55 protein-coding genes (2 of these 55 running past the window's edge) are annotated in these 55,063 nt (G+C 63.7%); 23 read left to right on the top strand and 32 right to left on the bottom strand.

Annotation, left to right across the window (positions count from 1 at the left end; all coding sequences use genetic code 11):
• A protein-coding gene (locus BBH56_RS04765; RefSeq protein WP_148122113.1) for an ATP-binding cassette domain-containing protein crosses the window boundary here: on the top strand, positions 1–1,485 show its 3' portion. The gene continues 408 nt to the left of window position 1, outside the view; only the last 1,485 of its 1,893 coding nucleotides appear in the window; its start codon lies off the left edge, out of view; it ends in the stop codon at positions 1,483–1,485.
• On the opposite strand, the gene BBH56_RS04760 is transcribed toward BBH56_RS04765, so the two are convergent.
• From BBH56_RS04760 to BBH56_RS04740, 5 genes are read right to left on the bottom strand one after another with little or no spacing between them, the layout of a single operon-like run.
• Positions 1,482–2,138, bottom strand: a complete 657-nt coding sequence (locus BBH56_RS04760; protein ID WP_148122112.1) for an ATP-binding cassette domain-containing protein — start codon at positions 2,136–2,138, stop codon at positions 1,482–1,484. The genes BBH56_RS04765 and BBH56_RS04760 overlap by 4 nt on opposite strands.
• Complete coding sequence (locus BBH56_RS04755; protein WP_148122111.1) at positions 2,122–3,819, bottom strand: ABC transporter permease; 1,698 nt, start codon at positions 3,817–3,819, stop codon at positions 2,122–2,124. Before BBH56_RS04755 ends, BBH56_RS04760 begins: the two co-directional genes overlap by 17 nt.
• Before the next feature lie 6 nt (positions 3,820–3,825).
• Positions 3,826–5,058, bottom strand: a complete 1,233-nt coding sequence (locus BBH56_RS04750; protein WP_148122110.1) for an ABC transporter substrate-binding protein — start codon at positions 5,056–5,058, stop codon at positions 3,826–3,828.
• Positions 5,055–5,678, bottom strand: coding sequence for a CDP-alcohol phosphatidyltransferase family protein (locus BBH56_RS04745; RefSeq protein ID WP_148122109.1), 624 nt, complete (start codon positions 5,676–5,678; stop codon positions 5,055–5,057). The genes BBH56_RS04750 and BBH56_RS04745 overlap by 4 nt, the downstream gene beginning before the upstream one ends.
• 3 nt (positions 5,679–5,681) lie before the next feature.
• Positions 5,682–6,545, bottom strand: a complete 864-nt coding sequence (locus BBH56_RS04740; protein ID WP_110882669.1) for a Brp/Blh family beta-carotene 15,15'-dioxygenase — start codon at positions 6,543–6,545, stop codon at positions 5,682–5,684.
• Between the two features lie 345 nt (positions 6,546–6,890).
• Between BBH56_RS04740 and BBH56_RS04735 the strand changes: the two genes are divergently transcribed.
• Positions 6,891–7,058 (top strand): hypothetical protein, encoded by a 168-nt coding sequence (locus BBH56_RS04735; RefSeq protein WP_198515270.1) that lies wholly within the window; start codon positions 6,891–6,893, stop codon positions 7,056–7,058.
• Here BBH56_RS04735 and BBH56_RS04730 read toward each other — a convergent pair.
• The 8 genes from BBH56_RS04730 to cysG all read right to left on the bottom strand — a co-directional run bounded on the left by BBH56_RS04730 (position 7,041) and on the right by cysG (position 16,724).
• A complete protein-coding gene (locus tag BBH56_RS04730) occupies positions 7,041–7,724 on the bottom strand; it encodes a histidine phosphatase family protein (protein WP_148122107.1) in 684 nt (227 codons plus the stop codon). The genes BBH56_RS04735 and BBH56_RS04730 overlap by 18 nt on opposite strands.
• Before the next feature lie 35 nt (positions 7,725–7,759).
• Complete coding sequence (locus tag BBH56_RS04725; protein ID WP_148122106.1) at positions 7,760–9,475, bottom strand: protein kinase domain-containing protein; 1,716 nt, start codon at positions 9,473–9,475, stop codon at positions 7,760–7,762.
• An 80-nt stretch (positions 9,476–9,555) separates the two neighbouring features.
• On the bottom strand, positions 9,556–10,374 hold the full coding sequence (locus BBH56_RS04720; protein WP_148122105.1) for a formate/nitrite transporter family protein: 819 nt from the start codon (positions 10,372–10,374) through the stop codon (positions 9,556–9,558).
• A gap of 79 nt (positions 10,375–10,453) precedes the next feature.
• A complete protein-coding gene (gene cynS, locus BBH56_RS04715) occupies positions 10,454–10,900 on the bottom strand; it encodes a cyanase (protein ID WP_148122748.1) in 447 nt (148 codons plus the stop codon).
• A 21-nt stretch (positions 10,901–10,921) separates the two neighbouring features.
• Positions 10,922–12,487: a sulfite reductase subunit alpha gene (locus BBH56_RS04710; protein ID WP_148122104.1), complete on the bottom strand. Its 1,566-nt coding sequence runs from the start codon at positions 12,485–12,487 to the stop codon at positions 10,922–10,924.
• 21 nt (positions 12,488–12,508) lie between these two features.
• A complete protein-coding gene (locus tag BBH56_RS04705; RefSeq protein WP_148122103.1) occupies positions 12,509–14,281 on the bottom strand; it encodes a NirA family protein in 1,773 nt (590 codons plus the stop codon).
• A 147-nt stretch (positions 14,282–14,428) separates the two neighbouring features.
• Positions 14,429–15,265 carry a uroporphyrinogen-III synthase gene (locus BBH56_RS04700; protein ID WP_235012781.1) on the bottom strand — a complete coding sequence of 279 codons (837 nt, stop codon included), beginning with the start codon at positions 15,263–15,265 and terminating at the stop codon, positions 14,429–14,431.
• Entirely contained in the window at positions 15,234–16,724 is a 1,491-nt protein-coding gene (cysG, locus tag BBH56_RS04695; RefSeq protein WP_148122101.1) for a siroheme synthase CysG, read from the bottom strand. Before cysG ends, BBH56_RS04700 begins: the two co-directional genes overlap by 32 nt.
• Positions 16,725–16,786: 62 nt before the next feature.
• Between cysG and BBH56_RS04690 the strand changes: the two genes are divergently transcribed.
• Entirely contained in the window at positions 16,787–17,548 is a 762-nt protein-coding gene (locus BBH56_RS04690) for an SDR family NAD(P)-dependent oxidoreductase (RefSeq protein ID WP_148122100.1), read from the top strand.
• 16 nt (positions 17,549–17,564) lie between these two features.
• On the opposite strand, the gene BBH56_RS04685 is transcribed toward BBH56_RS04690, so the two are convergent.
• Positions 17,565–18,002, bottom strand: coding sequence for a SufE family protein (locus BBH56_RS04685; RefSeq protein ID WP_148122099.1), 438 nt, complete (start codon positions 18,000–18,002; stop codon positions 17,565–17,567).
• Between the two features lie 71 nt (positions 18,003–18,073).
• The gene (locus BBH56_RS04680; RefSeq protein ID WP_148122747.1) at positions 18,074–18,784 is read right to left on the bottom strand and encodes an SDR family NAD(P)-dependent oxidoreductase; all 711 of its coding nucleotides are present in this window, start codon (positions 18,782–18,784) and stop codon (positions 18,074–18,076) included.
• A gap of 175 nt (positions 18,785–18,959) precedes the next feature.
• Here BBH56_RS04680 and BBH56_RS04675 point away from each other — a divergent pair, with 175 nt between their 5' ends.
• Both BBH56_RS04675 and BBH56_RS04670 read left to right on the top strand, forming a co-directional pair.
• Complete coding sequence (locus tag BBH56_RS04675; protein ID WP_148122098.1) at positions 18,960–19,916, top strand: sulfurtransferase; 957 nt, start codon at positions 18,960–18,962, stop codon at positions 19,914–19,916.
• Positions 19,916–21,148, top strand: a complete 1,233-nt coding sequence (locus BBH56_RS04670) for a YeeE/YedE family protein (RefSeq protein WP_198515269.1) — start codon at positions 19,916–19,918, stop codon at positions 21,146–21,148. Before BBH56_RS04675 ends, BBH56_RS04670 begins: the two co-directional genes overlap by 1 nt.
• A 239-nt stretch (positions 21,149–21,387) precedes the next feature.
• Here the strand turns inward: BBH56_RS04670 and gloA are convergent, their stop codons facing one another.
• From gloA to BBH56_RS04650, 3 genes are read right to left on the bottom strand one after another with little or no spacing between them, the layout of a single operon-like run.
• Positions 21,388–21,927 (bottom strand): lactoylglutathione lyase, encoded by a 540-nt coding sequence (gene gloA / locus BBH56_RS04660; protein ID WP_144348360.1) that lies wholly within the window; start codon positions 21,925–21,927, stop codon positions 21,388–21,390.
• A gap of 18 nt (positions 21,928–21,945) precedes the next feature.
• Positions 21,946–23,532, bottom strand: a complete 1,587-nt coding sequence (locus tag BBH56_RS04655) for a GMC family oxidoreductase (protein ID WP_148122097.1) — start codon at positions 23,530–23,532, stop codon at positions 21,946–21,948.
• A 12-nt stretch (positions 23,533–23,544) separates the two neighbouring features.
• On the bottom strand, positions 23,545–24,096 hold the full coding sequence (locus tag BBH56_RS04650; RefSeq protein WP_198515268.1) for a hypothetical protein: 552 nt from the start codon (positions 24,094–24,096) through the stop codon (positions 23,545–23,547).
• A gap of 181 nt (positions 24,097–24,277) precedes the next feature.
• Here BBH56_RS04650 and BBH56_RS04645 point away from each other — a divergent pair, with 181 nt between their 5' ends.
• A complete protein-coding gene (locus tag BBH56_RS04645) occupies positions 24,278–24,583 on the top strand; it encodes a ribbon-helix-helix domain-containing protein (RefSeq protein ID WP_110882686.1) in 306 nt (101 codons plus the stop codon).
• On the opposite strand, the gene BBH56_RS04640 is transcribed toward BBH56_RS04645, so the two are convergent.
• From BBH56_RS04640 to BBH56_RS04625, 4 genes are read right to left on the bottom strand one after another with little or no spacing between them, the layout of a single operon-like run.
• A complete protein-coding gene (locus BBH56_RS04640; RefSeq protein WP_198515267.1) occupies positions 24,584–25,324 on the bottom strand; it encodes a sulfite exporter TauE/SafE family protein in 741 nt (246 codons plus the stop codon).
• Positions 25,325–25,366: 42 nt separating this feature from the next.
• Positions 25,367–25,690 (bottom strand): circadian clock KaiB family protein, encoded by a 324-nt coding sequence (locus BBH56_RS04635; RefSeq protein WP_144348356.1) that lies wholly within the window; start codon positions 25,688–25,690, stop codon positions 25,367–25,369.
• Positions 25,680–27,362: an ATPase domain-containing protein gene (locus BBH56_RS04630; RefSeq protein ID WP_318262627.1), complete on the bottom strand. Its 1,683-nt coding sequence runs from the start codon at positions 27,360–27,362 to the stop codon at positions 25,680–25,682. Before BBH56_RS04630 ends, BBH56_RS04635 begins: the two co-directional genes overlap by 11 nt.
• A 3-nt stretch (positions 27,363–27,365) precedes the next feature.
• On the bottom strand, positions 27,366–29,453 hold the full coding sequence (locus BBH56_RS04625) for a putative bifunctional diguanylate cyclase/phosphodiesterase (protein ID WP_318262626.1): 2,088 nt from the start codon (positions 29,451–29,453) through the stop codon (positions 27,366–27,368).
• A gap of 257 nt (positions 29,454–29,710) precedes the next feature.
• On the opposite strand from BBH56_RS04625, the gene BBH56_RS04620 reads away from it, so the two are divergent.
• The gene (locus tag BBH56_RS04620; protein WP_144348354.1) at positions 29,711–30,673 is read left to right on the top strand and encodes a glycine betaine ABC transporter substrate-binding protein; all 963 of its coding nucleotides are present in this window, start codon (positions 29,711–29,713) and stop codon (positions 30,671–30,673) included.
• A gap of 66 nt (positions 30,674–30,739) precedes the next feature.
• Here BBH56_RS04620 and BBH56_RS04615 read toward each other — a convergent pair whose 3' ends face one another.
• Together BBH56_RS04615 and BBH56_RS04610 are read right to left on the bottom strand one after the other, a co-directional pair.
• Positions 30,740–31,801 (bottom strand): NAD(P)-dependent alcohol dehydrogenase, encoded by a 1,062-nt coding sequence (locus BBH56_RS04615; protein ID WP_148122095.1) that lies wholly within the window; start codon positions 31,799–31,801, stop codon positions 30,740–30,742.
• A gap of 66 nt (positions 31,802–31,867) precedes the next feature.
• Positions 31,868–32,347 (bottom strand): DUF411 domain-containing protein, encoded by a 480-nt coding sequence (locus tag BBH56_RS04610; protein ID WP_148122094.1) that lies wholly within the window; start codon positions 32,345–32,347, stop codon positions 31,868–31,870.
• A 270-nt stretch (positions 32,348–32,617) separates the two neighbouring features.
• Between BBH56_RS04610 and BBH56_RS04605 the strand changes: the two genes are divergently transcribed.
• The 4 genes from BBH56_RS04605 (at position 32,618) to yihU (ending at position 36,273) form a co-directional block, all read left to right on the top strand.
• Positions 32,618–33,433: an ABC transporter permease gene (locus tag BBH56_RS04605; RefSeq protein ID WP_144348351.1), complete on the top strand. Its 816-nt coding sequence runs from the start codon at positions 32,618–32,620 to the stop codon at positions 33,431–33,433.
• Positions 33,434–33,443: 10 nt separating this feature from the next.
• Positions 33,444–34,268 carry an ABC transporter ATP-binding protein gene (locus tag BBH56_RS04600; RefSeq protein ID WP_144348350.1) on the top strand — a complete coding sequence of 275 codons (825 nt, stop codon included), beginning with the start codon at positions 33,444–33,446 and terminating at the stop codon, positions 34,266–34,268.
• Positions 34,269–34,300: 32 nt separating this feature from the next.
• Positions 34,301–35,314, top strand: coding sequence for an ABC transporter substrate-binding protein (locus tag BBH56_RS04595; protein ID WP_148122093.1), 1,014 nt, complete (start codon positions 34,301–34,303; stop codon positions 35,312–35,314).
• Between the two features lie 68 nt (positions 35,315–35,382).
• Complete coding sequence (gene yihU, locus BBH56_RS04590; RefSeq protein ID WP_148122092.1) at positions 35,383–36,273, top strand: sulfolactaldehyde 3-reductase; 891 nt, start codon at positions 35,383–35,385, stop codon at positions 36,271–36,273.
• Positions 36,274–36,310: 37 nt separating this feature from the next.
• Here the strand turns inward: yihU and BBH56_RS04585 are convergent, their stop codons facing one another.
• On the bottom strand, positions 36,311–37,336 hold the full coding sequence (locus BBH56_RS04585) for a LacI family DNA-binding transcriptional regulator (RefSeq protein ID WP_144348347.1): 1,026 nt from the start codon (positions 37,334–37,336) through the stop codon (positions 36,311–36,313).
• An 89-nt stretch (positions 37,337–37,425) separates the two neighbouring features.
• On the opposite strand from BBH56_RS04585, the gene BBH56_RS04580 reads away from it, so the two are divergent.
• The 5 genes from BBH56_RS04580 (at position 37,426) to BBH56_RS04560 (ending at position 43,726) form a co-directional block, all read left to right on the top strand.
• Positions 37,426–38,874 (top strand): aldehyde dehydrogenase family protein, encoded by a 1,449-nt coding sequence (locus BBH56_RS04580; RefSeq protein ID WP_148122091.1) that lies wholly within the window; start codon positions 37,426–37,428, stop codon positions 38,872–38,874.
• Positions 38,874–40,031, top strand: coding sequence for a mandelate racemase/muconate lactonizing enzyme family protein (locus tag BBH56_RS04575; protein ID WP_198515266.1), 1,158 nt, complete (start codon positions 38,874–38,876; stop codon positions 40,029–40,031). The genes BBH56_RS04580 and BBH56_RS04575 overlap by 1 nt, the downstream gene beginning before the upstream one ends.
• A complete protein-coding gene (locus BBH56_RS04570; RefSeq protein WP_144348345.1) occupies positions 40,016–41,746 on the top strand; it encodes a SulP family inorganic anion transporter in 1,731 nt (576 codons plus the stop codon). Before BBH56_RS04575 ends, BBH56_RS04570 begins: the two co-directional genes overlap by 16 nt.
• 98 nt (positions 41,747–41,844) lie before the next feature.
• The gene (gene msrB / locus BBH56_RS09700) at positions 41,845–42,984 is read left to right on the top strand and encodes a peptide-methionine (R)-S-oxide reductase MsrB (protein ID WP_148122090.1); all 1,140 of its coding nucleotides are present in this window, start codon (positions 41,845–41,847) and stop codon (positions 42,982–42,984) included.
• 10 nt (positions 42,985–42,994) lie between these two features.
• On the top strand, positions 42,995–43,726 hold the full coding sequence (locus BBH56_RS04560; protein WP_148122089.1) for an SDR family NAD(P)-dependent oxidoreductase: 732 nt from the start codon (positions 42,995–42,997) through the stop codon (positions 43,724–43,726).
• A 32-nt stretch (positions 43,727–43,758) separates the two neighbouring features.
• Here BBH56_RS04560 and BBH56_RS04555 read toward each other — a convergent pair whose 3' ends face one another.
• The gene (locus BBH56_RS04555; protein WP_198515265.1) at positions 43,759–43,968 is read right to left on the bottom strand and encodes a hypothetical protein; all 210 of its coding nucleotides are present in this window, start codon (positions 43,966–43,968) and stop codon (positions 43,759–43,761) included.
• Positions 43,969–44,037: 69 nt separating this feature from the next.
• Here BBH56_RS04555 and BBH56_RS04550 point away from each other — a divergent pair, with 69 nt between their 5' ends.
• Complete coding sequence (locus tag BBH56_RS04550) at positions 44,038–45,354, top strand: glycerate kinase type-2 family protein (protein WP_186295117.1); 1,317 nt, start codon at positions 44,038–44,040, stop codon at positions 45,352–45,354.
• Here BBH56_RS04550 and BBH56_RS04545 read toward each other — a convergent pair.
• Positions 45,336–46,373, bottom strand: coding sequence for a YeiH family protein (locus BBH56_RS04545; RefSeq protein WP_144348451.1), 1,038 nt, complete (start codon positions 46,371–46,373; stop codon positions 45,336–45,338). The two genes, BBH56_RS04550 and BBH56_RS04545, sit on opposite strands and share 19 nt — an antisense overlap.
• Positions 46,374–46,438: 65 nt before the next feature.
• Here BBH56_RS04545 and BBH56_RS04540 point away from each other — a divergent pair, with 65 nt between their 5' ends.
• Genes BBH56_RS04540 through BBH56_RS04525 form a run of 4 tightly spaced genes read left to right on the top strand, consistent with a single transcriptional unit; the run spans position 46,439 to position 48,952 of the window.
• Complete coding sequence (locus BBH56_RS04540; RefSeq protein WP_144348341.1) at positions 46,439–47,071, top strand: LysE family translocator; 633 nt, start codon at positions 46,439–46,441, stop codon at positions 47,069–47,071.
• A gap of 38 nt (positions 47,072–47,109) precedes the next feature.
• Complete coding sequence (queF, locus tag BBH56_RS04535; RefSeq protein ID WP_144348340.1) at positions 47,110–47,574, top strand: preQ(1) synthase; 465 nt, start codon at positions 47,110–47,112, stop codon at positions 47,572–47,574.
• Positions 47,575–47,591: 17 nt separating this feature from the next.
• On the top strand, positions 47,592–47,942 hold the full coding sequence (locus BBH56_RS04530; protein WP_110882699.1) for a YajD family HNH nuclease: 351 nt from the start codon (positions 47,592–47,594) through the stop codon (positions 47,940–47,942).
• Positions 47,939–48,952: a 2-hydroxyacid dehydrogenase gene (locus BBH56_RS04525; protein WP_198515264.1), complete on the top strand. Its 1,014-nt coding sequence runs from the start codon at positions 47,939–47,941 to the stop codon at positions 48,950–48,952. The genes BBH56_RS04530 and BBH56_RS04525 overlap by 4 nt, the downstream gene beginning before the upstream one ends.
• 8 nt (positions 48,953–48,960) lie before the next feature.
• Here BBH56_RS04525 and cydB read toward each other — a convergent pair whose 3' ends face one another.
• The 4 genes from cydB to BBH56_RS09595 are packed head-to-tail and all read right to left on the bottom strand — an operon-like array spanning position 48,961 to position 52,097.
• On the bottom strand, positions 48,961–49,983 hold the full coding sequence (cydB, locus tag BBH56_RS04520; protein ID WP_198515263.1) for a cytochrome d ubiquinol oxidase subunit II: 1,023 nt from the start codon (positions 49,981–49,983) through the stop codon (positions 48,961–48,963).
• A 2-nt stretch (positions 49,984–49,985) separates the two neighbouring features.
• Complete coding sequence (locus BBH56_RS04515; RefSeq protein WP_148122087.1) at positions 49,986–51,368, bottom strand: cytochrome ubiquinol oxidase subunit I; 1,383 nt, start codon at positions 51,366–51,368, stop codon at positions 49,986–49,988.
• Between the two features lie 11 nt (positions 51,369–51,379).
• The gene (locus BBH56_RS04510) at positions 51,380–51,931 is read right to left on the bottom strand and encodes a disulfide bond formation protein B (RefSeq protein WP_186295116.1); all 552 of its coding nucleotides are present in this window, start codon (positions 51,929–51,931) and stop codon (positions 51,380–51,382) included.
• A gap of 10 nt (positions 51,932–51,941) precedes the next feature.
• Positions 51,942–52,097, bottom strand: coding sequence for a DUF5993 family protein (locus tag BBH56_RS09595; RefSeq protein ID WP_157809091.1), 156 nt, complete (start codon positions 52,095–52,097; stop codon positions 51,942–51,944).
• A 195-nt stretch (positions 52,098–52,292) separates the two neighbouring features.
• On the opposite strand from BBH56_RS09595, the gene BBH56_RS04505 reads away from it, so the two are divergent.
• Both BBH56_RS04505 and BBH56_RS04500 read left to right on the top strand, forming a co-directional pair.
• Positions 52,293–53,612 carry an acetamidase/formamidase family protein gene (locus BBH56_RS04505; RefSeq protein WP_148122085.1) on the top strand — a complete coding sequence of 440 codons (1,320 nt, stop codon included), beginning with the start codon at positions 52,293–52,295 and terminating at the stop codon, positions 53,610–53,612.
• 2 nt (positions 53,613–53,614) lie between these two features.
• The gene (locus BBH56_RS04500) at positions 53,615–54,805 is read left to right on the top strand and encodes an NAD(P)-binding protein (protein WP_148122084.1); all 1,191 of its coding nucleotides are present in this window, start codon (positions 53,615–53,617) and stop codon (positions 54,803–54,805) included.
• On the opposite strand, the gene BBH56_RS04495 is transcribed toward BBH56_RS04500, so the two are convergent.
• Positions 54,802–55,063 carry the final stretch of a SulP family inorganic anion transporter gene (locus BBH56_RS04495; protein WP_148122083.1) on the bottom strand. Its footprint extends 1,232 nt past the window's final position, so the window shows 262 of its 1,494 coding nt (coding positions 1,233–1,494); the start codon falls outside the window, past its right edge; it ends in the stop codon at positions 54,802–54,804. The two genes, BBH56_RS04500 and BBH56_RS04495, sit on opposite strands and share 4 nt — an antisense overlap.

The raw sequence follows: 55,063 nt of genomic DNA, 5'->3' as shown, positions 1-55,063 counted from the left end.
GTCGATGCCGTGCTGACCCGCTTCGGGCTGCCGGCGGACAGCCTTTTCTCGGGGCTTTCCGGTGGTCTCAAGCGGCGTGTCCTGCTGGCACGCGCGGTGGTGCCGGGCCCCGACGTGCTGTTGCTCGACGAGCCCACCAACCACCTGGATATCGACGCGATCCGTTGGCTCGAGAATTTCATGCGCGAATTCGATGGCGCCGTGGTATTCGTCACCCATGACCGGGCCTTTCTGCAGGCCGTCGCCACCCGCATCGTCGAGATCGATCGGGGTCAGCTCACCAGTTGGCCAGGCGATTATGCGAACTACCTGCGACGCCGCGAGGAGCGCGATCATGCCGAGGCCGAGGAGCAGGCGCGTTTCGATAAAAAGCTCAAACAGGAGGAGGCCTGGATCCGTCAGGGCATCAAGGCTCGGCGAACCCGCAACGAGGGCCGGGTGCGGGCCCTCAAGGCCATGCGCAAGGCGCGCGCCGAACGCCGTGAGCGGCCCGGCGAAGCGCGGCTGACAATGGCCGAGGGCGAGCGCTCCGGCAAGCGGGTCATCGAGGCCGAGCATCTGAGCTATGCCATCGACGGCAAGCCGCTGGTGACCGATTTCAGCACCCGCATCATTCGTGGTGACCGGATCGGCATCCTTGGCCCCAACGGGGTGGGCAAGACCACCCTGATCCGGCTGCTGGTCGGCGAGCTGGCGCCGGACAGCGGGTCGATCAAACTGGGGACAGGGCTTCAGGTGGCCTACTTCGATCAGCACCGTGCGTCGCTGGACGACCGCCGCACGGCGCGCGAGAACGTGGCCGGCGGCGAGGACTTCATCGATCTGGGGGATGGCAAACGGCGTCATGTAATGGGTTATCTGCAGGACTTCCTGTTCTCGCCCGAGCGCGCCAATGCCCCGATCAGCCGGCTGTCGGGGGGCGAGCGCAATCGCCTGCTGCTCGCGCAGCTGTTCGCGCGCCCCTCGAATCTGCTGATCCTCGACGAGCCCACCAATGACCTGGATGTCGAGACCCTCGAGCTGCTCGAAGAGCGGTTGGTGGACTACACCGGCACGCTGCTGCTGGTCTCGCACGATCGGGCGTTTCTCGACAATGTCGTCACCAGTGTTTTCGTTCCCGAGGCCGGTGGCCATATCGGCGAATACGTCGGTGGTTACGAGGACTGGCGGCGGCAGAGTCAGGCAGACGCGGCGCCCCGGGAGCCGGCGAAGCGTCGCGCCAGTAAACCGGCATCGTCGCCGAAAAAGCCGCGTAAGCTGAGTTATGGCGAGGCCCTGGAGCTCGATGAACTGCCCGCGCGCATCGAAACGCTGGAGGCTGCCGCCGAAGCCGCGCGTGAGAAGGCCAATGATCCCACCCTCTACCAAGCGGACGCAGCCACCGTTCAGGCCACTCTGGACGCCCTCGAGCAGGCCGAGGCCGAGCTCGCCGCGGCCTATGACCGCTGGGAGGCCCTGGAGGCGCAGCGCGCCCGTCTGGGCTAGGTGTTGACCACGCCCGCCGGGTCCAGCGGGATCATCGGGCCGCCGGCGGCCTGCGCATCGGCCGGATCATGGGTGACCAGCAGGGCGGGGATCGACCGGGCCCGGATGTGGTCGAGCACAAACCCGCGAATCCCGTTGCGCAGCGCCTGATCGAGCCGCGAGAAGGGCTCGTCCAGCAGGATTGCCTCGGGTTCGGCCAGCAGGCTCTGCATCAGCGCGGCGCGGGCCCGCTGGCCGCCGGACAGCGTCGCCGGGTCCCGGTCGCCCATGCCCTCGAGGCCCGCCGTGGACAGGGCTTCGTCGACCAGCCGTGCACGCGCCCGTCGTCCCCGCACCGTCGCCCGCAGACCGAACGCCAGGTTGTCACCGACGCTCAGATGCGGAAAAAGCCCGGCGTCCTGAAACATCATGCCGATGCGCCGCTGTTCCGCGGGGAGGCCATTGAGGGGGCGGCCATTCAGCGCGAGGTGACCGGTCAGCGCGAAGCCGCCGGGCAGATGCCCGGCAATCCCGTGCAACAGCGTCGTCTTGCCCACACCCGAGGGGCCCATCACGGTGGTCACGCTGCCCGCCTCGACCTGGATGGTGAGCGGCGCAAACAATGGCGCGCCACCTGGGGCCCGGATGGCGAGTGAGTCAATCGCCAGCGGCATAAGGCGACTCCCTGAGAAAACGACGGCGCCGTGCGCGCAGCGTCGGCGTCATGATGGCGATGGCGTAGGCGGCGATCGGGATCAGCATCTGGAGCATGGCATAGACCGCGGCGATGCGGCGATCCGCGCCGCTCGCAAGACTGACCGCCTCGGTGGTGAGGGTGTTGATGCGCCCACCGCCCATGATCAGCGTGGGCAGATACTGGGCGATGGAGACCGCCACGCCGATGGCGGCGGCCGCCAGCACCGGTCCCAACAGGACCGGCAGCTTGACCCGCAAAAGGCGTCGCAGCGGCCCGGCCCCCAGGCTCGCGGCCTGACGGCTGAGAAGCGGGTCATACCCCCGCCACGGACCGACCAGAACGAGCAGCACATAGGGGAAGACGAACAGTAGGTGTGCCCAGCCTACGGCCAGCAGCCCGGGGCCGATTCCCAACTGAAGGAAGCCGAACTGCAGCCCGGGCAGAAACCCGATCTGAGGCAGCAGCAACGGCAGGTAGAGGATTCCGGCCAGCAGCGTCGCCCCGCGGCGGTGCTCGCTCTCAAGCCAGGCGATGGCAAGGGCCAATGCCAGTGCGGTCGTTACCCCCGCGAATAGCAGGCTATGGCCCAGTGGCCCGATCCAGCTGTCGCCCGGCTGCCGCCAGGCGGCCATCGAAAGCTGATCGGGGAGGCGGCTGGGCCACGGCCAGCGCCAGGTCACCGACCAGACCATCAATGCCAGGATGGCCGCACTCGCCAGGCTCAGCAGGACCGGATTGAGCGCCCTGGCGAGCCCCAGGCCAAAGCCCGCCAGCCGTCCCCGGTGCCCGCGACGCAGCGCCACACGGCCAATGAGGGCGGTCATGCGCTCGATCGTCCAGACGCCGGCGAAGGTGACGAGGACCACCATCGCCTGCAGCAGGGCCCCGGCCCCGGCGGTCAACAGGCTCGAGAGTTCGGGCGCGGTATAGGCCCGCAACACCGTGACGGCGAGCACCGGCGGGTTGGCGGGCCCCAGAATCAGCGCCATGTCGACGTTCGAGAGCGCATAGCTGAGCACGATCAGCGTCGGCAGCCGGATCTGGGGCCACATCAGGGGCAGAACCACGCGGATCCAGGCGGCGGATCGGGAGTATCCCAGTGATCCTGCCTGGATCAGCCAGCGCTGGACCGGCAGGTGGCTGACGGAGGCACTCATGATCAACGCCAGAAACGGCACCTCTTTGACCAGTAAGCCCAGGATCAAGCCGATGCCCATGGGATCGCCCACCAGCGCCCAGTCGGGGGGCCGGGTCAGATCGAGGGGCGCCGCCACGAGCCGCAGTAACCAACCGGAGGGCGCGAGGATAAACGCAAGGCCGATGGCGATGGCGGCGTGGGGCGCGGCGAGAAAGGGGGCCAGCCAGGGCATGAGGGAGCGGCCAATGGATCGGCCGTGAAGGCTGGCGACCAGCGCAAAGGCGAGGGCAAAGCCGAAGCCGGTGGCGCTCAGCCCGGTCCACAGGGTGAGCTGGATCGAGGTTGCGAGTCCCGGCTGGTCAAGCAGCGTCCGCCAGGGGGCGAGTCCGATACTGCGCTCGCCAAGCGCGGGCAGCCAGCCGAACGCCGCGCCGAGGGTCTGCGCCAACCCGAGCAGCACCGGACCGATGAGTACCGCAATGATCAGGATCCGCAGCCCGGTGCGCAGGACAGCCGCCACCGAGCGTTAGCGGGTGTAGCGCTGCGCCCAGGTCTCGATGAGCCGTGTCATCCAGCTGGGATGCGGTTCAGGCAGCGTCCTGCCCAACGCCTCGCGGCTGGGCAGTGCGGGCGCGTCGGGCAGGGCTTCAAAGCGGGCGCGCTGCTCGGCGCTCAGCCGATCGAAGTCGAGCACCGAAAACGCACCCAGCACTTCGATGTTCTGCATGTGCGCCTGGGCCCGTGGTGAGAGGAGGAAGTTGGCGACAACCCTGGCGCCGGCGGTATGCCGGGCGTTGTAGGGGATCGCCACGAAACTGACATTGCCGATGCTGCCGGCCTCCGGAATCAGTACCCGCGCTGTCGGTGGCAGCAATCCCTGCTTGATGGCGGCGGCGGTGGAGGCCGGGTCAAATGACAGCCCGATATCAACGGCCCCGTCGTTGAGCAGCCGCTGCTGCTCGGATTCGTTGGCCGGATAGGTCTCGCCGCCGCGCCACAAGTGCGGCTGTATGGCGTCATACCAGTCCCACAGTGGGGCGGTTGCTGTGGCGAAGTCGGCCTCCTCCACCGGCGCCTGAAGGACCGCCGGGTCGGGCGTCAGCTCGATCAGCGCCTGTTTGAGGAATGTCGCGCCCATGAAGTTATCCGGGTGCGGGTGCGTAAAGCGGCCCGGGTTGGCCTGCGCCCACTCCAGCAGGGCCGGCATGGTCCGCGGTGGATTTTCGACCCGGGCGGCGTCGTAATTGAAGACAAAGCGTGCCAGTCGCCACGGGCTCTCGAGCCCCTCGGTCGGGACCGTGAAGTCGGTGGTATTGGCTGATCCGCGACTGAGGTCGAGATAGCGGCTGTTGGGCAGATCCCGCACGAACGGCCCGTGCAGCAGGTCCTGCTCCTTCATCGCCAGAAAGTTGGGGCCGTTGATCCAGAGTAGATCCACTGATCCCTGCTCGTCGCGGCCGGCCGCCTTTTCGGTCACCACCCGCGTTACCGCCTCAGCGGTGTCGGAGAGCTTGACATGGCGGACCGCCACATCGAACCGCGCCTCGGTCTGCTCGCCGACCCACTGGATGAAGGCATTGGTGCGCTGATCGCCGGCCCAGGCATTCCAGTACACCGTCTGACCCTCGGCTTCGCGCAGCGTCTGTGCCCAGTCCGAGCCGGTATCCTCACCGGTCTGGGCAGTGGCCGGCGTCACCAGGGCGATTGCCAGGAGCAGTATCCGTGAGCCCGCACGGACTCGGTGATGTCGGCTGTTCATGAAGCTGACTCCTGCTCGCGGAAAGTCTGGATACCCTGGACCCATCGGGTGAACGTGGTGATCAGACAGGCCAGTGCGAACCCGATGGCGATTTCGCCGAAGTAGCCGGGGAATAAGCAGATTGCGACAAAGAATGCGATGGTCTCGGTGCCTTCGGTGAGTCCGCTCAGATAGTGGATCCCCTTGCCGGTGAACGCTGAGGCGGGCAGGCCACGCTGGGCCGCGATCACCGCGAAGGCAAGAAACGATGACCCGGTCCCGACGAATGCGGTGATGACCACGGCGGCGGGCAGGGCATTGGCGGCCGGGTCGGCCACCGCAAAGCTGAGCGGGACGGTGGCGTAGAAAAAGAAATCAAGGGCGATGTCCAGAAACGCACCCCGGTCGGTGGGCCGGGTCAGCCGGGCGATGGCCCCGTCCAGTCCGTCAAGAAGCCGGTTGAGCAGGATGAATGACAGCCCCGCCAGATAGACCCCATTGGCGATGAAAAGCAGCGCGATGATGCCCATCGCGAAGCCGGTCAGAGTGGCCGTGTCCGCACCGATCCCGCGTGCCACCATGAATCGGGCGATGGGCGTCAGGGCCCGGCGCTGCAGGGGTTGAAGGGCGGCGTCGAGCACCGCCTATTCCACGCGATTGGGGCTGGCGATCAGTTCCAGGATCATGTGCGGCACCGTCAGGGCGGCCAGACCGATGAAGATGACCTGCATGAGAATCGCATCGCTCGGCATGTCCATGAGAAAGGGCACGGCCGCTGCCGCCAGTGCGTAGGTGGCGAGCGTTGTCGGCGCCACCGCCCGCAGCCGCGCTCCCCAGCTGTCGAGGTTGAGATCGCGCGCCGCGATGGTCAGATGCCGCGGGCTGTGCAGAAAGCACCAGTAGGCGATGAAGTAGGCCAGCGGATGCAGCACCGCCGCGCCCACAGCGAGCAGCAGCGGGTCGCGCCAGTCACTCATTGCCCGTTCCGGATGGAGGATCAGTGCGGCCAGCAGGATCCCGCCACCGAGCGCCAGCGCCCAGGGCGCGGCTGCGATGATCAGTCCGGTCTGATCAGCGCCGAGCATGGCGAACAGCGGCTCGACGACTGCGGGGTGGAAAGTGACCGGCAGGCCGAGGATCCACAGCCCGTAGCCGATTCCGCCGATGCGCCCGAGGCGATGGGCGACATCGTCACCGAAATGCACGGCGGAGTAGAGCAGAAAGACGGCGAGCGCGATGTTGGGCACCTGCAGCCAGATCGCGATCACCGCCGCGCTCAGCGCCATGTACCCGCCCAGAAAACCGAGCATGCGCGGCGCGTTATCCAGGTGCAGATAGCGTTTCGCCACCGCCGTGTCGAGACTGCCGTGGGGCAGGCCCAGCACCGCGGTGCTGAGCGCGAGCACGGCATAAAGCGGCCACTGACCCGGGAGTAGCGAGATCCCCAGCGAGATCAGCAGTCCGGCAGGGAACAGCCAGTAGGCAGGCGGCCGGTGTGTTGTATCCATGAGCGCCTCCGCAGAGCGAATCGTTGGTGACCGACCAATAGACTACCAAGGTCGACGAGTAGCGGATACGTTGTCAGATCAAGGATAGGGCTTGCGCGGCTGGCTGACGATGGACAGGATGCGGTTGATCATGGAACGCTCGATCCCTCAGCTTGAATCCCTTGCCCGTGCGGCGCTCGAGCGCAGCGGGACCCGCGCTGATAATGCACGCTCGGTGGTGGGTGTGGATGCGTCGACGGGATTCGCCTATCCCGCCATCGAGGCGGGTATTTCGGCGGCCATCGCGCCCTGGGGCAGTTGTTTTTGCTGCTGGATCCCGGGTTTTTTGCGGGTGGGGACGACTTCTTGCGGCGTGTTGAGGCGATGCTCTCGACAATGGCCGAGGAACCGGGGGTTCGGCTGCCCGGGGAACGGCGGCTGGCGGCCCGTCACGGGCACGACCAGACCATCGATCTGGATGCCGCCATCCTTGCCGATCTGGAGCAGCGCGCCCGCTCAGCGCCGGCTGGCTGAAGTGAGATGCGCGCAGTCGTTGAATCGGTTGATGCGGCAGCGATAGGTGCTGAGGCCGCCCGGCGAGCCGAGGTCCTCCCGTTGGGCCGCCGCCGACAGGGTGAATTCAAAGCGTGCCGTGTTCTCGGGCCGAAACCCCCAGATGCGGCGAGTACCCAGCAGCGCCGCCACCAGGTACTGCATGAACCCACCGTGGGTGACAGCAATGACGGTCTGCCCGTCGGCATGATCCGCCAGCAGTTGATTGATGACCGCCTCAGCGCGTTGCGCCCGCGCCGCGACCGGCTCCGCCTGGGGCACATCGTCCCAATGACCGTCCCGTCGAAATCGCTCGATGATCTGCGGGTAGTCACGATCCAGGTCGGTGGCCGTGCACCCTGAGAAAACCCCCACGTCATACTCACGCAGGGCATCGCGGGAGGCGATGGGTACAGACAGTGCTTGCCCGATCGGGCGTGCAGTGGCGAGAGCCCGCCCCAGCGATGAGCTGTAGAGGACCGGGTTTATCCACTCGCCGGGTTGCCGGGCCTGCTCATGGGCCAGGGCATCGGCCAGCGCCTGGGCCTGGGCCTGTCCGGCGGGGGTCAGCGGATAGTCGCTGTGACCCTGCCAGCGCCCTTCGTCGTTGGCGACGGTCTGGGCGTGACGGATAAGGGTTAAACGCATGAGGAGTGTTGTCTTGTCGCTCGCCGGGGCACCCGCTAGAGCATGGCCCACTGCAGTATGATCAATAAAGAGAGCAGCACCGCGACCACCTGCCAGAATGTCACTGGATCGCGGTCGATGAGCGGCTGTCTGTGGGCAGTGTAGCCGAGATCGTTACCGTGGTAGAGCGCGTGAATGAATTCCGATACATCCGCATAGCGCTGCTCGTATCGCGGATGGCAGGCGGTGGATAGAACCGCGTTCAACCAGTCCGGGCATTCCCGCCGCTTCCGTTGCAAGGGCTGGTATCTGAGCTTCCTGAGATCGCTGACCTGCCGGACCTGAGCTGCGGCGGGGCCATAGGGGAGATCACCGGTCAGCATTTCATAGGCGATGACGCCCAGCGAGTAAGTGTCGGAACGCTCGATGCCGTTTGAACCGAGAAAGTACTCGGGTGCGCTGTACTGCTGGGTTCCCAGGATCTGCCGGGGTCGCTCCTGATGATTTTCCGCCACGCCACGGACTTCGACGGCGCCGAAGTCGATGATTTTGACTTCTCCCTGCGCGTCAATCATCACGTTCTCCGGTCGAAGGTCCTGGTGGAGCATTTCCTGGCGGTGCATGGCGCGCAGGCCATATCCGATCTGACTGATGATCTCGCGTACCTCGGCGAGCGAGGGTCTGGGATGATCGCGCATCCATTGGCGCAGGCTCAGTCCCTCGATGTACTCAAACGCGGCGTAGAGGTATTGCGGCTTGAGCGTTCGCGGGAACGGCCTGAGGACGAACGCGCTCGACACGCGGGCTGCAATCCATTCCTCGGCGATGAAGCGCTCCATCGCCGCCGGGTCATCCCTCAGCTCCACCGATGGGACCTTGATGAGCGCGTACTGATCGGAATCCCGGTGTTGGGCGAGAAGGGCGCTACTGCGGTGGGATCGATGGACTTCGCGGATGACCCGGAACTCGTCCAGCGGGTCGCCGGGTTGCAGATCGGGTGGGAGCGGCAGCGTCTCGCTACCCCGCAGCCATTCATCGGTGTCTTTGTCCGGTGCCTGCTCAATTCGTAGCACCTGGGCTGTCACATTATCGTTGCTACCGTTTTCGAGGGCCGTCTGGCACAGGGCACGGGCAATGTCCTGGCAGCTCTGATCACTTCGCAGGTGGGCGCTGAGCGCCTGTTCGCTGACGAATTCGTGGACGCCATCGGTGGTCAGGACAAACCAGTCGCCGATATCGAACTGGCTGGTTGCGTAGTCCAGCTCAACGGCCGCCTGGACGCCGATGGCCCTCGACAGCGCGGCCTTACCGTCGACCCCGACCGCATGATGATCCCTTGTCAGTGGCTCGGCCGCCGTTGGGGTGAATCGGCAGGCCCGGGTATCTCCGACATGCACGCAGTGCGCCGTGCGGCCTTTGAGGACCAGCGTCGTCAGCGTGCAGACGTATCCACGATCCTTGTCGTAGCGCGCCCAGCTGTTGTCGGTGCGCGCATGCAGCCAGCCGTTAGTGGCGTTGACCACTTTGCTGAGCGCGTTTTTTACCGACCAGGCCGCGGAAGTGGAGTAGTAGTCGCTGACAATCGCTTCGACCGCCGTTTGACTTGCGATGTCACTGACTTCGCTTGACCCGATGCCGTCGGCGATTGCGATGGTGATGCCCTTGGTATCCAGATCAGGGCCGACGGGGATCCGCGCGGCGCAGGCATCCTGATTGACAGCCTTCTCACCGGCTGCCGTCCACTGTCCGAAGTCAATTTTCAGAGCGCACACAATAACCCGTCCTGAGCAATGAAAAAGGGGCCGATGTCAGGCACCGGCCCCTGCGTTACGTTCTACGATCCAGTACTGAATCAGGAGTCGTTGAACTCCTTTCTGGCACCCGTGCGCACATGGGTGGTGTAGAGCACGAGGCCGACCAGCAGCAGGCCGCCGACAAGATTACCCAACACCGTCGGGATCTCGTTCCAGATCAGATAATCGCCCAGCGTGAACTCGGCGCCCATCATGAGCCCTAGCGGGAAGAGAAACATGTTCACGACGGAATGCTCGAAGCCCAGATAGAAGAACACGATGATCGGCATCCACATACCGAGAATCTTGCCGGGCACCGTTGTCGAGATCGACGCGCCGACGACCCCCATGGAGACCATCCAGTTACAGAACATACCCCGCATGAAAAGATGGACCATCCCCCAGGCGCCGGCATCGGCGTACATGCTCGTACGGCTCTCGCCGACGGCCATCATCTGCTCGCCGATCGCGTTCACCTCATTGGCGAACCCCTGAGAAAGATAGAGATAGGCAAAAAAGGCGATGAACAGCGAGCCGATGAGGTTACCAAGGCCCACCAACCCCCAGCATTTCAGCATGCGTGGGATGGTCACGCCGGGACGCCCGTCGAGCCAGGCCAGCGGCACGATGGTGAATACACCCGTGAGCAGGTCGTATCCCATCAGATAAAGCATTGAGAAACCAACCGGAAACAACAGGGCACCGATCAGGAAGTTGCCGGTATTAACGGCGATGGAAATTGCGAAAAGAACGGCCAATGCAAGGGTGGCCCCGGCCATGATACCCCGCAGAACGGTATCCCGCTCGCTCATGTACACCTTGGACTCGCCCTGGTCCACCAGCTTCGTTACAAATTCGCTCGGCTGTAAGTAGGACATCGATTATCTTCCGGTCTTTGAATGTGGTCTGGTTCAAGGCATGTCGGGTGCAGACATGCCTTGAGCGTGAGTGCCAGTATCACCAGCGACGGTATGGGAGGAACTTCCCGTTCATCGTGACCTGAATCCGGTCGCCTTTCGGATCCGGAACTTTTTCAACTTCCATGGTGAAATCGATCGCGCTCATGATTCCGTCACCGGCTTTCTCGTGGATCAGCTCTTTGAGCGTCTCTCCATAGACGGCAGTAATCTCCTGGAATCGGTAGACCAGCGGATCGTTGGCCAGCTCATGGATGCGCTGCCCCTTGGCCGGGCAGCTGGTCAGCGCTGGAATATGGGCACTGTCGAGCCCCAGCAGCGCGGTGACCGCACTGGCCTGATCCTCGGTCAGGCTGTTTTCGCCGAGACAGGCGGACGTGAGGAAAACCGGCGAGCAGCCAACATGGTTGGCGATCTCTTCCCAGCTTATCGCTTTGTCGGCCTTTGCACTCAGGATTGCCTCGCGTACGGCGTCTTTAGCTGTCATCAATGTCTCCATTCTGCGGTTTCAGTAGATATCGCGTTGATAGCGCCCGTTTTTTGAGAGCGCGGCCAAATAATCGGATGCGTCAGCCTTTTCGTATCTGCCCTCCTTTTGAATGACGTGAATGAGTGCTTCATGCACGGCAGCGGCCATCTGCGTCGCATCGCCACAGACGTAGATATGGGCACCGGCCTCAAGCCACTGCCAGAGATCGTGTGACTGCTCGATGAGACGGTCCTGTACGTAAACCTTTTCCGTCCCATCCCTTGAAAAAGCGGTGGTCAGCCGGGTCAGTGCTCCACCGTCCATGCAGGCTTCAAGCTCCTCGCGGTACAGGAAATCGGTGCGCTCATGGGGATTGCCGAAGAATAGCCATGCGCCGCCTGTCGCCTGCTGATGGGCTCTCTCCTGCAGAAAAGCGCGAAAGGGTGCAATGCCGGTCCCCGGCCCAATCATGATGATGGGCGTTTGATCATCATCGGGTAGGCCGAAGTCATGTGCCTTCTGAAAATAAATCGGCAGCGGTTTGCCCAGGGCGCGATCACTGATGAACGTCGATGCGACGCCTTCTCGCTGCCGTCCCTCCGCTTCGTAGCGGACGGCCGCAACGGTTAGATGCACCTCGTCAGGGTTGTGGCGATAGGCGGATGAGATCGAATACAGACGCGGGCGCAGGGGATTGAGCCGGCTCAGGAGCTCGACGGGGTCCGGCCGTGCGCTGGGGTAGCGACTGAGCATGTCATAGAGATCCAGTGGGGAGTCGTCGAGGGACTCCTCGGCGATGGCCTCGAGGGCCTCCCGGTCAGCCGGCCGGGTGGCCGACTGTGCGAGACACTCGAGTGCCTCGTCGCTGGGGCATGTCACATCCAGCAAACCGCAAAGGGCTTCGTGAGCGGTGTACTCTCCCTCCCGAAGCGCAATTGACGCCCGGGCATCCAGACTGAGCGCCGAGAGAATGCCGGTTACCAGACCGGGGCTGTTTCTCGGGTAGACACCCAGGGAGTCCCCGGGGCTGTACTCGAGGCCACTGTCCTTGAGGTCGATGACCGCGTGGACGGTCTCCTTGGGCGAGCCTTGTCCATTCAAGCGATGAACCGATTTCAGATGAGCCATATAGGGGTGGTTCTTTGCATACCCCATGACTGGCATTTCTGGTGTTGAGGGTGCGGTCGCCGAACTGACGGTATCGCTGGTCTCGAGCAGTGCCTTGACCTTCTTGCGGGTTTTGGCACTGCCCGGTACGCACAGGCCGGGATCGGTCTCTTCGCCGGAAGCGAGCGCACCCGAGTAGCCTTTGCAGTCGTAGCCGCACTGGCCGCAGTCCTGTTGTGCCATTGCCGCCATCAGACGGTGGTGCAGCGGGGCATCTTCGGCGACCAGGCTCATCCGTTCATCCAACGGCAGGCTCATGTCGTGCCAGGCCGCTTCATCCAGGTCGATGGCCTTTTGAGTGGAAACTGGCTCGGCCGATCCATCGACATCCAGTTCAAGATCCTCACCCGTCGAGGTCAGACCGGCGAGATAGCCGTTGAGCCAGGCTCGATAGCCGGGGTCGAAGGGCGCATTGTCCGGGAGTCTGGGTGCTTGCATTCCAGTATTCCTATCCAGCTTTTATTTGACGGCCGCAGCGAAAACCGCCGTCCCACTGCGGCCCACAAAGTCCCGGAACGACTCGTGAGGGCCGAGTCGGCTGTCGTGATAGACATTCAGCACGTCGGCGATCAGCGGAATGACACTGTCGGTGGTCAGCGGACCGGTGATCTTTTCGCCCAGACCGCGTTTCTCACCCACGCCGCCGCCGACATAAAGGTGATAGCCCTCGAGCGGCTCGTCATCCTCGTCCTCAGGCTCAACCTTGGTACCCAGTAACCCGATATCCGCCACCTTGTGCTGCGCACAGGAGTTGGGGCATCCCGTGACATGAATGTTGAGCGGATAGTCCAGTTTCAGGTGTTTCTCGAGATAGTCGGCCAGTGCTCCCGCATCCCTTTTGGTGTTGGTATTGGAGAACTTGCATCCGACGTTGCCAGTGCAGGCCACCATGCCGGCACGGAATGTGGATACGTCATACTCGAGTCCGAGGCCCGCCAGTGCTGCTTTGACGGCCTCGAGGCGCTCTGTGGGAATGCCGCCGATCATCGCGTTCTGCCATACCGTGAGCCGGACCAGCCCATCGCCTTCCGCGTCAGCAATCCGGCCAAGTCCCCTTAGCTGGTCGCTGCTGCAATAGCCGAAAGGCGTCCAAACGCCAATCCAATGGTGTGCGCCGTCGTTCTGGGCGTGGACACCGACATGGGCATCCGGGCTGGGGTGAGGGGGTATCCTGAGATCGTCGGGTTCGAACTGATCGGGCTGGAAGGCCAGCAGACCAAGTACGGCATCCATGAACGCGTCATCGCCCATCTCGTCGAGCACGTACTTCATGCGTGCCTTTTTGCGATCGCTGCGACAGCCGCGACCGGCGTATGCGCGTAGGATGGCGTCGGCCACCGGCACACACTGCTCCGGTGTTACGACCCATGAGGTGGCCCTGGCAAAGGCATCGTGTCCGGGAATGCCGCCAATGCCCACTTGAAACCCGACGTCGCCGTCCGGCTTGATGACGGCACTGAAATCGATGTCGTTGGTGTCCGAAACCCCTCGGACCAGTCCGCCGCCATTGAAGGCGATGTTGAACTTTCGTGGTAACCCGTAAAGCGCACGGGTGTTGATCAGGTGGTAGTGCATCTCGCGGCATAGCGGCCGGGTGTTGAAGTACGCCTGTGGGTCGATCCCGGCAAGCGGATCTCCGGTGATGTTGCGGACGTTGTCGGCACCGGCGCCCCGCGTGATGATGCCCAGCTCCTGCAGCCTCAAAAGCACCTGATCAGTGCTGTGAGGACCGATTTCGCGGATCTGGAGATTGGCGCGGGTGGTGACGTGGGCGTAACCGCCGGCATGCTCGTCGGCGACGTCCGCGATACCCATGGCCTGCCTGCCGGTGAAGTGGCCATTGGGTGCCCGCAAGCGGCACATGAAAGCATCCTGATTAGGCGCCGTATAAAACAGACCGTGATACTTATAACGGAACACCTCGGTGCCCTTCGGCACGGTCCCCTCGGCGGCATTGGCTCGAATCGTGGGCCACATATCCAGTGGCGGTGCATCGCGCTTGGCGATCTCCTCGGGGACGAGTTTCTCACCAGCCGCCTCGGCACGTTCCTGCGCGTCGAGCTGAAGCGCGTCCGGGTGGTTATGAACCCGCGTCCCCGCCGCGTCTGCATTTGGCTCGAACAGCTTTGCCAGTCCCGCCTTTTCACGGCGGGCATCAACCCCGGAAGCGAAACCTTTGAGGTACTCGCGCTGCTCGTCGGTCAATTGAGAGAAGAGCGGCTGATCACTCATCGTCGACGCTCCATTGCGTGGCCTTGCCCGGGGTAGGGCATGATTCGTGCCAACCAGTACGTCGGATATTGTCGCGGTTGAGAAGTCCGCAGCACGCCACTCTGACCAACGTTGGTGCAGTTGCTGCACCACGACTTCCAGATTGGTTCACTGAGCGGCCATCGCGCGCGCGAGCGCATCAGTCAATGGCCGCATGAAATATCGCCCGGCCGGTGCGGCATCGACATGGATCGCGAGTGAGCGGAGCTTGTTCTCGACAACCGGCCCCATCGCTCCGACGGTCATGGCGGCGAGGGCGTCCCGGAGGGATTGCTCCGCGCCCTGTGCCTGACTGATCTGCATCAGCACGTCTGCCTGGCGCTTTGTCGAGAAAATGATGGCATCGACTTCGCCGCTGATAATGCGCCCTACGAGGGCCTTCGCGCGGTACTCGTCATTGTGGTCGGTGTAGACATAGGGCCAGACGGGAACCGGCTCAGCGCCGAGGGCCTTAATGGCGTTCTGAAGGGGCAGATTGGGTTCGGTGCCGTATAAAGCGAGGCCGACGGCACTTGATCTGACGCCCTGGGCAGTCAGAGTCCGGATTACTCCATCGGTGGTCGGTGTGTCGCTCCGGGTGGTTTCCGAAAGGCCCCACTGACGCAGGGCGCGCCCAGGCTTTGGCCCGCGCGTGAGCAGATTGACTGCGGCGAGACGGTCGCGCAGTGCGGTATCCATGCCGATCAGCTGGGCACGATCATGGAGTCGGCGAATGGCCTCTCCCGTGAGGATCACCAGATCGTTGATTGCGTGATCGTTGATGAACCGTTTGAGCCACCTATCGACCCGGTCCGTATCGGGTGTCGGTTTGATCCCAATCAGCGCGCAATACTCGACAACGGCACCCCGACGCTCGAGAAGCCCTGCCAGCTCTGTGGCCTGCCGTGTCTCGAGAATGGCGATCCGGTAGCCTTCAAACGGCTGTGGTTGAATCTTCGTCATCATGGAGTCCAATCCTCGCCTGTGTGGGGTCATGCGGGCCTCGGCCGTCGATGCAGTAACCGGGCATGAAAGCTGATTGCTCCCGGTCGCCGGCGAACCAGGCAAAGCGTCTCGACAGATGTGCAACTTCGCCGACGATCAATAGGGCAGGGGGGCGGACGTCTGCCACGTGTTGATCAAGATCCGCCAGCGTGGCGCGGATCACTCGCTGGTTGGCTGTTGTCCCCTGCTCGATCACAACGGCAGGAGTGGCTGGCTTGCGGCCGTGTTCAACCAGGCCTGCGCATATTTCAGGCAAGCTCCCGAGACCCATGTAGAAAACCAATGTGTCTGAACACTGGGCTAAATCGGACCACGGCAGTCGCAACACGCCGCTATGGCGATGGCCAGTGATGAACCGGACCGAATGGGCGTGGTCGCGATGGGTGAGTGGAATGCCCGCATAGCTCGCACAGCCGCTGGCGGCGGTCACCCCCGGGGCAATCTGAAAGTCGATGCCGGCTTCCACGATGGCGTCGAGCTCTTCGCCCCCACGACCAAAAATGAAAGGGTCACCGCCTTTCAGTCGGGCCACACGGCACCCCTGCCGGGCCTTATCGACCAGCAGCCGGCTGATTGACTGCTGGTCCATGGCATGTCGTCCGGCGGTTTTGCCCACATAGACGCGCTCGGCCTCGCGGCGGGCGAGGTCGACGATTGCCGGTGAAACCAGACGGTCATAGATGACAATGTCTGCGGAGCTTAGAAGACGCTGTGCCTGATTCGTCAGCAAATCGACGGCGCCCGGACCGGCGCCAATTAAATACACTTCGCCGGTATCCGGTTCGGTGATGCCGCTTTCGAGACGCCCATCAAGCGCGGCAGCGGCCTGTTCCTCACGGCCTGCCATCGCCATGTTTCCGATGGGCCCTTCAATAACCGCTTCCCAGAAGCGCTGGCGATTATCAACGCCCTCGATGCACCGCTTGGCCTTTTCCCGAAATCTCTCGAGCAGCCGGGTGAGGCGTCCGTACGAGGGTGGGATGAGCGATTCCAGTCGCCGCCTGACCAGGCGAGCCAGAACGGGCGATCGTGCGCCGGTGGAGACCGCGATGGTCATTGGACTGCGGTCGACGATACCGGGGAGAATGAAAGTGCACATCGACGGGACGTCCGCAACGTTGACGGGAATGCCCCGCTCGACACAGGCGTTATAGACGCGGCGCGCCTCCTCCTCGTCGTCCGTGGTAGCGATTACCAGGCGTACGTGGTCCAGGTAGCGGCGCTGGAATGAGGCGTCATGCCATTCCAGATAGCCGTCAGCAACCATTCGCTGGGCTTCGCCCTCAAGCTGGCGGGTGACCAGTGTTACTTCTGCGTTGGCTTTTTTGAGAAGCTCTGCCTTGCGGGCGGCAACGGCATTGCCGCCCACGACCAGACAACGTTCACCCTGAAGGTTCATGAAAATGGGGAGTTGGTCCATGGGATCTCCGCGTCGAGGATTCACAGCGAAAATCTGCAAAACTCGTGCCGTAAGGAGGTGACATGGCGACTGACGTGGCCGTCATCACGGGGGCAGGCTCGGGTATTGGCGCGGCGCTGGCCGTCGAACTCGCCGACTGGGGGCTCTCGGTGGCATTGATCGGTCGGCGCCGCGATGCACTCGAGCGCACATGCGCGTCACTGCCGGAGGGCGCGACGGGTTTTGTCCTGCCCGGCGACATCGCCATCAGGGATGATCGCCAGCGTCTGATCACAAAGCTCGGCGAGCGCCTTGAGCCGACCGGGGCGCGGCTGCGTTATCTGGTGCACAACGCTGGGGTGGGGGAACCGGCGACCGGCATTGAGGGCATTGATCCCGACGACCTGGCCCAGGCGCTGGCAGTCAATGTCACGGCACCGCTCGCCCTCACCCAGGGGCTGCTGCCGCTGCTGCGGGCGGCGTATCCGTCACGGGTGCTCATGGTGGGTGCCGGGATAGCCGATCGCCCCCAGCCGGGCACTGGCAGTTACGGCATCAGCAAAAAGGCGCTGGCGCGCTTATTCGAGCAGCTGACGATGGAGTTCGCCCGGTCGGCGGTGACGGAGCCCGACGTCGCACTGTTTCAGCCGGGATTGGTGGATACCCCGGGCATCCGCACCCATCTTGAGGCAGCGCGTCGTTGCGGTCTGCCGCATGTTGACTACCTCGACCAGGCGCTTGCCGCTGGCCAATCCCGCTCGGCCGAGGCCGTTGCCGGGGCAATGGCCGAGGCCCTGATCGACATGTCGACCGAGCACTTCGCCGGCGCTTTCCTGCGGCCTTGAGCCTGCGGACGGGCTCCTAACCCGGCGCGCCCGCGGTCTCGTCAGCCTGGACGGCCTGGGCGCGGTTGCGGACCTGTTTGACCATCGCGACAAAGCCGTCGCGGCGATTGGCGGTCAGCTGCTGCGAGAGCCCCAGGTCATCAAAGAGCGACTCGATGTCGGTGTTGAGGATTTCCTGAGGCGTCTTCCCCGAGTAGGCCTTGAGCAGGATGGCGACCAGTCCCTTGACGATGAAGGCGTCGCTGTCGGCAGTGAAGAACATCCGCGGCGGGTGCTCGTTACTTATCGTCGTCTCGAGCCAGACATTACTGGTGCAGCCATCGACGCGGTTGGCTTCGGTGCGTGCCTCGTCGGGCAGTTCCGGTAACTCGCGACCCATGTCGATCAACAGGCGATAACGATCTTCCCAGTTGTCGAGGAAGTTGAACGTATCGATGAGGCGCTGCAGATCCATGGCTGATTCCTCCAATCATTGATAGGTATACGATAACATCCATGAATCGCGTCCATGAACGCTGCCATCGCCTACCAGGACTCGCCGAAGGGCCGGGCTTCCACCTCGAATGACCATGCCGAGCGCGGTTGCTGGACGAGCCAGTATGCCGTTTCCGCGACATCATTCGGATCAAGGAAAAACGTATCGGGCTTGTCGGGCAGGCGTTCCCGGGTGCGCGGCAGATCCACGATGCCGTCGATCATGATGGTGGAGACGTGGATTCCGTCGGGCCATAGCTGCTTGGCCAGTGACTCAGTGAGATTGCGCTGGGCCCCTTTTGCGCTCGCGAACGCGGCGGTCTTTGCCGCACCCCGGCGTGATGCGGTGGCGCCGGTGACGACGATGCTGCCGTGACCGGCACGGCGCATGTCCGGTGCGACAGCGCGCGCAGCTGCCACCAGACCGAGTGTATTGACTCGCCAGGATTGCTCGAACGCCGAGAGTTCGAGTGACTCGAAGTCACCCCAGATGCCGGCACCGGCGTTGTGCAGCAGCACCTCCACCGGGCCGAGTGCTTCGCGGATCCGGGCAAAGGTCTCGCTGACCCCGGTGGGATCGCCGATATCGCATTGATAGGCGTGCGCGCTGTCGCCGATCTCCGCGGCCAGCGAGTCACAGAAATCCGCCGACCGGGCGATCAGCGCGACACGGTAGCCGGCCGCAGCGAAACGGCGGGCGAATGCCGCGCCGTTACCCGGTCCGACCCCGTTGATCACGCAGACAGGCTGGACGTTATTCATGGGATGCTCCAGATGCCAATACAAGCCAGTAGCGTATCAGTGAGGAATGCCGGGGGGTTGCCATAGAACCTATCTGACTCGCGGTATAACAAATAAATATTAAAAGGCAATTGTAAATATCAGATCAACATACTCTAATGGCGCGGGTTCGAAATCCATCGAAGGAGTACAGACAATGTTGACTCGTCTATCTGTTCCGGGTGTCGCCCTTGGCGCTCTGATAACCGCGGCGCCCGCGCTCGCCAGCGTGCCATCGCTGGTGGATCCTGCGTGGCTCGCGGACAGGCTCGACCAGGATGATGTCGCAATTCTCGATGTGCGCAGTCCCATCGATGACGGTAACCGTGTGGCGTTCAGCGAAGGGCATATCCCCGGCGCCGTGGATGCGGGTTATACACGACATCCCTGGCGCGCGGAGCAGGAGGATGTAACCGGCCAGCTGCCGCCCGTGGAACAGCTCGAGGGCTTGATTGAAGGATTTGGAGTCGACAATGCGGACACCGTGGTGATCGTTCCGGCCGGTACCGGCGCGACTGACTTCGGCAGTGCGGCAAGGGTTTACTGGACCTTCAAGGCGCTTGGTCATGAGCAGGTGACCATACTCAATGGCGGTTACCAGGGATGGCTCGAAGCAGGTCATGGGACCGCCGATGGAGTTGTTTCGGTCGCTCCGGGAGAATTCAACGCCGACCTGCAGACTGACATGATCGTCACCACAGCCGATGTCGAACAAGCTGATGATCGAGGTCTGCAGCTGATCGATGCCCGCCCTGCGGAATTCTTCGAGGGCGATCGTCAGCATCCCGGTGCGCGCGTTGCTGGCACCATTCCCGGGGCCATCAATCTGCCCCACAAAGATTTCATCCGTGAGGAGGAGGTCTGGCGCTTCGACCCGGCAAGCGTCAACAGCGCTATCGATGCGGACACCCTCGCAGAAGGCCGCCGCCCCGTGTCGTTCTGCAACACCGGTCATTGGGCAACGACGACCTGGTTTGCCCTGTCGGAAGTCCGCGGCATCGACGATGTGGGCCTTTACGACGGCTCCATGGTCGCCTGGACCGCAAGTGAATCCCGCCCGGTCGACGTTGCCAAGCGCGGTCTCGCGCGGATCCTCGAATTCTTCGGAGGCTGATGATGGGGAATGCCGCTGTGGCCGCCGCGGCCCCCGCGACCGCCCGGCCGATCGATCGGTTCATCGTCACGACGGCGCTCACGGGGCTTGCCGTGATGGCAGGTCTGATCGCCCTGGAGGCGCCCGCTGACCGTGTGTGGTTACTGCTCATCGGGGCGGGTCTGGGCATCGCCCTGTATCACGCCGCATTCGGGTTCACGGCCGGCTGGCGGAATATGGTCACCCGCCGGCGTAGCGGTGGATTGCGGGCCCAGCTGCTTTTACTGGCCATCGCGACGGTGCTGTTCGTTCCAGTGCTCGGCTGGGCGGAGGGTCTTGGGTTGACCGGCATCAGTGGAACACTCGCGCCGGTCGGCGTTTCGCTGGTGGTAGGTTCGCTGTTATTCGGCTTCGGAATGCAGCTCGGGGGCGGCTGCGGCTCAGGGACGTTATTTACGGTCGGAGCCGGTAATCTGCGCATGATGATCACACTGCTGATGTTCGTAGTCGGATCGGTGATCGGGACCATGCACCTTCCCTGGTGGCTGGAGCGACCGGGTATTGACCCCGTCAATCTAACGGAACGGCTGGGGGTTTTCGCGACCATCGGGACGCAGCTCGCGGTGATTGGAATACTCGCCTCGGCAGTGCTCTGGCTTGAGCGGCGTCGTCATGGGTCGGTAGACCGTGCCCTGATGGCGCCTCGGGATACCGGTGCCGTCACGACTCTGTTCAAGGGTGGCTGGCCGTTGCTTTGGGGCGCAATCGCCCTGGCAGTGCTGAATCTCGCAACGCTTCTGGTCGCCGGCTATCCATGGGGGGTGACCTTTGCCTTCGGTCTCTGGGGCGCAAAGATCCTTCAGGCTACCGGTGTCGACATGGCGCAGTGGTCATTCTGGACATGGGACTACCCAGCCCTCGCGCTACGGGACAGCCTGCTCGTTAATGTGGTCTCGGTCATGAACTTCGGGCTGCTCCTGGGGGCCATGCTGGCGGCCGGGTTGGCGGGACGCTTCAATCGGGCGAGCCAGAAACCGCTCAGTGGCCGCTCAATGCTGGCGGCGGTCGTCGGTGGTCTGTCCATGGGTTATGGGGCCCGGCTGGGATTCGGCTGCAACATCGGCGCGATGTTCAGTGGCATTGCCTCAGCCAGCCTTCATGGCTGGATCTGGTTTGCCTGTGCTTTTGCGGGCTCAATCCTGGGGATTCGTCTGCGCCCATGGTTCGGTCTGGACCAGCCGGAGGGACGATGAGCGGAAACCGGGACTATACGCGGGGACGAGTGATCCTGGTCCTCGTCGGTCTGCTTATCGTGATCCTCGCGGATCATTTCCATTCGGCGACGTTTGCCCGCAATAGTGGGCAGGCTGGAGTGACCACGAGCTATTCCCAGCTCGACAGTGGTGCGTGCGCACCCTGTGGAGCGCCGTGCCGATCAGATGAGTGAGCCCCCGGCTCCAAAAGAACACGGGGGCGTAAAGGGGGCCTGGCGTCAGCGCCCCAGATCGCTCAGGCGGGCCGGTTCGACGATCTCGATCCAGTACCCGTCCGGGTCACGGATGAAGGCCACATCCGTCAGCTTGCCCTGATCGGGTCGCTTGATGAACTCGACCCCGTTGTCATCGAACCACCGTTCGGCGGCGTCCAAATCGGGCACCGAGACGCAGATATGCCCAAAGCCCTGCGGCTCGGAGTTGCCGTCGTGGAACTGCAGGTCGGGATCATCCTCGCTGCCCCAGTTGTGGGTGAGCTCGAGCAGACCGCGCTGTGAAAAGGTCCATACGGTCCGCTCGCCCACATCGGACGGCGGCGTGGACTGCCCCTCAGTGGGGCAGTCGAGGAAATACAACGAGAAGTTGAGTTCCTCGAAGTCCAGCCGCCTGAGCACGCGCATCCCGAGCACGCCGGTGTAGAACGCCAGTGAGCGCTCGGGATCCTTGATGCGCATCATGCTGTGATTGAGCGCGAACCCCCGGGTCGCTTCGGGGCGTGACTCGACCACGCCGGGGTACTGCTCGCTGGTAAAGGGCATTGCGGTCACTCCTTGTTGCTAGATCGCACGATCCGCCATCTGCCGGGCAATGTAATCGGCCTGCCGGATCGCCAGGCTGACAATGGTCAGCGTCGGGTTTTCGGCGGCACTGGTCGTGAACTGACTGCCGTCGGAGATGAACAGGTTATCGATATCGTGGGTCTGGCCATACCCGTTGCAGACGCCGTCACGGGCATGGGTGCTCATGCGGCAGGTGCCCAGGTTGTGGGTCGACGGGTAGGGCGGCGTGCGATACGCCTTATTGGCGCCCGCTGCTTCGTAGATCGCGGTCCCCTGCTGGAAGGCATGCTGGCGCATGGCGACGTCGTTGGGATGGTCATCGTAATGCACGTTGGGTACCGGCAGTCCGTAGGCATCCTTGACGTCGGTATTCAGGGTGACCCGATTGCGCTGTTGCGGCATATCCTCACCAACCAGCCACATCCCGGCCATATGGGCATACTGATCCATGGCCTCGGTGAAATCCCGGCCCCAGGCGCCCGGGTCGAAGAACGCCGCCATGAAGGGCAGACCGAGTGAGACGGTCTCGATCTCGTAGCCCCCGGCAAAGCCCCGCGACGGATCATGGTGGGCCTCGTCCTGGACAATGCCAGCCATGGTGGTGCCGCGGTACATGTGCACCGGTTCGTCAAAGCTTGCATAGACCGAGCCGGTCATATGCCGCATGTAGTTGCGGCCCACCTGACCGGACGAGTTCGCGAGCCCGTCGGGGAACTGACTGGATGCCGAGTTGAGCAGCATGCGCGGAGTCTCGATGGAATTGCCGGCCACGGCGACCGCCCGGGCGCGCTGGCGCTGTTCGAGGCCCTCGGCGTCAAAGTACACCACGGCGTTCACACGCCCGCGGTCGTCATGCTCAATGGCCGCCACCTGAGATTCGGGTCGCAGCTCGACATGACCCGTCGCCAGTGCCCGCGGGATTTCGGTGTACAGGGTCGACCACTTCGCGCCAGTCGTGCAGCCCTGGAAGCAGAACCCGCGCTGAACGCAGCTCGCCCGGCCATCCCGCGGCTCGCTGTTGATGGCCATATTGCCGGTATGACAATTCTTGTAGCCGATGGCGGTGGCCCCGGCGTGCATGACCTTGAAATTGTTGTTGCCGGGCAGACCCGGAATGCCGTTGGTGCGGGTGACGCCCATCTTGTCCTCGGCCCGGTCGTAATAGGGGGCCAGATCGTCGTAGTCGATGGGCCAGTCCAGCAGGTTGGCTCCCGGGATGTCGCCATACTCGCTGGCCGCACGAAACTCATGGGGCTGAAAGCGCAGGCTTGCGCCGGCCCAGTGGACGGTACTGCCGCCGACCGCCTTGACGATCCAGGAGGGCAGATTGGGAAAGTCGCGGGCGACGCGCCATGTGCCGCTGGTGGTGCGGTTATCGAGCCAGGCGAGCTGCCCGAACGAGGCCCACTCATCGGCAATGAATTCGCCGCGGGTATGCAGTTTCCCGGCCTCGAGGACAACGGCGTCAATGCCTTTCTGGGCGAGTTCGTTGGCGAGTGTGCCGCCACCGGCACCCGATCCGATGATCACCACGACGTTGTCGTCATCGTGGGCGAAGGTGGTCTGGTTATCGTAATTTTCCATCGTTCAATCTCCTCAGCCGTTCATCCCGGGGACGGGGCCGCTCGCGCTGGCTGGCAGGTCGGGCAGCCATGTCAGGTCATTGAAGCCACGTGACAGGTATCCGGCATCGCCGCGCTCGCCGCCATAGCCAAAGTGGCGGAACGCCATTTCGTTGTTGTAGAGCGATACGACGGCGGTGGACTGGACCTTGCGGAACAGGTCGGACCCGGCAATGGCACGGACATGCATGCCCTGCTGCTCGTCATCCAGGGCCAGCCAGTCGCCACCGGCGCGGTTGTCCAGTGCGGCGATGCCCGAGCGCATGGTGTCGGCCGTGCTGGGGTTGGCGGCCGCTTCGGCGTCCAGGTCTTTGACCACAAGGGCGTAGACCGCATCCTCGAGCGTTGGGTGAGGAAAGATGTGACGGGTGAGCGTGAGTAGTACCTCGCCCTGGTGGGCGTCGAGCTGCTGGAGCTCGAGGGCCCAGGACCGGGACGGGGCAAGGATGGCGATGGGCATGCTGGTCATCGCCAGCGTGCCCATCAGCGTCGAGCCACTCCCCTTGAGAAAGCGGCGACGATTCATGGACTGATCCAACATGGTTGGCTTCTCCTCCTGAATGAGCATGGCGCACGGGGCATCTGCCCCGTGACTGGCGCCTTTCTGTGAAGCGCTTGAGTCGATTGTGTGATGCGCGATTGCTCATGGGGTAGTAGCGTGCTACTACAAACTAAAAAAATACTGGATAGCCAGCGAGGAGAGAGTGATGTGTGAGGTGTACGCGTCGACGCCACACGAGCGGTACGACTCCAGTACCCGCTCGGTTCGGCTCAGTGGGTTTGTCACCAGTATTCGGCTTGAGAACGAGTTCTGGTGGATCCTGGAAAAGCTCAGTGCCGAGCAGCACCTGAGTGTGCCGCAGTTCATCACCGAGATTCATGATGAGGTGCTGGCCCGCCAGGGCGAGGTAAGAAACCTCGCTTCGTTGCTGCGGGTCTGCTGCGCCCGCTATCTGGAGCGCCAGATCCCCGAAGACGCCGCATCGATGGGTGCGGTGGTCGGGAGCCGGTGATCAGTCCACAAAGAACACCACGGTGGTAAGCGCGCCCACGGCGACAATCCCGGCGCGCAGGACCGCCGGGGGCAGCCGGCGTCCGATTTTTGCCCCGGCCATCCCGCCGATGCTCGCGGCGATGGCCATGGGCAGGACTTCGCCCCAGGCGATGGCGCCACCGATGGCATAGACGGTCACCGCGATCACCGTCAGGACTGCGGATAGCAGGTTTTTGAGGGCGTTGGCGAGGTTCAGGTCGTCCACCCCCAGCAGACGGAAGGCAGCCAGCATCACGATCCCCATGCCACCGGCAAAGTAACCGCCATAAATGCTCACGGCCAGCACGCTGAGGCGTCCCGGCAGGCTGTGGCGGTGGCTGAAACGAGTCGACAGGGCGCGATGGATGCGCGGGCCCAGCGCGAAAAGGCCGGTGGCGAATAAAAGCAGCCACGGCACGATGGCACTGAAGGCATCATTGGAGGTCAGCAGCAGAAGGCTTGCCCCCAGGCTCCCGCCCAGAGCGCCCAGGGCAATCACGGCGAGTAGTGTCATGCCATGGGGCGCGCGGATCAGGTCGCGGGAGCCCCAGACACTGGCCAGGTATCCGGGCAGCAGCGTCGTGGTACCGGTTGCATTGGCCATGACCGGCGGGACGCCGGTGAACACCAGCGCGGGCAGGGTAAGGAAGCTGCCGCCACCCGCCAGGGCGTTGATGACGCCGCCGCACAGGGCGGCTGCCACCACGATGAGCAGGTCCATCAGCGCAGCCGCCCGGGCGGCTGGAGCCGCGGCGTCGCCGCGCTAGCCCGGTTCAGCTTCGTGCACCAGCAGATCGGCCAGAAACCGCTCAAGCCGATCGGAATCCGACAGATCACCGTAGAGTAGCGCGCCATCGCGCCCAGGTTCGCGCTTCAGCAGCGAAGGCGTCGCAAAGACGGCGTAGCTGAGGCCCGCCTGCGGTTGATCCAGAAGATCGATTTCCTGGGGCGACAGATCACTTCGACCCAGTCGCTCGAGCATGCTCGCGAGGTTTGCCCGCGCCCGGCGGCTCCGTGGCGCGTCGCCGGTCACGAACAGGATCAGCACTGGCGTCGACGCATGCTGCGTGCTTGTCTCAGTTGTCATCGAAACCATCCCTGTCTTCGGGATTCCGGGTTGCCGGATCGCGTCGACGGCGGATCCGGTTGCGCCATTGTTCATCAAGCCGTGTGGCCTCATTGTATTCTTCGGCTTCCAGCTCGAGTGTCTGGGCAAGGCGCTCACGCTCCTTTTCGGCCTGAGCGATGCGCCGCTCGAGGTCGTTGCGACGCTGCTTCCACTCCAGCTGCTCGCGCCGGGCGCGCGCCTCGTCCTGCTGAGCCCTTTCGACCCGGGCGGTACCCATCAGCACCTCGCCGCCGTCTTCGTAGACGTCGGCGAGATCAATACCCTCGCTGCTCAGCAGCAGCTCGCGCTGCTGGTTGGAATGGCCTGACCCGCGGGATTTGACGATCGACAGCGACCGATTCCGCTCACCGCCGCGGACGTTGTAGTCGAGCACGATCCAGCTGTCGGCGAGTGTCGAGATCTGCCCCTGTGTGGCTTCCCCTTCCGGATCGCGCACCCCGGTCAGCGAGGTGAGAAGGGTCGTGATGCCGCGGCGTCGGACCATGTCGATCAGCCGTTCGGTGGCCATTTCGGCGCCCTCCGTGGCACTCGCCTTGAGCAGCGCGGAGATGGGGTCGATCACCAGGCAATCCGGTTCGAAGTCATCCAGCAGGCGCCGGATCACGAGGAAATGCTCGGTCACTCGCGCCGCATATGCCGATAAGGTCTGAAAGCGCACCTGCCCGGCCTCAATCGGATCGCGCAGGTTGATCCCCACCGATTGGAGGTTGCGGACATAGGGGCCTTCGAGCTCATCAAAGCTGATATAGAGCGTTTTCTGACCGCGCGTGACGGCGGTCTCCGCGAACCTGGCGGCGAGGGTGCTTTTGGCGGTCCCCGGCCGTCCCGAGATGAGCAGGCTAGAGCCGCGGTAGATGCCGCCACCGAGCAGTGCATCGAGCCGCTCAACGCCCAGGCTGAGCCGCTCGTTACTCGCTTCGATGTTGTCGTTCTCATTGCCGTAGTGATACGGCAAGGCAATCCCGTCATCGTCGATGAGCATCGGCAGCTCGTCGGTGACATGGGCGGACCCGCGGAATTTGGCGATGCGCAATGAGCGGTTGAGCTGCTGGTCGACGATGCGGGCGGAGAGCATGATCGTCGCGGAGAGCAGAAACTCGATTCCCTCGAGATGGAACGGCTCGATCCCGTCGTGCCGGGTTTTTCCGGTCAGCAGCAGCGTCCAGCCATTTTCGGCACAGGCCTCGTCGACGCGTCGGATCTGATTGATGGCGGCGTTATGCTCGACCTGGTGGCGGAGCAGCTGGTCGATGCCGTCGAACACGATCCAGGCGGCGCCTTTCTGGCGACTTGTCGCCGTCACGATCGACAGCAGCCCCTCGAGATCAAACTCGCCGGCCGTCTCCGCGCTCAGGCGTGGGCGGGCATCGATGACTTCCAGCGAGTCGGCCTCAATCAGGTTTTTGCCCCAATTGAAGGAAGCGGCATCCTGCCGGATCTGGGCGGGAGATTCCTCGAACGAGACGAACACCCCGGCGCCACCTTGCTCAATGGCCCGGGCAAGGACCTGTAGGGCCAGCACGGTCTTGCCAGCAGCGGCCTCGCCCAGCACCAGCGTTGTCTGCCCGGCGGGCAGTCCGCCCTGGGTCACCCGATCGAGATCGATGATCCCCGTGGTGCGTTTTTCCACGATCTACTCCGTTCGTCCGCGTGTCAGAGGGAGGTGACTGCGACGCTCGAGCAACCAGCGGAAGTCCTCGGCCTCCAGCGGCATACTGTAATAAAAGCCCTGGCCAAACTGAATGCCTATCGCCAATAGCTCATCGCGGACGTCAGCGGCCTCAATGCCTTCGGCGATGATTTCGGCATCAAGGGCCTGGGCAAGGCGCCTGACGGCATCGATCAGGTTGCGGTTGAAATTCCTCTGCATCAGGTCGGCGACAAACCCCTGGTCAATCTTGATCTCGTCGAAAGGGTAGTGCTGCAGATAGAGCAGGGATGAGTAGCCGGTGCCGAAGTCATCCAGTGACAGGCGCACATTCATTGCCCGCAGGGCGCGTAACTGCTCCAGAAGCAGGGTGGATTCGCTGGCGAATACGCTCTCCGTGATCTCGAGTGAAAGCTGTTGTGGTTCAATTCCCGACTCATCGAGGATGCGCCGGACCTGGTCGGGAAAGTGGCCCGAGCGAAACTGGATCAAAGAGACGTTGACCGCGACGCGCACCAGATCCAGTCCGGCGTCGCTCCAGGCCTTCAGATGCTGGCAGGCGCGTCGCAGTGTCCATTCACCGATCGGTCCGATGAGCTGACTCTGCTCGGCGATGGGGATGAACACGCCGGGGGAGACCAGCCCGCGGGTCGGATGATTCCAGCGAAGCAGTGCTTCGGCGGCGATTACACGCCCGGTGGCCATGTCGACCTTGGGCTGGAAATGGACTTCAAACTCATCGTTCTCAAGCGCGCGTCGCAGGGCCTGTGTCAGGCCGACCCGCGCCTGCGTTTCGGCCTCCAGCGCCTCGCTGTAGGCGACCCACGGCAGCGTCGATTCGGCACGATGGCGGAACAGTGCCCGCTCCGCTTCCTGGAGCAGGGTCTCGGCAGGGCGGGGAGTTTGGCCGAGATGACTGTAGCCAAGACGAATGGCAAGCCGAATGGCGACGCCATTCAGATCGAAAGGTTGGGAGAGCGCCTCGACGAGCTGCTCGAGCTGACTCACCGTTGATCTATCCGGCGCCAGCGGCAGATACAGCGTGCACTCATCACCGCCGATGCGTCCGCTGAGACCGTGCTCACCGGCAAGCGAGCGCAGCCGCTGGCTGAACTGGATCAACAACCGGTCACCGCCTTCGTAGCCATAGGCATCGTTGATGTCTCGAAGGCTGATGATGTCGACCATGGCGATGACGCCATTATCCGGCCAGCCCTGCCCATCAAGCTGCGCCTGCAGCGCTTCACTGAAGCCGGTGCGGGTGGGGAGCCCTGTCAATGGATCTTCCAGCGCTGCGCGCTCAAGGCGCTTCTCGGTGGCTCGCAGGGCCGTCGTGTCCTGTTTGATGGCGATGTAATTGGCGATTGCCCGATCCTCGTTTTCGAGGGGCGCGATCAGTGTGTACTCCCGGTAAGGCTCGCCATCCTTGCGTCGGCTCTCGAGCTCGCCGGTCCATATCCCGCCCGCTTCGACGGTTTCCCAGATCTCGCGATTGACCGCGTCGGGGGTATTGCCGCTTTTGATGCAGGTCAGGGTGTCGCCGAGGAGCTCATCGCGACGATAGCCGGAGTTGTGTTCAAACGCCGGATTGACATATTCGATGCCGCCTTGAGCGTCGGTGATCGCGATGGGGGCCGGGTTGAGATGGGCCACCTGCATGAGTTTGTGGATTTCGTGGTCGTTCTGCCGACTCTGGGTGATATCCGCAATGACCACGCCCACCTGAGAGACCACCGCCGCCGGGGCATTCAGCGGGTGATGGCGGACTTCCAGGGTGCGCCAGCCGAGTGCCGGGCTATGCCGCTCGGTGCGATAGCACTGTGGCTCGCCCGCCAGGCACCGATCCAGTCGCCAGCGATCCACGCGCTCGAACGCCCCGCCGAGCACATCCTGAACGCACCGCCCCGATAGATCACTGGGCGCGCCCAGGTGCAGCCGCTGATAGGCGGTGTTGGCCCAGACATACCGGTAATGCCGATCAATGATGGCGCAGGCGTTATCGCTCGCGTTCAATAGCGCGTCGAGGCTTTGTTCATCGGGCATGGTGTCGCCGCGACCATCGATGTCGGTCATTGGCTGCTTCAATCGTCCCTGTCGCTGGATTGCCCCGGCAGGATGCCTTGCCGGGCGTTGGCTCGCAAAGTTGTCGGTCCGGCGGGTTGTACGGATCAAAAAAATTGGTCTATGGTTAAACAAGGCTGGACGCCTGATCGGGCGAATTTCCTCCCGCTAGACCGCATGTACTCCGTCCCTTCCGCTGCGCAGGCGCCAGTCCATGAGTTGAACCCCGGAGACGGAATGGTCAAACGCAAGGAAAAAGGAGCATATGTATGAATAAGCGTTCCCTATACGCTTTGGCACTGACCGGCGCGCTGGCCCCCATGGCCGCGAACGCCGAATGCGGCGAGATCTCGGTGGCCGAGATGAACTGGACCTCGGGCGGCATCATCACCGGTGTCACCGAGTTTCTGCTGACCCAGGGTTATGGCTGTGATGTGACGGTCGTGCCATCGGCCACCACCACGGCCATCACATCGCTGGCCGAGAACAACGAGCCGGACATCGTGCCGGAGTTCTGGCCGAACGGCGCCCCGGCATACTACGACCTGGCCGAGCAGGGCAAAGTCGTCAAGGCATCGGATGCCTTCAGCGAAGGTGCTACCGAGCACTGGCTGGTGCCGGGCTTTCTGGTTGAGGAGCACCCGGAGCTCGCCACCATTGAGGGTATTCTGAATAACCCGGAGCTGGTTGGTGCCCGATTCCATAACTGCCCGGATGGCTGGGGCTGCCGGATCGCGAATGACTCGCTGGTCCAAGCCTTTGAGCTCGAGGACCATGGCATCGAGGTCTTCAACCACGGCTCGGGCGAGACCCTGCAGGCGGCACTGGTGTCGGCGGCTGAAAACGAAGAACCGTACTTCGGCTACTACTGGGGACCGACCGCGCCGCTGGGTCAGTACGACATGGTCAGTGTCGATATGGGCCCGGTGAACCAGGAGGCCTACGAGTGCAACCAGGACACCGAGTGCAACGAAGTCGGCAAGACAGGCTGGCCGGCCGCACCGGTGTTCAACGTGGTGACCACCGATCTTGCCGAGAGCGAGCCGGAGGCTTTCGAACTCATGCAGAACATGACGTTCGAGAACGACACCATGAACGGCCTGCTGGCGTGGCATGCGAACAACGATGCCACTGTCGATGAAGCGGTCGTGCAGTTCCTGCAGAACAACACCGACGTGTGGATGGACTGGCTCAGCGACGATGCCCGCGCCAACGTGCAGGACATGTTCTAACGCCTGAGCCGCTCAGGATCTGAAGTTAAAAGGCGCCGGGGCGATGACGTCCCGGCGCCTTTTTTATCAATCCGCCGTGTTGCGCAGCGTCTCCATGTCGATGACGAAGCGGTACTTGACGTCGCCCTTTTTCACCCGCTCGTAGGCTTCATTGATGTTGCGGATGTCAAGCATCTCAACATCGCAGGCAATGTCGTGATCCGCGCAGAAGTCGAGGACTTCCTGAGTCTCCGGCATCCCGCCGATCAGCGATCCCGCCAGTACCCGCCGGCCGAAGATCAGGCTGCCGCCGTGGACCGGTGGCTCGATGGGCTCGATCAGCCCGACCAGAATATGCGTGCCGTCATACTTCAACGCCGAGAGATAGGGGTTGAGGTCGTGCTGGACGGGCACGGTATCGAGCATGTAATCGAAATAACCCGCCGCGGCCTGCATCTGTGCCTCGTCCGAGGAGACGACCACGTGATGGGCCCCCTGGGCCCGTGCCTCGCTGACCTTGGCCTCGCTGCGGGTGAAGACCGTCACCTCAGCGCCGATGGCGCGGGCAAACTTGATGCCCATGTGGCCAAGGCCGCCCATGCCAATCACACCGACCTTGTGACCCGCCTGGACGCCGTAGTGACGCAGGGGCGAGTAGGTGGTGATTCCCGCGCAGAGCAACGGCGCCGCGGCCGCCGGATCCAGCGCCTCAGGCACACGCACGACGAACCGGTCGCTGACCACCACCGACTCTGAATAACCGCCAAAGGTAATGGACCCGTCACGCCGATCCTGGCCGTTGTAGGTCAGCGTCGGTCCTTCGAGGCAGTACTGCTCCAGGCCATGCTGGCAGGGCTCACACTCGCGGCAGGCATCCACCATGCAGCCGACACCCACGACATCGCCGGGACGGAACCCGGTGACCTGGTCACCGACAGCGGAGACCCGACCGACGATCTCGTGGCCCGGGACCAGCGGATACTGCGTCATTCCCCAGTCGTTCTGAACGAAATGAATGTCGGTGTGGCAAACGCCACAGTAGTCGATCTGAATGGCGACGTCGTCGGGCCGAAGCTCACGACGTTCGATATTGAGCGGTGCGAGTCCGGATTGATCCGATTGAGCGCCGTAGGCTTTCGCTGGCGTCATACTGAGCCCCCTGATGGTATGGTGAATAAGTCCCCATCTGGACGCCCTCGTCCCGGAATCGTTCCATCACTCGGAGCGCTCGGGGGGTGTCGCATGTTGTCGATAGGTTCGGGTACTGCCGTCATCTTCAACGAGCAGTGTTGAATACTCGTCCTGGTGCTCGCCCATTTCCATTCCCGGCGATCCCACTGGCATGCCCGGGACGGTCAGTCCGTTCGCCTCTGGCTGACTCGCCAGCAGAGAACGGATCTCACGGGCGTGGACATGGCCCTCGATGAAATAGCCATCAACCATGGCGGTATGGCATGAGGCTTGCGCCGGAGTGATGTCCAGGTCGACCTTGATGGCGTTTAACTGGCGATGGCTGACGTCGTGGACGGTTACCTCGAACCCGTTGGCTTCAAGATGCTCGATCCAGGCCGAGCAGCAGCCGCAGGTTGGTGTCTTGGCGACCTTGATGATGGAGTCGGTGGCCATGGCGACGGGGCTGAGCGCGACGAATCCGAGGGCAACAGCCAGATGAGAGAGCGATCGGGAACTGAACATCTAATGGCCTCCGTTGTTTTACGCCTCCGAGTATAACCAATGTGGGTTCATCGCGCATTACCGGGATTGGCGTATTGACAGGGTGTGATCACTGCTGCCATGTTTGCGCTAACATCAGGTCCGAGAGCCTGAGGTCGCAGCATCACGGCAACGCACCGTGATCGTGGACAATGCGTAATGCGCCGGTCCGGATCGGACGGTTGTTAGCGCTAACATTGCGACCTGATAAAAAAATGCAGAAAGCATGAAAGACAACTGGAGGAGATCACTATGGGCGCTGAATCGTCCACGCCCCGCCCGTCCCGACGGCCATTCGGCCGCCTTGGAGCGACTGCACGTCGCATCGCCCATTTTCTGGGGCCCTGGGCGCTGATTCTCGCGCTCTGGTATGGCGTTCGCTACTCCGGCTTTTTCGAGGCCTCGCTGATTCCGACGCCGGTGCAGGTCGCCACGCGGCTCTGGGACATGCTGATCGGGGGCGATCTGGCACTGGACATGTACATGTCGACCCAGCGCGTTTTTCTTGGAGTGATGCTTGGCACCGCCTGTGCCGTGCCTGTCGGTTTCCTGCTGGGCTGGTACAAGGGCCTGCGGTCGTTCATGGACCCATTGATCAACTTTTTCCGCGCCCTCCCACCGATCGCGCTGATCCCTCTGGTCATCGTTTACTTCGGGATCGGCGAATCCGCCAAAGTGATCATCCTGTTCTACGCGGCGTTCTTTGCCAGCGTCATCGTGATGTACGAGGGGATCAGTCAGATTTCACCGCTGTATATCCGGGTCGCCCAGACCCTCGGGGCGAGTGATTTCGAAATATTCCGCAAGGTGATTATTCCCCTGGCCGTGCCGCATGCCCTGACAGCACTCCGCGTGGCGCTGGGTGTGGCGTGGGCAACCCTGGTGGCCGCCGAGCTGGTCGCCGCTCAGCAGGGACTTGGTGCGGTGATCCAGGATGCGTCCGCGTATTTCCAGCTCGACACCATCTACATGGGGATCATCTGCATCGGGTTTATCGCGCTGGCCATGGACGTCGCCCTGCGGCGACTCACCCGCCGTGCGCTTGTCTGGCAGGAACGCAATGACTGAGGGGGCCGGAATGAGTCAGTACAACGAAAGAATCCGTTTCGAGAACGTCGGCAAGGTATTCGACACCGACAATGGCTCGATCCAGGTTGCCGAGGATGTCTCCTTTGGTGTCGGGGATGGCGAGTTCGTCTCGCTGGTCGGACCATCAGGCTGCGGGAAAACCACCATGCTCAACATGGTAGCGGGGTTCATGCAGCCAACCACCGGCTCGGTTCTGCTGGACGGTCAGCCCATTCAGGGGCCCGGTTCGGAACGCGGCATGATGTTCCAGGACTATGGCGTTTTTCCATGGCTGAGTGTCGAGGACAACATTGCCTTCGGTCTGCGCCTTCGCGCCAATCGCGTCACCGATGCCCGGCGCAGGGAGATCGTCGACCATTTCATTGAGCTCATGGGGCTCAGCGAATTCCGCCGGGCCTATCCGAAGACACTTTCCGGGGGGATGCGTCAGCGACTTGCCCTGGCGCGTTCCTATGCGGTCAACCCAGAGTTCCTTTTGATGGATGAGCCGTTCGGCGCGCTCGATGCCCAGACCCGGACCGCAATGCAGGACCTGCTGCTGAATGTGATGGGCGAGGTCCGCAAGACCGTGATGCTCATCACCCATTCGGTGGAGGAGGCGCTGTATCTGTCCTCCCGGATCCTTGTCATCAGCGCACGCCCGTCGCGCATCCGCCGCATCATCGAGGTGCCGTTCGGGTTTCCACGCACGGCCGAGCTGCGCGACTCCGCCGCCTTTGCTGATCTGCGAAGCGAGGTCCGCGAACTGGTGATGCAGGAGTACGCCGCGCAGGAAAGTCAGGCGCGGCAGAAACAAACAACAGGACAGGCGTAGAAAACGCCTCATTACCGCAAGAGGAGAGAGAAATGAGCTATTCCAGCAGTCGCAGAAACTTCATGAAGGGGATCGGCGCGGGTGCCGGTCTGTATGCCATGGGCGGCGTACCCAGCCTGTTTGCCCAGAGCGGGCAGACGGTACGGGTTGGCTACCTGCATACCCTGGCGGTGGACGGCCATATCTGGCTCGCCGACCACATGGGAACGTGGGCCGAACAGGGCCTGAACATGGAGTACATCCAGTTCACCACGGGGCTCGAACTGTTCCAGGCGCTGGTCGGTGGGAGCCTTGATGTGCTCGCGACCGGTGCAGTGATCTCAAACTTCCCAGCGCGCGGTCAGGGCGAGGCATTTCTGATCAACAACGTCGAGGAGGGGACCGCCCAGCTGTGGGCCGATCCCGAGTCGGGCATCAATGAGATCGCTGACCTCAAGGGCAAGCAGATCTCCACCACCACGGGTACCACCGCGCATGTGTTCCTGCATCGTGCCCTGGTTGAGGCGGGACTCGATCCCGACCGGGACGTTGAGCTGGTCAATCAGCGCATGAGCGACGCGGTCACCTCGTTCATCTCCGGCGCCGTGCCGGCGGTGGCGCTCTGGGTGCCCTTTAACGTGCAGGTGGCCGAGCAGCGGCCGTCGGCAAAAATGCTGGTGGACGCCTCAGCGTACTACCCCGAAGCCGCCATCGTGGGTGGCTGGGCCGCACGCGGTGACTTCTATCAGGAGAATCCCGAGGTTATCGACAAGATCATCCGCGGCTGGCTGCCGGCCAACGAGATGCTGGTCAATAACCCCGAAGAGGCACTCGGTATTCTCCAGGCCAACTACTACCCGAATGTCAGCCTCGACCAGTTGCAGGCCCAGTATCAGGCCCAGCGGGTGTTCTCACGCGACCAGTGGCTCACGCGGTATGAAGACGGCACCGTCACTGAATGGCTTGACCAGGTGACCGACTTCTTCGTCGAGCAGGGAGGCATCAGCAATCCCCGCCGCGCCAGCGAGTACTTCCATCCGCAGCACTACATCAACATCGCGGGTTGAGCACGCCCCGCCACCTCTCATCGGCAGGGGTGGCGGGTTCAATTTCGCGGTTTTTCAAGGAGAAAAAAATGGGCGCGAGCGTCGGTTTTATTGGTGTCGGAACCATGGGTGGGCCCATGGCCCGCAATCTTCTGCGGGCCGGCCATCGGGTCCGCGTATTCGATCTAGACTCGCGACTGGTTGCGGGTCTTGAAAAGGACGGCGCCGAAGTGGCCGCCAATGCGGCCGCTGCGGCCTCGGAGGCCGACTGTGTGATCACCATGCTGCCCCGGGGTGAGCATGTGGAGTCGGCACTTTTCGGTGACCAGGGTGCGGCGACCGCGATGCGGGAGGGTACTCTCTACATCGACATGAGCACCATTCTGCCGAGTCATTGCGAGCGGTTCGCACACCGGCTCCGGGCCGCTGGTGTCTGCGTTGTTGACGCTCCGGTTGGAAGGTCGTCGCAGCATGCCATCGACGGCAAACTGTTGATCATGGTCGGTGGCGAGGCAGGCGACGTCGACCGGGCCAGGGCGTTCCTCGAGCCTCTTGGCGACACCATTGTCCACTGCGGTCCGACAGGGGCCGGCCAGAAGATGAAGCTGGTCAACAACTACATGTCCATCGCCCTCAATGCGCTGACCGCCGAAGCTCTGGTCATGGCGGAAAGTGCGGGTCTCGATCCGGAACAGGCGCGCAGCGTAATGCTTGGCACGGTTGCCGGTCAGGGGCACATGGGAACGACCTATCCCGCCAAAGTCCTCAAGGGCGATCTGACGCCCGGTTTCATGGTTGATCTGGCGCACAAGGACATGGGCCTGGCACTGGCCATGGCCGGTGAGCTGGACGCACCCGCGTGGCTCGGTGCAGTCGCCCATCAGACCTACGGACTGGCGCGCCGGCACGGGCGCGGAGCCGAGGACTGGACGGCGGTGTATGCAGCGCTGCGCGAAACGGCGATGGGTGATGAGCGCTAGAAGCTTCCCTCATCACGGTAACGACGCGTGGGGCCGGTCAGTCAGCGCCTCCATCGGGCGTGGTCTCGCGCTCGATGATCTCGAACCCCAGATCGCTCAGGGCGGGTGGCGTCGTATCGCCCTGCAACCTCTCGAGGATCTTGTGTGCGGCCTGGCGGCCGATTTCATAGCGGTGAATGCGCACGGTGGTCAGCGCCGGGGCGACACTGGCGGCCAGCTCCACATCGTCAAAGCCCGCGATCGCCAGATCCGCCGGCACGCGGATGCCCTGACGCTGACACTCGAAAAGCGCGCCCAGGGCGAGGATATCGTTGCCGAAGAACACCGCATCGACATCCGGCCGGCTGGCCAGCAGGTCGCGAAGCCGACCCGCCCCGGCGGCAAACGAGAACTTACCTTCGTAAATCAGCGAGTCCGAGGCTTCCAGCCCCAGTGCCGTCACCGCCGCCCGGTAACCGGCAACGCGCTGGGCGGCACGGTCGTTGGCCAGCGTCGGGGCACCGACATAACCGATGCAGCGTGCCCCTCGCGCCACGAGACGCTCGACCATCGCGTGGCAGGCGTTGAAGTTGGAAAACCCGACAGCCATGTCAATCGGCCGACCGTCGACGTTCCAGGTCTCGACCACCGGGATCCGAGCCGCGCGGAGCAGGGTTTCTGCGGCCGGTTCGTGCTGCAGGCCGGTGACGACAATGCCGGCGGGGCGCTGAGCCAGGATGGCATTGATCAGCCGGGTCTCTTCGCCGAGGGAATAACCGGTTGCGCCCAGCAACAGCTGGTAGCCCTGGGCGCCAAGTTCGTCGGTCAACCCGTCGATGGTGTCGGCAAAGATCGAGTTGGTCACGGTGGGTACGAGGGCGCCGATGATACGGGTCTGGTTGGATGCCAGGCTGCCGGCGACCCGATTGGGCACATAGCCCGTGGTCTCGATTGCCGCGAGGACCCGCTCGCGGGTGGTGTCGGCGACTTTGTCGGGATGGTGAATGACCCGCGAGACGGTGATGGCCGATACGCCGGCCACCCGGGCGACATCCTCCATGCGAACGGGCGAGTGTTGGTCCATGACGCGGCGCTTCCCTGACAGCCCTTTTTTTGCCAGCGCGATGTTAGCGCTTTCAACCCTATACTTGGAAATCAACAGGAGTCCAGCTGATGTATACCTTTGGATCGTTCATTAACGGCGAGTGGCAGCCCGGCACCGGCGAGGTGTTTGAAACGGTTGACCCAAGTGCGCCCGGGACCTGCGTGGGTCGCTATTCTCCGACTTCTCCCGCCGGGCTGCGCACCGCCATGGATGCCGCCCGCCGCGGGCAGGCCGAGTGGGCGGCGTTGCCGCCGGCCGAGCGGAGCCGTCGTGTCGTCGCACTGCTGGATGCCGTTGAGGCACGCACCGAGGACATTGCCCGTGCGGTCACGCTCGAGCAGGGAAAACCCATTGCCGAATCCCGTGGTGAAACCGGCAAGTCGCTGCGCGAGGCGCGGTTCATGGCCGGCGAGGCGGTCCGCGGCCATAGCGCGGTCATGCCCGCGCAGAAGCCCGATTGCCGCAACATGGTGCTGCGTCGGCCGCGCGGCGTCATCGCCGCCATCACCCCCTGGAACTTCCCGATCCTCACGCCCATGCGCAAGATCGCGCCGGCGCTTGCCCACGGCAATGCCATTATTCTCAAGCCCTCTGAGCTGACGCCCGCACCGGCCTGTCTGATCGCCGAGGCGGCGGAGGAATTTCTGCCCGCCGGGGCGCTGCAGATCGTCCATGGCGGCGGCGAGGTAGGCGCAGCGCTGGTCAGCGATGCCGCGGTGGATGGCGTGACGTTTACCGGATCCGTGGAAACCGGCCGCAGGATCTATGCCGCAGCCGCGCAGAATCTTGCCGAACTGTCGCTCGAGCTGGGCGGCAAAAACGCGGTCGTCATCAATGACACTGACGATCTCGAGCGCTGCCTCGACCAGGTTTTTGGCGCGGCTTGCCAATGCGCCGGGCAGCGCTGCACTGCCATCAGTCGTGTGATCGTCGCCGACGCCCTGCATGACGCGGTGATCGATGGCCTCAGGGCGCGCGCGAAGGCCCAGGTGGTCGGTGCGGGGATCGATCCGGCGACGACGCTGGGCCCGCTCATCAATCAGGATCAGTTCCAACGGGTCAGCGGCTTTGTCGAGCGCGCCGTCGAGGCGGGTGCCCACGTAGTGGCCGGTGGCAGGGCGATCCAGGTTGACAGTGCCCCCGATGGTTTTTTCTACCCGGCGACCGTCCTGCGCGACGTGGAACCGTCCATGGAGATCGCCCGCGAAGAAGTCTTCGGCCCGGTCATCAGCGTCATGCGTTATACGGAATTCGATACGGCCATGCGCTTGCTCAATGATGTCGACTTCGGGCTGACCTCGTCGCTTTTCTCCAACGATTCGGCGCTGATCCAGCGGTTTCTCGACGAAAGCCAGAACGGCATGCTGCACGTCAATCACGGCACGATCCCTGATGATCACATGCCGTTTGGCGGCATTCGCCACTCAGGCGTGGGCGCTTACTCGGTGGGTCCGTCGGCGGTCAACTTCTACACCACCGAGCATTCGGCGTACCTGCAGTCGCCCGGCGGCATCTGATGGGCATGCAGGCGCTGACCACAGGGCGGATCGAGCAGGTGGCCCTGCATGTCCTGCGGGCGCCCATTGAAGAACCCGTGCGGACCTCATTCGGGACCATGACCGATCGGCCTAGTGTACTGGTTGGGGTGACCGATCACGAGGGGGCCTCCGGCTGGGGCGAAATCTGGTGCAACTACCCGGTCTGCGGGGCCGAGCACCGGGCCCGTCTGGCCGCCGAAGTGGTCGCGCCGCAGCTGGTCGGCCGATCCTTCGATGATCCGTCCGCCGCACAGCGGTTTCTGGTGCAGGCGACCCGTGTACTCGCGCTGCAAACGCGTGAGTTCGGGCCGCTTGATCAGGTCCTGGCCGGTGTTGATATCGCGCTCTGGGATCTGGCCGCTCGCCGTCAGGGCCGCCCGCTTGGCGAGGTCCTCGCCGGTGGACCGGTCGCCTCCCGGATACCGGTCTATGCCAGCGGCATCAATCCGCACGGCGCGGTCACCACCCTGCAGCGGGCCCGGGCGTCGGGCTTTGATGCCTTCAAGGTCAAGATCGGGTTTGAGGCCGGTCAGGACCGACGCACGATCGCGGCGCTGCTCGCCGAGCGCGGCGATCAGGAACATCTGATGGCCGATGCCAATCAGGCCTGGTCACTTCCGGAAGCCCGGGCGATGGTGGCCGATCTGCGGGGCAGCGGTCTTGAATGGCTTGAGGAGCCCATGCCGGTGGACACCCCGGTGGCTGACTGGCGGGCGCTGGCCGCGTGCTCCGCCATCCCGCTGGCCGGTGGCGAAAATCTGGCCTCGGTCGCGGGGTTCGACGCGGCGGCGGAAGCCGGATTGCTATCGGTGATCCAACCGGATCTGGCCAAGTGGGGCGGGTTCAGTGCGTGCTTGCCCATCGCCCGGCGGGTGCTTGAGGCCGGACGGCGTTACTGCCCGCACTATCTGGGCGGTGGCATTGGCCTGATCGCATCGGCGCATGCCCTGGCAGCCGTGGGCGGAGACGGCCGGCTTGAGGTTGATTGCAACCCCAACCCGCTGCGCGAGCAGCTGGCGACACCCTTCCCGGGTATTGCCAACGGCGCCATGGAACTGCCATCGGGCCCCGGTCTTGGAGTGGTGCCCGATGGGGCGGCGTTGCGTGACTGGGAGACGCTATGCCTGACCGCCTGATCCGACTGCTGCCCTTCATCGGCGCCTGGCCCGGCCTCGGACGCCGACAGATGCTTGCCGACCTGCGCGCCGGGCTGACCGGTGCGATCATTGTCCTGCCCCAGGGGGTGGCGTATGCCCTCATCGCCGGCCTTCCAGCCCAGTACGGGCTTTATACCGCGATCATCCCGCCGGTCATTGCCGGGCTGTTCGGCTCATCGCATCACCTCGTGTCAGGGCCGACTGCGGCGATCTCCATTGTGGTGTTCAGCGTGGTCAGTGGCATCGTCCCGCCCGAGCATCCGGCGTTTCTCTCATACGTGCTGACGTTGACCTTCATGGTCGGTGTGATCCAGCTGATGCTGGGGATCGCCCGGGTGGGAACGCTGGTCAACTTCATCCCGCACACGGTGGTGGTGGGGTTTACCGCCGGAGCGGCCGTGGTGATTGCGGTCAGTCAGGTCCATCACTTTCTGGGCATCCGCCTGGAGGCTGGCTATGGACTGGTCGATCGCCTGCGGGCGATCAGTGGCGCGCTGCCGGCGACCGAGCCGCAGGCCGTGATCATCGGTGGTGTCACGCTTGCCACGGCGCTGCTGGTTCGCGCCTATCGCCCGCGCTGGCCGGTCCTGCTCAGCGCCATGGCGGTGGGTACGGGGGTCGGTGCGCTCTCAGGCGGCGCCGCCGCGGGCGTGCAGATGGTTGGTGCGACCCCCGGGGCGCTGCCACCCCCGTCGTTCGATCTCATCGCCTTCGAGCGCATGCCTGAGCTGGCATCCGGCGCGTTGGCCGTCGCCATGATTGCACTGATCGAGGCGGTGGCGATTGCCAAGGCCGTGGGTATGCGGTCGCACCAGCGCATCGACGGGAGTCAGGAGTTCATCGGCCAGGGCCTCTCCAATCTCCTCGGCAGTCTGTTCTCGTGCTATGCGGCTTCGGGGTCGTTCACTCGTACCGGCGCCAACTACGACGCCGGCGCGAGAACACCGATTGCCGGTATTTTTGCAGCCGGGTTCGTGCTGGCGGTGATTGTCTGGTTCCCGGATGTCACCGGGTATCTGCCCATGCCGGCGATGGCCGCGGTGGTGTTCGTGATTGCGTGGAACCTGATCGACTGGCATCGCCTGCGCGACATCGTCCGGGCGAGCCGCGAGGAGACCACGATTCTTGCGGTGACGGTGCTCGCCACATTGTTCCTGGGACTCGAGTTTGCCATTTACGTGGGCGTTTTCCTGTCTCTGCTCCTGTTTCTCAAGCACAGCGCCCGACCCCGCCTGGTCAGCGTCGTGCCCATGACCGATCGGCCCGGGCGACCGCTGCGGAACGCCCACAAACGCGGACTGGCGGAGTGCCCGCAAGTGCTGATCCTGCGGGTTGATGGTCCGCTGTTCTTCGGATCGCTGGACCACGTGCGCGAGGGCCTGTGGGCGGCCTGCGACCGCGGCTATTCTCATGTCATCATTGAAGGCAGCGCGATCGAGCGGGTCGATCTGGCCGCCGCCGAAATGCTGGCCCAGGAAACCGAGCGCATGCGCGATCGCGGGGGTGGGCTATGGCTTTGCGGGTTCAAGGACGACGCCCTCCGGTTGTTACGCCATCCGGTGCTGAGCAGCCGGATTGGCGAGCAGAACCTGTTCAGTCGGGCCGGAGATGCCATTGCCGCGGTATTTGAGACTGCGCCGCTGTGTGATGCCTGCCAGCGCGAGGGCGCCGACGTCTGCCGGCTGCTGCGCTGACGCCCATCCGGCGGGCCGCGGCGTGAATTCATCGGCTTCCGCGATGTCGTATGGGATACTCAGCCATTGCCTTCACCGGCGGGACGACAAGGGAAGCCATGAAAGCCTTTTCAATAAGCATTGCCACTTTTATCGGTCTGGGGCTGGCGGCAGTGGCCAGTGCCCAGACCAGCGACTCGGGCTTTGCCCCGGATGATCCGGATCTGGCCGTCGCGACATTCGCGGGCGGGTGCTTCTGGTGCGTTGAGGCGTACTACGAGAAGAACGTGCCCGGCGTGGTCGAGGCCGTTTCCGGCTACAGCGGCGGCGAGGTGCAGGATCCCACCTACGAGGAAGTCTCCGGCGGCCGTACGGATCACACCGAGGCGGTGCAGGTTTACTACGACCCCACCAGAATCACCTACGAAGGTCTGCTCGAAGGCCTGTGGCGGACGGCGGACCCGACCGACATCAATGGCCAGTACGTTGATCGTGGCAAGCAGTATCGCCCGGCGATCTTTTACCATGATGAGGCCCAGAAACGCGCCGCCGAGGCGTCAATTGAGGCGCTCGAGGCCTCCGGCCGCTATGACGAGCCGGTCAGAATCGAAGTAGTCCCGTTTGACGCGTTCTACGAGGCCGAGGCCCGTCATCAGGACTACTACAAGGAAAAGCCGGTGCGCTACCGGCTCTATACATTCAATTCCGGGCGTTATCAGTTCATCGAAGAGATCTGGGGCGATGATCAGTCAGTGGATTTCTCCGAGTATGAGCCGCAGCGCCAGTCAGGTTCTCCATCGGTGGAAGCGTTCGATCCGGCGACCTTCGAAAAGCCCCCTGAAGCGCTCCTGCAGTCGCGTCTGACCGATGAGCAGTATTACGTGACCCAGGAAGACGGCACTGAGCCCGCCTATGACAATCCGTATTACGACGAGAAGCGCCCCGGCATCTATGTGGATGTGGTCTCGGGCGAGCCGCTTTTCTCGTCGCGTGACAAGTACCGCTCTGACACCGGCTGGCCGAGCTTTACGCAACCCATCCGCGAGGACGCGGTGGTTGAACGCGAGGACAACAGCCTGTTCATGACAAGGACTGAGATCCGCAGTCAGCATGCCGATTCGCACCTGGGCCATGTCTTCACCGACGGGCCGGAACCAACGGGTCTGCGCTACTGCATGAACTCCGCCGCGCTTGAGTTCATCCCGCTGGAGGAGATGGAAGCGGCGGGCTATGGCTCACTGATCAGCGAAGTTGAATAGGACGTAATCAATGACCGCACCGACGCTTATAATGGGTGCCCGCGGCGGGATCGGCGAAGCACTCGCCCGCCGCCTGGCCGCCGCGGGTCAGCCGCTCGTGCTCTCGGCGCGTGATCCGCAGACCATCCTGCCGCTGGCGCAGGCCCTCGGGGCCGACGTGTTCGCCTGCGATGTGCTGGATACCGATTCGATCAAGGCGGCGGTCCAAAGCGCGCAGTCCGATGAAGGGCTTGCCGGACTGGCTTACTGTGTCGGCAATATCGTCCTCAAGCCCCTCAAGAACCTGACCGAGAAAGACCTGCTTGACTGCTACCGGCTGAACACCGTGGGAGCGGCAATCGCGGTGCAGGCCGCCGCACCGGCACTGCAGAAGGCGCGGGGCAGCGTCGTGATGTTCTCGACGGTGGCGGCCGGACAGGGCTTTGGCAACCATGCCGTGATTGCCGCGGCTAAAGGCGGCGTCGAGGCCCTGGCCCGGTCGCTGGCGGCCGATCTGGCGCCCTCGGTCCGGGTGAACTGCATTGCGCCCAGCATCAGCCAGACTGAAATCGCCGATTCGCTGCTGTCCAACGAGAAGATGGCCGAGGCGCTCGCGGCCAGTCATCCGCTCAAACGCGTCGGCGTCGCCGACGACTCCGCCGCGATGGCGGCATTCCTGCTGGGCACCGACGCCAGCTGGATCACCGGTCAGGTGTTCCCGGTCGATGGCGGTCGGGGCGCGTTGCGTGCCAGGGGGCAGTAGCATCATGCGCATCGGCCCCGGCGGCGATCCGATTACTGACGCAGGTATTTGATAAGCGCGAGGATCAAAAGCACCAGAACGACGATGATCAGAAGACTGATGACGATGGGGATGATCATCATTCCCGTCATCATTCCCGGTCCAGGGCCATGCATGACGCCCGACCCGTAACTGGACTGTGCAAGCGCGCTGCCGCTCCAGCTACCCAATAACATCATGAAAATGATGATCCATTGCTTCATTGCGGTTTACTCCTGAGACCGGTGACCTTGTAGGATTCACTCGATACAAGCATGAGAGCGTAGACCCGGATGATCAATGGGCCTGAGATCAGCCATCCGATGGATGCGCTCCGTCGTCTATTTGATGCGGGTGTGGCTGCCGCGCATCCAGCCCGCGTGGTTGCGCCGCATTTTCCGCCGATCAGTAAAGACGGGCGGACCCGGGTCATCGGTGCGGGGAAGGCCGCCGCGGCAATGGCGCAGGCGCTGGAGAAGGCGTGGCCACCGGACGTGCCGGCGCCGCAAGGACTGGTTGTCACCCGTTATGGCCATGGGGCGATGCTCGAGAGCATCGAGTGCATCGAGGCATCCCATCCGCTACCGGATGCAGCCGGCCGTGAGGCCGCTCAACGGATGGTCGACATCGCCCATGAATTGGGGGAGGGGGATCAGCTGCTGTGTCTGCTCTCCGGCGGCGGCTCTGCGCTGCTCACCTTGCCGGCCGACGGTCTGACAATGGCGGATCAGCAGGCAGTATCGTCAGCGCTCCTCAGGTCGGGTGCTGACATCGCCGATATCAACTGCGTCAGGAAGCATCTGTCGGCCGTCAAAGGCGGGCAACTCGCCGTCGCGGCCTGGCCCGCCCGCGTGACCACCCTGATGATCTCGGATGTCGCCGGCGATGATCCGGCGACGATTGCCTCGGGTCCGACGGTCGCAGATCCGACCACTTTCGGCGATGCACGAGCGATTCTGGATCGATTTGGCATCGATCCACCCACGGCCGTGCGCCATCACCTTGAGTCATCCGGGCAGGAAACGCCCAAACCCGGTGATCCGCGGCTCGATGCTGTGGAGAACATCATTGTGGCCCGCTCGCAGACATCACTGGAGGCCATGGCGGAATACGCTCGCTCGCAGGGCATCAGGCCCATCATTCTGGGCGATGCCATCGAAGGCGAGGCGCGTGAGGTGGGTCGCGTCATGGCCGGCATTGCCCGACAGGTCGCCCGTCATCATCAACCCGCCGCGCCGCCCTGTGTGCTGCTGTCCGGCGGCGAGACCTCGGTGACCGTGCGGGGTGAAGGGCGGGGCGGCCGCAATCTCGAGTTCCTGCTCGGGCTTGCCATTGCCCTTGAGGGAGCCGAAACGGTCCATGCCCTGGCCGGCGACAGTGACGGCATTGATGGCAGCGAGGACAATGCCGGGGCGATGGTCACCCCGGATACGCTCGCCCGCGCGCGTCGGATGGGCGTCAACCCCCGGGATCGGCTCGCCAACAATGATGCCTACGGCTTTTTTGCCGCCCTGGGCGATCTGGTGATGACCGGTCCCACCCTCACCAATGTCAATGATCTGCGCGCTATTCTTATTGCTGAGCCTCGTGCTCAGGCGGGGAGCCAATAGCCGACCAGCATCGCGCCCATTGCCCCCATGAACAGGGTCTGCAGCACGATCACCGTGATCGGGCGCCAGCCAAGCTTGAGCATTTCGCCGATCTGGCTCTGGATGCCGAGCGCCGCCACGGCGGTAATGAGGCAGGCGGTGGAAGTGGTCGCCAGCACCGCCATCAAGGGCGCTGGCAGCCAACCCAGACTATTGATGCCCACGAGGGCGAGGAACCCCAGCAGAAACCCGGGAATCGGTGGGGCGGGGCGCTTGTGCGGCTGCCCGGGAAGATGACGGTTACCGCGCTCGCGCAACACCAGCGCCAGTCCCAGCACCAGCGGCAGCAGCAGCGCCACTCTCAGCAGCTTGATGATGGTCGCCGTCTCGCCCGAGGTCTCAGAGACACTGAAACCCGCACCGACAACTTGGGCCACATCATGGATCGTGGCCCCTAGAAACACGCCCGCCTGGGCGTCGTCCATGCCCAGTTGCGCCGCGAGGATGGGATAGATCACCAGCGCGACGGTACTCAGGGTGCTGACGCTGACCACCACCAGAACCGTGTCGAGGTGCAGTCGCTCATCCCGCGGCAGGGTCGAGGCGATCGCGAGGGCCGCCGAGGCCCCACAGATACTCACGGCTCCGGCGGATAGCACAGCGAAACGCCCGCCCATTCCCAGTGCGCGCGCCACCCCAAAACCGACAAGCAGGGTGGCGGCGACCGTCGCCAGCGTGATCAGCACCGGGGTCAGACCCAGTGCAGTGAGATCGGTTAGCGTCAGGCGGGCGCCGAGCAGCGCCACGCCCACCCGCAGAATCGTTCGGGTGCTCAGGCGGATGCCAGGCGCCACACGCTCGCGCTCGCGCAGAAACCCCAGCGCCATCCCCAGCAGCAGGGCAAACAACATCACCGGCGCGCCGTAGTGGCTGGCGAGGAACAGCGCCACCATGGCCACCGCCAGACTGATCCCGACACCGGGCGCGGCACGGCGACCCACTGCGAGGCGATGGCGGGCGGCTTCGGCAAGCCCCGTCATAGTGGGTGTCGGGTGACGTTCATGGGGGCGCAGCATAGCGGAGTCGGTGTGTATCATCGACCGGCATGACGATCGGGATCGCGGATCTCACCCTCTACGCCGGGGCGCTGCTGGTGTTGTTTCTGACACCGGGGCCGGTGTGGCTGGCGCTACTGGCGCGTACGCTCTCGGGCGGATTCGCGGCTGCGCTGCCATTGGCCCTTGGCGTGGTGGTGGGGGATCTGCTTTGGCCGTTGGCGGCCATCCATGGCCTGAGTTGGGTTGTGTCGGCCCATGATGAAACGCTGGTGATACTGCGCTGGGTCGCGGCGCTTTTATTCGCCGCGATGGGCATGCAGCTGATCCGGCACGCGGACCGGGCCATTCAGGCCGATGGCCGACTGACGCGTCCGGGTTTCTGGCCAGGCTTCAGTGCGGGGCTGGCGGCGATCCTGGGGAACCCCAAGGCGGTGCTGTTCTATCTGGGGCTGCTGCCGGGTTTTTTCGATCTTGGCACGGTAACGGCACTGGACATCAGTGTGATCGTGGTCACATCGATGGTGATTCCGTTTCTCGGCAACATGATCTTCGCGGTCGGCATCGACCGGTTGCGACGCCTGATCCAGTCGCCCGCGGCGTTGAGGCGGGTCAACCAGGTGGCGGGGCTTTTGTTGATTGCGGTGGGACTGGTCATCGGGCTGCCTTCGCTGTATGAATGACGATTCCCCTCACACAACCCAGCGGAGCAGAGACCAGCATGAGCGAGGATCCCACCGCCGGCCTTTCACAGCTTGGCAGTCAGTCGCCCATTCCAACGAACCCCGAGGAGGCGGTACTCGAGCGGGTGCCGAACCCGCAGTCCGACGTGCACTACCTGGCGCGGTTCACCGCCCCGGAGTTCACGTCGTTGTGCCCAATGACGGGGCAACCGGATTTCGCGCACCTGGTGATCGACTATGTCCCCGGGCAATGGTTAATCGAGAGCAAATCCCTCAAGCTGTTTCTTTTTGCCTTTCGTAACCACGGCGCCTTCCACGAAGACTGCACGGTCACCATTGCCCGGCGGCTCGCGGATCTTCTCGAACCGGTCTGGCTGCGGATTGGTGGTTATTGGTACCCGCGAGGCGGTATGCCGATCGATGTGTTCTATCAGACCGGGCAACCGCCGGTTGATGTCTGGATCCCCGAGCAGGGTGTCGCAGGCTACCGCGGTCGTGGTTAGCAGGGAGGGTCCGAGCGATGGATCATGAAAAGCTCGATCGCATCGTCGGCGATGCCAACCGGGCGGCCGATGCGCGCAGGCGGGGGTATCGGGAAAAGGCTCTCAAGCTCTTCCCGTGGGTGTGCGGCCGCTGCACGCGCGAGTTTACGCGGGCCAATGTCCACGAGCTCACGGTCCATCACCGCGATCATGACCACCACAACAACCCGGATGACGGCAGCAACTGGGAGCTGTTGTGCATCTACTGCCACGACAATGAGCATCAGCGTGCCCTCGAGGCGCATCACGCGCCGGGCGAGTCGGATCAGGGTTCGCCCCCGGGCACCCATTCGCCATTCGCCGATCTGAGGTCAATGTTGGATAAATGATGGATTCAACGCCGCGTATCTACTTCTACAGCGCGCAGAAATATGATCAGGCCTTTTTCGAGGCGGCCAACACCGCCCACGGCTTTGATCTGGCCTTTACCGACGCACCGCTGAATGCCGACACGGCAAGGCTCGCCGACGGCGCCGAGGTGATCTGTGCCTTCGTCAATGACACGCTGGATGCGGCCTGTCTGCGGGCGCTCGCCGACGCCGGCGTGCGCACGGTGGCGCTGCGCTGTGCGGGTTTCAATCACGTCGATCTGCCCGAGGCCAAGCGCCTGGGGCTGGCGGTGGTCTCGGTGCCGGCCTACTCCCCGGAGGCGGTCGCTGAGCATACCCTTGCGCTGATCCTCACGCTCAACCGGAACACGCATCGGGCCTATGCCCGGGTGCGCGAGGGCGACTTCAACCTCAAGGGGCTGCTGGGTTTTAACCTCAACGGCCGCACCGTCGGGCTGATTGGAACGGGCCGCATCGGCGTGGCCACCGCTCGCGTGCTGTCGGGTCTGGGGGTGGCGCTGTTGGGTTACGATGTCTACGAAAACCCGGCGTTCAAGGCGCTGGGTGGACAGTATGTGGCGCTGGACGATCTGTATGCCCGGGCCGACATCATCAGCCTCCACTGTCCGCTGACCGAGTCCAACCACTACATGATCAACGCCGAATCAATCGCGCGCATGCGCGATGGTGTGATGCTGGTGAATACCAGCCGCGGCGGGCTGGTCGACACCGAGGCGGTCATCGCCGCGCTCAAGTCAAAGAAGGTCGGCCACCTGGCCCTGGATGTCTACGAGCAGGAGAGTGACGTCTTCTTTCGCGATCTGTCTGACGAGATCCTCGCCGACGACACGCTCTCGCGCCTGCTGACATTCCCCAATGTGCTCATCACCGGCCATCAGGGTTTCTTCACCCAGGAGGCGATGACCCAGATCGCCGAGGTGACGCTGCAGAACGTTGCCGCCGTCTCCCGCGACGAGGTCTGCGACAACGAACTGACCCGACGCTTGTGAGTGGCGTTTTATGGGTCAATGGGTCGCGATTTACCCCGAAAGATCCAGTACACGCCGACGGTGTAGATCAGCACCACGGGTAACACCACCAGCCCGGCGCCGTAGAAAAGGAACTGCAGGGAGGCCGGCGGCGCGGCCGCCTGATAGAAGCGCAGGTCCCCGGGCAGGATCCACGGCCAGAAGCTGAATATGAATGCGCAGAAGGCGGCGATGAAGATCATCGCGGCCATGGGGTAGGCGAGTCGGTCCCGGCGCTGACGCACACTCAATGCGAGGCCGCCCGCACCCAACAAGACCAGCACCAGCGGCACCATCACCCACTCCGGTGAGTCGGCCCAGCGATGGCTGATGTCCATCGATCCCATCAGGGTCCAGATGAAGCTTGCCAGTACGCAGGCAACGGTGAGGACCATGAGTCGCGGCAGCCACCGATAACTCCATTCGCGCAGCCCGCCGCGGGTCTTCAGGACTAGCCAACCGGCGCCCAACAGCGCATAGCCCGCCACAAGCCCGAACCCGCCGAGCAGCGCGAAGGGCGACAGCCAATCCCAGGCGCCGCCGGCGTACTCACCGTTGCTGATGTCGATACCCTCGACCAGGGCGCCGATCGCCGTCCCCTGCACAAAGGTGGCAACCAGCGAGCCGCCACTGAAACAGCCGCTCCAGAGTCCCCGCAGGCGCCCGCTGCGGCCACGGAATTCCATGGACACGCCCCTGAGTATGAGCGCGCCCAGCAGGATGACGACGGGCAGGTAGAACGCCGAGAGGAAGATCGCATACGCCGCGGGGAAGGCCGCAAAAAGGACCGTTCCCACCACCACGAGCCAGGTCTCGTTGCCATCCCAGACCGGCTCAATGGTCTGCATCATCTGATCACGCTGGACTGGATCGGCATTGAACCCAAAGAGAATGCCCACCCCCAGATCAAAGCCATCCAGCAGCCCGTAGATGAGGATGGCGAATGCCAGTACCAGTGCCCAGAAGTGGACTAGATTGAATGCCGCGAGGGTCTGCATCAGATCCAACGGCACGCTTACACCCGCGCCGGTTCGACGATGAGACCGCGATCACCCTGATTGCTCGTCGTCTTTTCCGCACCGGGTCCGGCCCTTAGCGCCCGCCAGATGTAGTAAGTCCCGGCCGGGAAGATCAACGAGTAGAGCGTCACATAGACAAGCAGGGAGGTGAGGGCCGCGCTGGTGGTCAGCGACGGCGTCACGGCGTCGGCGGTGCGCAGCGCGCCAAACACCACCCAGGGCTGGCGCCCGATTTCGGCGGTAAACCAGCCCGCGACGATCGCGATGAAACCACTCGGAAAGCTGATCGCCGTCGCCCATAAGAACCACCGGGGCGGTGCGCGCCCTTTGTCCATGCGGGCCCGCCGCGTCAGCCAGACGCCTGACCACGACACGAACAGCATCACCAGCCCCATTCCGACCATGATCCGGAATCCATAGAAGGGGACGAGAAACGGCGGACGCTCATTGACGGGCACCGTGACAATGCCGGGCTCGCGCGAGTCAAAGGTCAGGCTGTCGAAAAAACTCCCCATGACCGGCACACCGATCTCGAAGGCATTGCGCTCAGCGGCCTCATCCGGCCAGGCAAGGAGCAGCAGCCGTGCGGGTTGTTCAGTCTGCCAACGGCCTTCGATGGCCGTGAACTTGCTCGGCTGATGGGCCTCGACATATTCACCGTTCAGATGCCCGATCACCAGCTGCAGGGGGATCAGTACCGCGGCCAACCCCAGCCCCATCCGCAGCATGACGCGTGCCCCCTCGGCGTGTCGGTGGCGCAGGGTGTACCAGGCACCGGTCGCCGCCACGCAGAACGCGGTGGTCAGATAGGCGGCCAGAATCATGTGCGGGAAGCGGACCCACAGGACTTCGCTGGAAAATATGGCGCCCCAGTCGGTGGGCACGAACTGGTTGCCCTGCATGGCGTAGCCGACCGGTACCTGCATCCACGTGTTGTTGGCGAGTATCCAGAACGAGGACACGGTGGTGCCGATCGCCACCATCAGACACGAGAAGAAGTACACGCCACGCGAGACACGCTGACGGCCGAAGACCATGACACCGAAGAACGTCGCCTCGAGCAGGAACGCGGTAAACGATTCGTACGCCAGCAGGGGGCCCTGAATGGGACCGGTGCGGGCGGACAGGGCACTCCAGTTGGTGCCGAACTGGAACGCCATGACGATGCCGGAGACGACCCCCATGACGAAGGCGATCACAAAGATCCTGAGCCAGAAATCGAACAGTTCACGATAGATCGGCCGCGACGTGGCGAGCGACAGCCCCTCCAGCGTCGCGAGCCACGCCGCCAACCCGATCGTGAAGGACGGGAAGATGATGTGGAACGTCATCGTGAACGCAAACTGGATCCGGGACAGGATCAGTGGATCGAGTTCCATACGCGGGTGCCCTAGTTCTCCAGCAGCTCGTACTGGGTTGGATTATCGGCGCACAGGCCCAGCTCGCACTCGGCGAAGGTCGATGCGGCATTGGCGACGACGATGAGGCTGAACAGGCCGAATGCCAGCAATGCAAGCCCGGTCGGGTGGGTGCTGCGCCGCTCGCTGGTGGTTCGGAATCCGCCATCGATGAGCAGCATCACCGCCGATCCCAGCACGATCAGGCCAAACAGCAGCGCGGCCCAGGTGTAGAAGTGCAGGCCGATGAACGCATCACCGTAGCTGCCGGTGCCGGGAGCGATGTGCAGAAAGATCTGGCGGACGGCGACGGCGAATCCGGCGAGTGCGCCCAGGATCACGAGGCCATAGTGCCGCGCCCGCTGCCCGTGAAACAGGTTGAGGACCAGGCCGAATCCCGCGAGGGCGAACCCGGCGCGCTGCAGCAGGCACAGCGGACAGGGCAGATCATCGTTGATTAGCTGATCGGTGAATGCGAACCCCAGCACGATGGTGATCGCGATCAATCCCAGGGCATTGAGGTTTTTTGAGAGTGACTCTGTCATTTCGCGACCCCTAGAAGTTGAGATTGAGCTTGTCGGTTGCATGGACGTTCAGCAGGTAGAGCGTCCAGAGCAGACCGACCCCCCAGGTCGCGTGTGCCAGCGCGGGCCTGTCGAAAAAGACCAGCGCGAGCGCGATGGCAACGAGTAGAAAAGGCAGGACCATCATGAATGCGATTCCCCTTTTTTATGGTCGATACGGCGCAGATTAGTAATACCCGTTTGTACCCATCGAAGCCAGAAAAATACGGTGAAATTTACTGACAAATCCTGACGGCGGTCGCCGCCCGTCAGCACTCGCGACAGCCACGATGGGCGGTGGTAGTCTCAGAACCGATCCCCTTCCAAACCAATAGAGGTCGCCATGCTCGACAAGGTCAAAGCGTCCGGATACCGCAGTGTCGTCGTGAACGAGTACACCAACAGCGTCATCGATCCCGAGGCCCGCATGCTCGGTCCGGTCGAGGATGGTGGCACCATCATCGCCAATACGGCGCCCGGCTGCTGGGGCCCAATGATCACGCCAAGCCTGCGGGGCGGGCACGAGGTCACCCGCCCCGTCGAGGTTGTCGGTGCTCGAGTGGGAGACGGGCTTGTGGTGCGTATCCGCGACATCACCGTCACCTCGCTGGCAACCGCGTCGGGCCACGACAGTTCGCCCGAGGGGTTCTGCCTGGGTGATCCCTACGTCGCCGCCCGCTGTCCGCAGTGCGACACCCTCTGGCCGGCGACGCATATCGAGGGGATCGGACAGGACTCGGTGCGCTGTGATGCCTGCAATCAGCCGGTAAAACCCTTCGAGATCGTCCATGGCTATACCGTCGCCTTTGATGACAGCCGCCATGTGGGCGTGACCCTGCCCCCGGCCGCCGCCGAAACGGTGGGTCACGATGCGGATCATTATGCGGCGCTACCGGATGGCAGCCATCAGCACTCCGTGCTCCATTACGCCCCGGCTGACATGCCGGCGACGCTCATCCGTATGCGTCCATTCCTCGGCCAGCTTGGGAGCTGCCCCTCACGGGCGCTGCCAGACAGTCACAACGCCGGCGATTTCGGGGCCTTTCTGGTGGGCGCGCCCCATGATTACTCGATCACCCAGGCGGAGCTGGTCGAGCACAAGACCGACGGCCACCTCGACATTGATGCGGTGCGGGCTGGCGCGATCCTGGTGGCGCCGGTGAAGGTCAACGGGGGCGGGCTCTATCTGGGGGACATGCATGCCGGACAGGGCGATGGCGAAATCGCCGGTCACACCATGGACGTGGCGGGAAGCGTCACGCTGCAGGTGGAGGTGCTGAAAGACTACCCCATCGATGGTCCGGTCCTCTTTCCGCTGGTTGAAGACCTGCCGCCCATGGCCCGGCCATTCAGCGACGAGGAAAAGGCGAGGGGAGAGCGGCTGGCCAACCGCTGGGGCACTGGGCCCATCGAACCGACCGCACCCATCTCGGTGATTGGCACGGCCGCCAACCTCAACGACGCCATTGATAACGGGCTGGAACGCGCGGCCCGACTGCTCAGGTTGTCCGTGCCCGAGGTGCGCAACCGCGCCACCGTCAACGGCGCCATCGAGATCGGTCGGGCGCCCGGGGTGATTCAGGTGACCTTTCTGGCGCCGCTGGCGCGACTGGATGCGGTGGGTCTGGGTGACTATGCCCGCGAGCAGTATGGTCTGGAGTGAACATGTCGAGTGTCGCCATTATCGGTAACGGCATCGCCGGCGCGTCGGTGGCGCGCCGGCTGGCCCTCACCAGGCCCGATGCCTTCAGCCCGATCAGCCTGTATGAAATCGGTCGCGGCCCCGGTGGCCGGGCCGCCACCCGTCGAACGCGGTCGATTCCCGAGCTGCGCATCAACCACGGGGCCCCTTATGCGGATATCTCAACCCGCACGGGACGGGAGATGCTGGCATCTCTGGGCGATGCCACGACGGCCTATACGGGGCCACGATGCACCCTGGATGGAGCGACCGGCGCTGTTGCGCCGCGCCGGCAGGAGCCTGGCACGGCTCTGATCACGGGCCGGGATGGCGAGATGGCGAACATCGCCGGCGATCTGCTGCGTGATGACGAAAACCGTCTGCTCGCACCCGTCACGACGCATTACTCGAGCATGGTCAGGGGCCTCAGTCGTGGTCGGGCGTCTGACGATCCGTGGGTGCTGTCGGATAAAAACGGCGAGGAGATCGGACGGGCCGACTGGCTGATCGCGGCCGGCAGTGGCATCGCCCATCCGCGCTGGTCGGCGACGTTCGGCGGCGAGCCGCCGCTGGTCGGGGCTGCCTCCGACCTGGGGGATGCGCGGCTGAACGACGCCCTCGAGGTGGTGGCCCAGCAGACGGCGGCGCCGGTGCTGACGGTCCTGCTGTACTGCACGGGCGACCTCGCCGCCCAATGGCAGAGCCTGGCGTTCAGGGACGCAGTGGTCGCCGATCACGCGGTGCTCTCGAAAATCTCCATCCAGCCCTGTGGTGAGGCGCGCTGTGCGGTGGTGCTGCACTCCACCGACGACTATGCCGCGGGCAACGCAGGCGTGCACGGGAGCTCGTCGAGTGCCGCGCGGGTGGGCGACGCGTCCTCGGATACTGCCCGGGAAGCCGCGATCATCGAGGAAATGCTCGTCGCGCTTGATGGCATTCCCGGTCTGCCGGCTGCCAGCAACGCCGACTACGCCTTCGGCCCGCTGCTGCATCGCTGGGGGAATGCCTTTCCGCAGGGCGAGCCACTGCCGCAGGCCTTGGCGGTGTGCCCCGACGCCCGTGTGGCGTTCTGTGGGGATTACGTCCGCACCGACACGCGAATGGGCAGCTGCGAGTCGGCGTTGGTGTCCGGTGTCGAAGTCGCCGATGCGATGGTCGGCACTTGCTCGCGCTAGTGCTGCGAGGCGCCTGCCTTGGGGTCGTCATACGCGGCCATGGCGTCCATGAGAAGGGCGCCCTGGCCCTCGGGGTGACGGACCGCGACCTCGGCGCCGTTGCGACGGAGCTTGCCGACCACACGATCCACCGCCCCGACCGCGGAACTGTCCCAGAGGGTCGTGTGGGTGAGGTCGATGGTGACCTGCGGTACGTCGGCGGCAAAATCGAACCCTGAGAGGAAGTTGTCCACCGCCACAAAAAACAGCACACCGTTG

It is taken from the genome of Spiribacter roseus (assembly GCF_002813635.1).
GTDB classification, from domain to species: Bacteria; Pseudomonadota; Gammaproteobacteria; order Nitrococcales; family Nitrococcaceae; genus Spiribacter; species Spiribacter roseus.
Note: the sequence above shows the minus strand (reverse complement) of the source record. Positions and strands in the feature narration are given on the sequence as shown.

What these genes read in the sequence shown, in the direction of transcription:
- BBH56_RS04760 (WP_148122112.1), bottom strand. Translation starts at nt 2,138, where the DNA reads ATGCCGCTGGCGATTGACTCACTCGCCATCCGGGCCCCAGGTGGCGCG.
- BBH56_RS04750 (WP_148122110.1), bottom strand. Translation starts at nt 5,058, where the DNA reads ATGAACAGCCGACATCACCGAGTCCGTGCGGGCTCACGGATACTGCTC.
- BBH56_RS04740 (WP_110882669.1), bottom strand. Translation starts at nt 6,545, where the DNA reads ATGGATACAACACACCGGCCGCCTGCCTACTGGCTGTTCCCTGCCGGA.
- BBH56_RS04730 (WP_148122107.1), bottom strand. Translation starts at nt 7,724, where the DNA reads ATGCGTTTAACCCTTATCCGTCACGCCCAGACCGTCGCCAACGACGAA.
- BBH56_RS04720 (WP_148122105.1), bottom strand. Translation starts at nt 10,374, where the DNA reads ATGTCCTACTTACAGCCGAGCGAATTTGTAACGAAGCTGGTGGACCAG.
- cynS (WP_148122748.1), bottom strand. Translation starts at nt 10,900, where the DNA reads ATGACAGCTAAAGACGCCGTACGCGAGGCAATCCTGAGTGCAAAGGCC.
- BBH56_RS04710 (WP_148122104.1), bottom strand. Translation starts at nt 12,487, where the DNA reads ATGCAAGCACCCAGACTCCCGGACAATGCGCCCTTCGACCCCGGCTAT.
- BBH56_RS04705 (WP_148122103.1), bottom strand. Translation starts at nt 14,281, where the DNA reads ATGAGTGATCAGCCGCTCTTCTCTCAATTGACCGACGAGCAGCGCGAG.
- BBH56_RS04700 (WP_235012781.1), bottom strand. Translation starts at nt 15,265, where the DNA reads ATGATGACGAAGATTCAACCACAGCCGTTTGAAGGCTACCGGATCGCC.
- cysG (WP_148122101.1), bottom strand. Translation starts at nt 16,724, where the DNA reads ATGGACCAACTCCCCATTTTCATGAACCTTCAGGGTGAACGTTGTCTG.
- BBH56_RS04690 (WP_148122100.1), top strand. Translation starts at nt 16,787, where the DNA reads ATGGCGACTGACGTGGCCGTCATCACGGGGGCAGGCTCGGGTATTGGC.
- BBH56_RS04685 (WP_148122099.1), bottom strand. Translation starts at nt 18,002, where the DNA reads ATGGATCTGCAGCGCCTCATCGATACGTTCAACTTCCTCGACAACTGG.
- BBH56_RS04680 (WP_148122747.1), bottom strand. Translation starts at nt 18,784, where the DNA reads ATGAATAACGTCCAGCCTGTCTGCGTGATCAACGGGGTCGGACCGGGT.
- BBH56_RS04675 (WP_148122098.1), top strand. Translation starts at nt 18,960, where the DNA reads ATGTTGACTCGTCTATCTGTTCCGGGTGTCGCCCTTGGCGCTCTGATA.
- BBH56_RS04670 (WP_198515269.1), top strand. Translation starts at nt 19,916, where the DNA reads ATGATGGGGAATGCCGCTGTGGCCGCCGCGGCCCCCGCGACCGCCCGG.
- gloA (WP_144348360.1), bottom strand. Translation starts at nt 21,927, where the DNA reads ATGCCCTTTACCAGCGAGCAGTACCCCGGCGTGGTCGAGTCACGCCCC.
- BBH56_RS04655 (WP_148122097.1), bottom strand. Translation starts at nt 23,532, where the DNA reads ATGGAAAATTACGATAACCAGACCACCTTCGCCCACGATGACGACAAC.
- BBH56_RS04650 (WP_198515268.1), bottom strand. Translation starts at nt 24,096, where the DNA reads ATGAATCGTCGCCGCTTTCTCAAGGGGAGTGGCTCGACGCTGATGGGC.
- BBH56_RS04645 (WP_110882686.1), top strand. Translation starts at nt 24,278, where the DNA reads ATGTGTGAGGTGTACGCGTCGACGCCACACGAGCGGTACGACTCCAGT.
- BBH56_RS04640 (WP_198515267.1), bottom strand. Translation starts at nt 25,324, where the DNA reads ATGGACCTGCTCATCGTGGTGGCAGCCGCCCTGTGCGGCGGCGTCATC.
- BBH56_RS04635 (WP_144348356.1), bottom strand. Translation starts at nt 25,690, where the DNA reads ATGACAACTGAGACAAGCACGCAGCATGCGTCGACGCCAGTGCTGATC.
- BBH56_RS04625 (WP_318262626.1), bottom strand. Translation starts at nt 29,453, where the DNA reads ATGACCGACATCGATGGTCGCGGCGACACCATGCCCGATGAACAAAGC.
- BBH56_RS04620 (WP_144348354.1), top strand. Translation starts at nt 29,711, where the DNA reads ATGAATAAGCGTTCCCTATACGCTTTGGCACTGACCGGCGCGCTGGCC.
- BBH56_RS04615 (WP_148122095.1), bottom strand. Translation starts at nt 31,801, where the DNA reads ATGACGCCAGCGAAAGCCTACGGCGCTCAATCGGATCAATCCGGACTC.
- BBH56_RS04610 (WP_148122094.1), bottom strand. Translation starts at nt 32,347, where the DNA reads ATGTTCAGTTCCCGATCGCTCTCTCATCTGGCTGTTGCCCTCGGATTC.
- BBH56_RS04605 (WP_144348351.1), top strand. Translation starts at nt 32,618, where the DNA reads ATGGGCGCTGAATCGTCCACGCCCCGCCCGTCCCGACGGCCATTCGGC.
- BBH56_RS04600 (WP_144348350.1), top strand. Translation starts at nt 33,444, where the DNA reads ATGAGTCAGTACAACGAAAGAATCCGTTTCGAGAACGTCGGCAAGGTA.
- BBH56_RS04595 (WP_148122093.1), top strand. Translation starts at nt 34,301, where the DNA reads ATGAGCTATTCCAGCAGTCGCAGAAACTTCATGAAGGGGATCGGCGCG.
- yihU (WP_148122092.1), top strand. Translation starts at nt 35,383, where the DNA reads ATGGGCGCGAGCGTCGGTTTTATTGGTGTCGGAACCATGGGTGGGCCC.
- BBH56_RS04585 (WP_144348347.1), bottom strand. Translation starts at nt 37,336, where the DNA reads ATGGACCAACACTCGCCCGTTCGCATGGAGGATGTCGCCCGGGTGGCC.
- BBH56_RS04580 (WP_148122091.1), top strand. Translation starts at nt 37,426, where the DNA reads ATGTATACCTTTGGATCGTTCATTAACGGCGAGTGGCAGCCCGGCACC.
- BBH56_RS04575 (WP_198515266.1), top strand. Translation starts at nt 38,874, where the DNA reads ATGGGCATGCAGGCGCTGACCACAGGGCGGATCGAGCAGGTGGCCCTG.
- BBH56_RS04570 (WP_144348345.1), top strand. Translation starts at nt 40,016, where the DNA reads ATGCCTGACCGCCTGATCCGACTGCTGCCCTTCATCGGCGCCTGGCCC.
- msrB (WP_148122090.1), top strand. Translation starts at nt 41,845, where the DNA reads ATGAAAGCCTTTTCAATAAGCATTGCCACTTTTATCGGTCTGGGGCTG.
- BBH56_RS04560 (WP_148122089.1), top strand. Translation starts at nt 42,995, where the DNA reads ATGACCGCACCGACGCTTATAATGGGTGCCCGCGGCGGGATCGGCGAA.
- BBH56_RS04555 (WP_198515265.1), bottom strand. Translation starts at nt 43,968, where the DNA reads ATGAAGCAATGGATCATCATTTTCATGATGTTATTGGGTAGCTGGAGC.
- BBH56_RS04550 (WP_186295117.1), top strand. Translation starts at nt 44,038, where the DNA reads ATGATCAATGGGCCTGAGATCAGCCATCCGATGGATGCGCTCCGTCGT.
- BBH56_RS04545 (WP_144348451.1), bottom strand. Translation starts at nt 46,373, where the DNA reads ATGACGGGGCTTGCCGAAGCCGCCCGCCATCGCCTCGCAGTGGGTCGC.
- BBH56_RS04540 (WP_144348341.1), top strand. Translation starts at nt 46,439, where the DNA reads ATGACGATCGGGATCGCGGATCTCACCCTCTACGCCGGGGCGCTGCTG.
- queF (WP_144348340.1), top strand. Translation starts at nt 47,110, where the DNA reads ATGAGCGAGGATCCCACCGCCGGCCTTTCACAGCTTGGCAGTCAGTCG.
- BBH56_RS04530 (WP_110882699.1), top strand. Translation starts at nt 47,592, where the DNA reads ATGGATCATGAAAAGCTCGATCGCATCGTCGGCGATGCCAACCGGGCG.
- BBH56_RS04525 (WP_198515264.1), top strand. Translation starts at nt 47,939, where the DNA reads ATGATGGATTCAACGCCGCGTATCTACTTCTACAGCGCGCAGAAATAT.
- BBH56_RS04515 (WP_148122087.1), bottom strand. Translation starts at nt 51,368, where the DNA reads ATGGAACTCGATCCACTGATCCTGTCCCGGATCCAGTTTGCGTTCACG.
- BBH56_RS04510 (WP_186295116.1), bottom strand. Translation starts at nt 51,931, where the DNA reads ATGACAGAGTCACTCTCAAAAAACCTCAATGCCCTGGGATTGATCGCG.
- BBH56_RS09595 (WP_157809091.1), bottom strand. Translation starts at nt 52,097, where the DNA reads ATGATGGTCCTGCCTTTTCTACTCGTTGCCATCGCGCTCGCGCTGGTC.
- BBH56_RS04505 (WP_148122085.1), top strand. Translation starts at nt 52,293, where the DNA reads ATGCTCGACAAGGTCAAAGCGTCCGGATACCGCAGTGTCGTCGTGAAC.
- BBH56_RS04500 (WP_148122084.1), top strand. Translation starts at nt 53,615, where the DNA reads ATGTCGAGTGTCGCCATTATCGGTAACGGCATCGCCGGCGCGTCGGTG.